This is a genomic window from Chromobacterium sp. S0633, assembly GCF_024158805.1.
Classification (GTDB): domain Bacteria; phylum Pseudomonadota; class Gammaproteobacteria; order Burkholderiales; family Chromobacteriaceae; genus Chromobacterium.
The window spans coordinates 54,906-110,827 of record NZ_JAMZGH010000001.1 but is presented as its reverse complement, the minus strand read 5'-3'; the positions used below and the strand labels follow the sequence as shown (position 1 = coordinate 110,827).

54 protein-coding genes (1 of these 54 only partly in view) are annotated in these 55,922 nt (G+C 65.3%); 34 read left to right on the top strand and 20 right to left on the bottom strand.

Features of this window, described 5'->3' with window-relative positions:
• The 18 genes from mraZ to moaC form a co-directional block, all read left to right on the top strand.
• Positions 1–208, top strand: the end of a protein-coding gene (mraZ, locus tag NK214_RS00565; RefSeq protein ID WP_107797812.1) for a division/cell wall cluster transcriptional repressor MraZ. The gene continues 239 nt to the left of window position 1, outside the view; only the last 208 of its 447 coding nucleotides appear in the window; its start codon lies off the left edge, out of view; its stop codon occupies positions 206–208.
• On the top strand, positions 205–1,167 hold the full coding sequence (gene rsmH, locus NK214_RS00560; RefSeq protein ID WP_107797813.1) for a 16S rRNA (cytosine(1402)-N(4))-methyltransferase RsmH: 963 nt from the start codon (positions 205–207) through the stop codon (positions 1,165–1,167). The genes mraZ and rsmH overlap by 4 nt, the downstream gene beginning before the upstream one ends.
• Positions 1,164–1,436: a cell division protein FtsL gene (ftsL, locus tag NK214_RS00555; RefSeq protein WP_107797814.1), complete on the top strand. Its 273-nt coding sequence runs from the start codon at positions 1,164–1,166 to the stop codon at positions 1,434–1,436. Before rsmH ends, ftsL begins: the two co-directional genes overlap by 4 nt.
• Positions 1,436–3,184, top strand: a complete 1,749-nt coding sequence (locus NK214_RS00550) for a penicillin-binding protein 2 (RefSeq protein ID WP_107797815.1) — start codon at positions 1,436–1,438, stop codon at positions 3,182–3,184. The genes ftsL and NK214_RS00550 overlap by 1 nt, the downstream gene beginning before the upstream one ends.
• Positions 3,185–3,191: 7 nt before the next feature.
• On the top strand, positions 3,192–4,673 hold the full coding sequence (locus tag NK214_RS00545; protein ID WP_253313524.1) for a UDP-N-acetylmuramoyl-L-alanyl-D-glutamate--2,6-diaminopimelate ligase: 1,482 nt from the start codon (positions 3,192–3,194) through the stop codon (positions 4,671–4,673).
• Positions 4,670–6,031, top strand: a complete 1,362-nt coding sequence (gene murF / locus NK214_RS00540) for a UDP-N-acetylmuramoyl-tripeptide--D-alanyl-D-alanine ligase (RefSeq protein WP_253313523.1) — start codon at positions 4,670–4,672, stop codon at positions 6,029–6,031. Before NK214_RS00545 ends, murF begins: the two co-directional genes overlap by 4 nt.
• 1 nt (position 6,032) lies before the next feature.
• Positions 6,033–7,118: a phospho-N-acetylmuramoyl-pentapeptide-transferase gene (gene mraY / locus NK214_RS00535; RefSeq protein WP_107797818.1), complete on the top strand. Its 1,086-nt coding sequence runs from the start codon at positions 6,033–6,035 to the stop codon at positions 7,116–7,118.
• Positions 7,119–7,126: 8 nt separating this feature from the next.
• A complete protein-coding gene (gene murD / locus NK214_RS00530; protein ID WP_227106469.1) occupies positions 7,127–8,506 on the top strand; it encodes a UDP-N-acetylmuramoyl-L-alanine--D-glutamate ligase in 1,380 nt (459 codons plus the stop codon).
• The gene (ftsW, locus tag NK214_RS00525; RefSeq protein ID WP_019102074.1) at positions 8,503–9,660 is read left to right on the top strand and encodes a putative lipid II flippase FtsW; all 1,158 of its coding nucleotides are present in this window, start codon (positions 8,503–8,505) and stop codon (positions 9,658–9,660) included. Before murD ends, ftsW begins: the two co-directional genes overlap by 4 nt.
• 129 nt (positions 9,661–9,789) lie before the next feature.
• Positions 9,790–10,872, top strand: coding sequence for an undecaprenyldiphospho-muramoylpentapeptide beta-N-acetylglucosaminyltransferase (murG, locus tag NK214_RS00520; protein ID WP_227106471.1), 1,083 nt, complete (start codon positions 9,790–9,792; stop codon positions 10,870–10,872).
• Between the two features lie 37 nt (positions 10,873–10,909).
• Positions 10,910–12,301 (top strand): UDP-N-acetylmuramate--L-alanine ligase, encoded by a 1,392-nt coding sequence (gene murC / locus NK214_RS00515; protein ID WP_253313522.1) that lies wholly within the window; start codon positions 10,910–10,912, stop codon positions 12,299–12,301.
• Positions 12,302–12,324: 23 nt separating this feature from the next.
• Positions 12,325–13,236, top strand: a complete 912-nt coding sequence (locus NK214_RS00510; protein ID WP_253313578.1) for a D-alanine--D-alanine ligase — start codon at positions 12,325–12,327, stop codon at positions 13,234–13,236.
• Positions 13,226–13,951 (top strand): cell division protein FtsQ/DivIB, encoded by a 726-nt coding sequence (locus tag NK214_RS00505; RefSeq protein ID WP_048413564.1) that lies wholly within the window; start codon positions 13,226–13,228, stop codon positions 13,949–13,951. The genes NK214_RS00510 and NK214_RS00505 overlap by 11 nt, the downstream gene beginning before the upstream one ends.
• Before the next feature lie 46 nt (positions 13,952–13,997).
• On the top strand, positions 13,998–15,209 hold the full coding sequence (ftsA, locus tag NK214_RS00500) for a cell division protein FtsA (RefSeq protein ID WP_197081372.1): 1,212 nt from the start codon (positions 13,998–14,000) through the stop codon (positions 15,207–15,209).
• Between the two features lie 130 nt (positions 15,210–15,339).
• Positions 15,340–16,530, top strand: coding sequence for a cell division protein FtsZ (gene ftsZ / locus NK214_RS00495; RefSeq protein ID WP_039755403.1), 1,191 nt, complete (start codon positions 15,340–15,342; stop codon positions 16,528–16,530).
• Between the two features lie 111 nt (positions 16,531–16,641).
• Complete coding sequence (gene lpxC, locus NK214_RS00490) at positions 16,642–17,553, top strand: UDP-3-O-acyl-N-acetylglucosamine deacetylase (protein WP_199225982.1); 912 nt, start codon at positions 16,642–16,644, stop codon at positions 17,551–17,553.
• Between the two features lie 2 nt (positions 17,554–17,555).
• On the top strand, positions 17,556–17,738 hold the full coding sequence (locus NK214_RS00485; RefSeq protein ID WP_019102328.1) for a hypothetical protein: 183 nt from the start codon (positions 17,556–17,558) through the stop codon (positions 17,736–17,738).
• Between the two features lie 167 nt (positions 17,739–17,905).
• Complete coding sequence (gene moaC / locus NK214_RS00480) at positions 17,906–18,385, top strand: cyclic pyranopterin monophosphate synthase MoaC (RefSeq protein ID WP_253313521.1); 480 nt, start codon at positions 17,906–17,908, stop codon at positions 18,383–18,385.
• Positions 18,386–18,419: 34 nt separating this feature from the next.
• Here moaC and NK214_RS00475 read toward each other — a convergent pair whose 3' ends face one another.
• Positions 18,420–19,373 carry a bile acid:sodium symporter gene (locus tag NK214_RS00475; protein WP_253313520.1) on the bottom strand — a complete coding sequence of 318 codons (954 nt, stop codon included), beginning with the start codon at positions 19,371–19,373 and terminating at the stop codon, positions 18,420–18,422.
• A gap of 169 nt (positions 19,374–19,542) precedes the next feature.
• Here NK214_RS00475 and dsdA point away from each other — a divergent pair, with 169 nt between their 5' ends.
• The 5 genes from dsdA to NK214_RS00450 all read left to right on the top strand — a co-directional run bounded on the left by dsdA (position 19,543) and on the right by NK214_RS00450 (position 24,853).
• Positions 19,543–20,901 carry a D-serine ammonia-lyase gene (gene dsdA, locus NK214_RS00470; RefSeq protein WP_253313519.1) on the top strand — a complete coding sequence of 453 codons (1,359 nt, stop codon included), beginning with the start codon at positions 19,543–19,545 and terminating at the stop codon, positions 20,899–20,901.
• A gap of 14 nt (positions 20,902–20,915) precedes the next feature.
• On the top strand, positions 20,916–21,842 hold the full coding sequence (dsdC, locus tag NK214_RS00465; protein WP_253313518.1) for a DNA-binding transcriptional regulator DsdC: 927 nt from the start codon (positions 20,916–20,918) through the stop codon (positions 21,840–21,842).
• A 98-nt stretch (positions 21,843–21,940) separates the two neighbouring features.
• The gene (locus NK214_RS00460; protein ID WP_253313517.1) at positions 21,941–22,471 is read left to right on the top strand and encodes a glutathione S-transferase N-terminal domain-containing protein; all 531 of its coding nucleotides are present in this window, start codon (positions 21,941–21,943) and stop codon (positions 22,469–22,471) included.
• Positions 22,440–22,643 (top strand): glutathione S-transferase C-terminal domain-containing protein, encoded by a 204-nt coding sequence (locus NK214_RS00455; protein ID WP_253313516.1) that lies wholly within the window; start codon positions 22,440–22,442, stop codon positions 22,641–22,643. Before NK214_RS00460 ends, NK214_RS00455 begins: the two co-directional genes overlap by 32 nt.
• Before the next feature lie 191 nt (positions 22,644–22,834).
• On the top strand, positions 22,835–24,853 hold the full coding sequence (locus NK214_RS00450; protein WP_253313515.1) for a M13 family metallopeptidase: 2,019 nt from the start codon (positions 22,835–22,837) through the stop codon (positions 24,851–24,853).
• 26 nt (positions 24,854–24,879) lie between these two features.
• Here NK214_RS00450 and NK214_RS00445 read toward each other — a convergent pair whose 3' ends face one another.
• Positions 24,880–25,656 (bottom strand): helix-turn-helix domain-containing protein, encoded by a 777-nt coding sequence (locus NK214_RS00445; RefSeq protein ID WP_253313514.1) that lies wholly within the window; start codon positions 25,654–25,656, stop codon positions 24,880–24,882.
• Between the two features lie 94 nt (positions 25,657–25,750).
• Between NK214_RS00445 and NK214_RS00440 the strand changes: the two genes are divergently transcribed.
• Together NK214_RS00440 and NK214_RS00435 are read left to right on the top strand one after the other, a co-directional pair.
• A complete protein-coding gene (locus NK214_RS00440) occupies positions 25,751–26,923 on the top strand; it encodes an MFS transporter (protein WP_253313513.1) in 1,173 nt (390 codons plus the stop codon).
• Positions 26,924–26,992: 69 nt separating this feature from the next.
• Positions 26,993–27,364 (top strand): cupin domain-containing protein, encoded by a 372-nt coding sequence (locus NK214_RS00435; RefSeq protein ID WP_253313512.1) that lies wholly within the window; start codon positions 26,993–26,995, stop codon positions 27,362–27,364.
• A 58-nt stretch (positions 27,365–27,422) separates the two neighbouring features.
• Here NK214_RS00435 and NK214_RS00430 read toward each other — a convergent pair whose 3' ends face one another.
• The gene (locus NK214_RS00430) at positions 27,423–27,959 is read right to left on the bottom strand and encodes a YfaZ family outer membrane protein (RefSeq protein WP_107797835.1); all 537 of its coding nucleotides are present in this window, start codon (positions 27,957–27,959) and stop codon (positions 27,423–27,425) included.
• A 91-nt stretch (positions 27,960–28,050) separates the two neighbouring features.
• Complete coding sequence (locus NK214_RS00425) at positions 28,051–28,692, bottom strand: YceH family protein (protein ID WP_107797836.1); 642 nt, start codon at positions 28,690–28,692, stop codon at positions 28,051–28,053.
• A gap of 173 nt (positions 28,693–28,865) precedes the next feature.
• Between NK214_RS00425 and NK214_RS00420 the strand changes: the two genes are divergently transcribed.
• The gene (locus tag NK214_RS00420; RefSeq protein ID WP_227106486.1) at positions 28,866–29,612 is read left to right on the top strand and encodes a TlyA family RNA methyltransferase; all 747 of its coding nucleotides are present in this window, start codon (positions 28,866–28,868) and stop codon (positions 29,610–29,612) included.
• Between the two features lie 60 nt (positions 29,613–29,672).
• Here the strand turns inward: NK214_RS00420 and NK214_RS00415 are convergent, their stop codons facing one another.
• Positions 29,673–30,149, bottom strand: coding sequence for a universal stress protein (locus NK214_RS00415; RefSeq protein WP_107797838.1), 477 nt, complete (start codon positions 30,147–30,149; stop codon positions 29,673–29,675).
• A 169-nt stretch (positions 30,150–30,318) separates the two neighbouring features.
• On the opposite strand from NK214_RS00415, the gene NK214_RS00410 reads away from it, so the two are divergent.
• Entirely contained in the window at positions 30,319–30,639 is a 321-nt protein-coding gene (locus NK214_RS00410; RefSeq protein WP_146176546.1) for a hypothetical protein, read from the top strand.
• A 68-nt stretch (positions 30,640–30,707) separates the two neighbouring features.
• Here NK214_RS00410 and NK214_RS00405 read toward each other — a convergent pair whose 3' ends face one another.
• The 7 genes from NK214_RS00405 to NK214_RS00375 all read right to left on the bottom strand — a co-directional run bounded on the left by NK214_RS00405 (position 30,708) and on the right by NK214_RS00375 (position 38,729).
• Entirely contained in the window at positions 30,708–32,057 is a 1,350-nt protein-coding gene (locus NK214_RS00405) for a glutamine synthetase family protein (protein ID WP_107797840.1), read from the bottom strand.
• 303 nt (positions 32,058–32,360) lie between these two features.
• A complete protein-coding gene (locus NK214_RS00400) occupies positions 32,361–33,968 on the bottom strand; it encodes a methyl-accepting chemotaxis protein (RefSeq protein WP_235084938.1) in 1,608 nt (535 codons plus the stop codon).
• 188 nt (positions 33,969–34,156) lie between these two features.
• A complete protein-coding gene (locus NK214_RS00395; protein ID WP_253313511.1) occupies positions 34,157–35,548 on the bottom strand; it encodes a DUF2252 domain-containing protein in 1,392 nt (463 codons plus the stop codon).
• A 303-nt stretch (positions 35,549–35,851) separates the two neighbouring features.
• Positions 35,852–36,235 carry a hypothetical protein gene (locus NK214_RS00390; RefSeq protein ID WP_253313510.1) on the bottom strand — a complete coding sequence of 128 codons (384 nt, stop codon included), beginning with the start codon at positions 36,233–36,235 and terminating at the stop codon, positions 35,852–35,854.
• Between the two features lie 127 nt (positions 36,236–36,362).
• Positions 36,363–36,785, bottom strand: coding sequence for a DUF2214 family protein (locus NK214_RS00385; RefSeq protein ID WP_235084933.1), 423 nt, complete (start codon positions 36,783–36,785; stop codon positions 36,363–36,365).
• Positions 36,786–36,880: 95 nt separating this feature from the next.
• Positions 36,881–37,357, bottom strand: coding sequence for a WbuC family cupin fold metalloprotein (locus tag NK214_RS00380; protein WP_107797845.1), 477 nt, complete (start codon positions 37,355–37,357; stop codon positions 36,881–36,883).
• Between the two features lie 112 nt (positions 37,358–37,469).
• Complete coding sequence (locus NK214_RS00375) at positions 37,470–38,729, bottom strand: glutamate-5-semialdehyde dehydrogenase (protein ID WP_253313509.1); 1,260 nt, start codon at positions 38,727–38,729, stop codon at positions 37,470–37,472.
• 244 nt (positions 38,730–38,973) lie between these two features.
• Between NK214_RS00375 and NK214_RS00370 the strand changes: the two genes are divergently transcribed.
• From NK214_RS00370 to NK214_RS00345, 6 genes are all read left to right on the top strand, one after another.
• A complete protein-coding gene (locus tag NK214_RS00370) occupies positions 38,974–39,966 on the top strand; it encodes a sulfate ABC transporter substrate-binding protein (RefSeq protein ID WP_253313508.1) in 993 nt (330 codons plus the stop codon).
• 7 nt (positions 39,967–39,973) lie between these two features.
• The gene (gene cysT, locus NK214_RS00365; protein ID WP_048408327.1) at positions 39,974–40,828 is read left to right on the top strand and encodes a sulfate ABC transporter permease subunit CysT; all 855 of its coding nucleotides are present in this window, start codon (positions 39,974–39,976) and stop codon (positions 40,826–40,828) included.
• 1 nt (position 40,829) lies between these two features.
• A complete protein-coding gene (gene cysW / locus NK214_RS00360; RefSeq protein WP_253313507.1) occupies positions 40,830–41,726 on the top strand; it encodes a sulfate ABC transporter permease subunit CysW in 897 nt (298 codons plus the stop codon).
• The gene (locus tag NK214_RS00355; RefSeq protein ID WP_253313506.1) at positions 41,723–42,799 is read left to right on the top strand and encodes a sulfate/molybdate ABC transporter ATP-binding protein; all 1,077 of its coding nucleotides are present in this window, start codon (positions 41,723–41,725) and stop codon (positions 42,797–42,799) included. The genes cysW and NK214_RS00355 overlap by 4 nt, the downstream gene beginning before the upstream one ends.
• A gap of 310 nt (positions 42,800–43,109) precedes the next feature.
• Positions 43,110–43,454, top strand: a complete 345-nt coding sequence (locus NK214_RS00350) for a type II toxin-antitoxin system RelE/ParE family toxin (protein ID WP_107797849.1) — start codon at positions 43,110–43,112, stop codon at positions 43,452–43,454.
• On the top strand, positions 43,454–43,741 hold the full coding sequence (locus NK214_RS00345) for an XRE family transcriptional regulator (protein ID WP_253313505.1): 288 nt from the start codon (positions 43,454–43,456) through the stop codon (positions 43,739–43,741). The genes NK214_RS00350 and NK214_RS00345 overlap by 1 nt, the downstream gene beginning before the upstream one ends.
• A 106-nt stretch (positions 43,742–43,847) precedes the next feature.
• Here the strand turns inward: NK214_RS00345 and NK214_RS00340 are convergent, their stop codons facing one another.
• The 3 genes from NK214_RS00340 to NK214_RS00330 all read right to left on the bottom strand — a co-directional run bounded on the left by NK214_RS00340 (position 43,848) and on the right by NK214_RS00330 (position 47,465).
• A complete protein-coding gene (locus tag NK214_RS00340) occupies positions 43,848–44,282 on the bottom strand; it encodes a hypothetical protein (RefSeq protein ID WP_253313504.1) in 435 nt (144 codons plus the stop codon).
• 561 nt (positions 44,283–44,843) lie between these two features.
• Entirely contained in the window at positions 44,844–46,505 is a 1,662-nt protein-coding gene (locus NK214_RS00335) for an acid phosphatase (RefSeq protein WP_253313503.1), read from the bottom strand.
• Between the two features lie 72 nt (positions 46,506–46,577).
• Complete coding sequence (locus NK214_RS00330) at positions 46,578–47,465, bottom strand: phytanoyl-CoA dioxygenase family protein (RefSeq protein WP_253313502.1); 888 nt, start codon at positions 47,463–47,465, stop codon at positions 46,578–46,580.
• A 239-nt stretch (positions 47,466–47,704) separates the two neighbouring features.
• On the opposite strand from NK214_RS00330, the gene NK214_RS00325 reads away from it, so the two are divergent.
• A complete protein-coding gene (locus NK214_RS00325) occupies positions 47,705–49,315 on the top strand; it encodes an FMN-binding glutamate synthase family protein (RefSeq protein WP_227106497.1) in 1,611 nt (536 codons plus the stop codon).
• Positions 49,316–49,317: 2 nt separating this feature from the next.
• On the opposite strand, the gene NK214_RS00320 is transcribed toward NK214_RS00325, so the two are convergent.
• The 5 genes from NK214_RS00320 to NK214_RS00300 form a co-directional block, all read right to left on the bottom strand.
• Entirely contained in the window at positions 49,318–49,722 is a 405-nt protein-coding gene (locus NK214_RS00320; protein ID WP_107797854.1) for a hypothetical protein, read from the bottom strand.
• Between the two features lie 57 nt (positions 49,723–49,779).
• Positions 49,780–50,205 (bottom strand): DUF721 domain-containing protein, encoded by a 426-nt coding sequence (locus NK214_RS00315; RefSeq protein ID WP_048413534.1) that lies wholly within the window; start codon positions 50,203–50,205, stop codon positions 49,780–49,782.
• An 83-nt stretch (positions 50,206–50,288) separates the two neighbouring features.
• On the bottom strand, positions 50,289–51,602 hold the full coding sequence (locus tag NK214_RS00310; RefSeq protein ID WP_253313501.1) for an AAA-associated domain-containing protein: 1,314 nt from the start codon (positions 51,600–51,602) through the stop codon (positions 50,289–50,291).
• Between the two features lie 10 nt (positions 51,603–51,612).
• Complete coding sequence (locus tag NK214_RS00305) at positions 51,613–53,352, bottom strand: ABC transporter permease subunit (RefSeq protein WP_253313500.1); 1,740 nt, start codon at positions 53,350–53,352, stop codon at positions 51,613–51,615.
• A gap of 357 nt (positions 53,353–53,709) precedes the next feature.
• Positions 53,710–55,749, bottom strand: a complete 2,040-nt coding sequence (locus tag NK214_RS00300) for an alkaline phosphatase (protein WP_253313499.1) — start codon at positions 55,747–55,749, stop codon at positions 53,710–53,712.
• Positions 55,750–55,922 lie beyond the last annotated feature (173 nt).

The following is a 55,922-nucleotide window of genomic DNA, read 5'->3' as shown; positions in this document are numbered from 1 at the left end:
GGAAACGCTGGAAATGGACAGCGCCGGACGCATTCTGCTGCCCGCGCGCCTGCGCGATCTCACCGGACTCGACAAAGACGTCGCGCTGGTGGGCATGGGCAACCGCTTCGAGCTGTGGAATGCCGAGGAATGGGACAACCAGACCGCTGACGCCCTGGCCATCGATCAAACCGATCTGGCCCAACACCTTGGAGACTTTACGCTGTGAGCACCACCCCTTTCGTGCACCTGACGGTGCTCTTGACCGAAGCGGTCGACGCGCTCGCCATCCGGCCGGATGGCGTCTACGTCGATTGCACTTTCGGTCGAGGTGGCCACAGCCGCTTGATCCTGTCGCGACTGGGGCCGCAAGGCCGCCTGATCGCCTTCGACAAGGATCCCGAAGCCATCGCCGTGGCCACGCGGCTGGCGGAGGAAGACCCGCGCTTTCAGATCGTGCACAACGGTTTTGAAACGCTGGGGCAGGAATTGGACCGCCTGGGCGTGCCCCAGGTGGACGGCGTGTTGATGGATCTGGGCGTGTCCTCGCCGCAGATCGACGACGGACGGCGCGGTTTCAGCTTCCGTTTCGACGCGCCCTTGGACATGCGTATGGATACCACCCGCGGCATCACCGCGGCCGAATGGTTGGCGACGGCAGACGAGGCCGATATCAGAGAGGTCATCAAGACTTATGGTGAAGAGCGGTTTGCTCGCAAGATCGCAGCAGCCATTGTTGCGCAAAGGGCTGACGCCCCCCTCCAGACCACGCGTGAGCTCGCCGTGCTCGTTGGGCAAAACGTCCGTACTCGGGAACCGGGTCAGGACCCCGCAACGCGTACCTTCCAAGCGATCCGGATCTTTGTGAACCGCGAGCTGGACGAACTCAAGGCGGTGCTGCCGCAGGCGGCGCGCCGCCTGGCGGAAAACGGCCGCCTGGCGGTGATCAGCTTTCATTCGCTGGAAGACCGCATCGTCAAGCAATACCTGCGCGACGCCAGCAGCGAGGAAAAGCTGCCGGCGTGGGCGATGGTGCGCGCGTCCGATATGGCCCAGCCGCCGCTGTCCACCGTGGGCAAGCCGGTGCGCGCCGGCGATGAGGAGGTGCGCGCCAACGCGCGCTCCCGCAGCGCCATCATGCGCGTGGCCGAGCGCACCGCCGCGCCGTGGCGGGAGATCGACGCATGAACAAGCTCAACGCGATACTGCTGGTCATCGTGGTGCTGTCCGCCTGGTCGGTGGTCACCTCGACCCACGTGTCGCGCAAGCTCTACAGCGATTTGCAGAAGGAACGCAAATCCGCCCAGCAGCTGGAGATCGAGTTTGGCCAGCTGCAGCTGGAGCAGAGCACCTGGGGCGCGCACGCGGTGATTGAGAAAGCCGCGTCCAGCCGCCTCGACATGCATATCCCGGATCCGCGCCAGACCCAGGTGATCTCGCCTGGGAAGGGGATGTGATGCGCACTTACTCCCCTCGCCACCAGCAACGCATCCCGGACGCCAGCCCCGCGCTGCGCATGAAACCGGGCCGCGTGCGCTTTGTGCTGCTGATGCTGGCGCTGCTGTTCCTGGCCTTGATCGGCCGCGCGGTCTATCTGCAAGTGGTGCAGCAGGACTTCCTGCAAAACCAGGGCGAGGCGCGTTTCCGCCGCGCGCTGACGCTGGAGGCCAACCGCGGCGTGATCACGGACCGCAACGGCGAACCGCTGGCGATCAGCTCGCCGGTGCAGACCATCTGGGCCAGCCCGGCGGACATGGAGCCGGTGCCGCCGGCCAAGCTGCGCGAACTGGCGGCGATGCTGGATCTGTCGCCGGAGGAGCTGTCGGCCAAGCTGTCCGACCGCAAGAAGGAATTCGTCTATGTCAAGCGCCAGATCAGCCCGGAGCTGGCCGACAAGGTGATGGCGCTGGGCGTGCCCGGCATCGCCAAACAGCAGGAATTCCGCCGCTTCTACCCGGCCGGGGAAATCGTGTCCCACATCATCGGTTTCACCGGCGTGGACGGCAAGGGCCAGGAAGGCGTGGAGCTGGCGCGCGAGAAGATGCTGGCCGGCAAGGACGGCCGCCGCGTGGTGCTGAAGGACCGCCGCGGCCACATCATCGAAGACGTCGCCGCCATCGAGCCGCCGCGCGACGGCCAGAAGCTGGCGCTGGCGGTGGATCACCGCATCCAATACCTGGCTTACCGCGAGCTCAAGGCCGCGGTGGAGCTGAACAAGGCCAAGGCCGGCAGCGTGGTGGTGGTGGACGCCCACACCGGCGAGTTGCTGGCGCTGGCCAATTACCCCTCGTTCAACCCCAACAACCGCAGCGGCGTGACGCCGGAAATGATGCGCAACCGCGGGGTGATCGATCTGTTCGAGCCGGGCTCGACGATGAAGCCGCTGTCCATCTCGCTGGCGCTGGAGAACGGCAAGGCCGGACTCAACACGGTGCTGGACACCCATACCTACATGATAGGCCCGGCCACCATCCGCGACGTGGCGCCGCGCCCCAGCCTGGACATTCTCGGCATCATCCAGAAATCGTCCAACGTCGGCACCAGCAAGCTGGCGCTGATGAGCTCGCCGGAACAATCGTGGAAGCATTACGACGCGCTGGGCTTCGGCCGCGCGCCGGAAACCGGCTTCCCCGGCGAAGCCGGCGGCCGGCTGCGCGACTGGCACAACTGGCGGCCCATCGAGCAGGCGACGATGTCCTTCGGCTACGGCATCTCGGTCAGCCTGATCCAGATGGCGCGCGCCTACACCGTGTTCGCCAACGACGGCGTGATGCTGCCGATCTCGCTGTACAAGACCGCCACCCCGATGCCGGGCAAGCGGGTGCTGAGCGAAAAAACCGCGCACGAGATGCGCGATCTGCTGATCGCCAACAGCCAGCCGGGCGGCGGCGCCGTCGGCGGCCGCATCATCGGCTACAGCGTGGGCGGCAAGAGCGGCACCGCGCGCAAGCTGGAAGGCCGCGCCTATGTGGCCAACAAGCACCGCGCGCTGTTCATGGGCTTCGCGCCGGGCAAAGCGCCGCGCGTGATCGTGTCGGTGATGATAGACGAGCCCTCCGCGGGCAAATATTACGGCGGCGCGGTGGCTGCGCCGGTGTTCTCGCAGATCGCCGGCGGCGCGCTGCGGGTGCTGAACGTGCAGCCGGACGAGCCCTCCAACAACACTTTATTGCCGGAATCCACCCCGGTGCCGGTGGATTTTTGATCAGATCATGAAAAGCCGTTTGACCCCCATGCCGGACTGGAATCCGGCCGACATCAAACAATTGGGACTGCCCGTCAAACGGGTGGAGACCGACAGCCGCCGCGTGCTGCCCGGCGACGTGTTCCTGGCGTGCCCCGGTCTGCATTCCGACGGCCGCGACTACATCCAGGCCGCGCTGGCGAAAGGCGCGGCCGCGGTGTTGTGGGACGACGCCGGCGGTTTCGCCTGGAACCCGCTGTGGCAGGCGCCCAATCTGCCGGTGCCGCATCTGCGCGACCGCATCGGCATGCTGGCGGCCGAGGTTTACGGCTATCCCAGCCGCGCGCTGCGCGTGATCGGCATCACCGGGACCAACGGCAAGACCTCGATTTCCCACTGGCTGGCGCAGGCTTTCTCGCTGCTGGGCCAGAAGGCGGCGCTGATCGGCACCGTCGGCAACGGCTTTTACGGCGAGCTGACCGAAACCACCCACACCACGCCGGACCCGGTGACCATCCAGCAAAAGCTGGCCGAATACCGCCGCCAGGGCGCGCACGTGGTGACCATGGAAGTGTCCAGCCACAGCCTGGATCAAAGCCGCGTCAACGGCGTGGACTTCGCCACCGCGGTGCTGACCAACCTGACCCGCGATCACCTGGACTACCACGGCTCGATGGAAGCCTACGGCGAATCCAAGAAGAAGCTGTTCTTCTGGGAAGGCCTGAAGCACGCGGTGATCAACGCCGACGATGAATTCGGCCGCCAGCTGGCCGCCGAAATCGACCCGGCTGAGACTCTGGTGGTGACTTACGGCCTGGAGCAGGGCGATGTGCGTCCGCTGGCGCTGGCCGCCACGCTGGACGGCCTGCAACTGACGGTGACCACGCCCTGGGGCGTCGCCGATGTGCGCACCGGCCTGGTGGGCCGCTTCAACGCCGCCAATCTGCTGGCCTGTCTGGCCACGCTGTGCGTCAACGGCGTCAGCCTGCGCGACGCGGCCGCGGTGATGGCGCGCATCCAGCCGGCGCGCGGCCGCATGCAGAGCGTGGGCGGCGCGCACGAGCCGCTGGTAGTGATCGACTACGCCCACACGCCGGACGCGCTGGAAAAAGCCTTGTCCACGCTGGCCGAGATCCGCCCGGAAGGCGGCCGCCTGTTCTGCGTGTTCGGCTGCGGCGGCGACCGCGATCCGGGTAAGCGCCCGATGATGGGCGCCATCGCCGAGAACATCGCCGACGTGGCGGTGCTGACCAGCGACAATCCGCGCACCGAAGACCCGCAAGCCATTCTGCGCGACGTGCTCGACGGCATGGACGCCGCGCGCACCCACGTCGAGGCGGACCGCGAAGCCGCCATCCACTGGGCGGTGAGCCAGGCGCGCGCCGGCGACGTGGTGCTAGTGGCCGGCAAGGGGCATGAGGAATACCAGGACATCGCCGGCGTCAAGCGGCCGTTCTCCGACTTCCGCGTGGCGGAAGAAGCGCTGACCGCCTGGGGAGAGCGCGCATGATGACGCTGCTGCAGGCCGCCGAACTGGCCCGGGGCGCTTTGAGCGGCCCAGACGGCGACATCCTGCGCGTGGTGACCGACAGCCGCGAGGCCGGCCCCGGCGATCTATTCGTCGCGCTGAAGGGCGAACGCTTCGACGCCCACGATTTCGTCGCCGAGGTGACGGCCAAGGGCGCGGCCGCGCTGGTGCGCGCGGATTTCGAGCTGTCCGGCGCCAGCCTGATCCGTGTGGACGACACCCTCCTGGCCCTGGGCCGGCTGGCCTCCGGATGGGCGCAACGCCAGCCGGCGCTGCGTATCGGCGTCACCGGCTCCAACGGCAAGACCACGGTCAAGGAAATGCTGGCCGCCATTCTGCGCCAATATGCAGGCGCGGACGCGGTGCTGGCCACCGCCGGCAACTTCAACAACGATATCGGTCTGCCGCTGACCCTGCTGCGGCTGACGCCGGCGCATCGCTACGCGGTGCTGGAGATGGGCATGAACCATCACGGCGAGCTCCGCTATCTGACCGGCCTGGCCCGGCCGCGCATCGCGCTGGTCAACAACGCGATGCGCGCCCACTTCGGTTATTTCGGCTCCACCGAGGAAGTGGCGCGCGCCAAGGCGGAAATCTTCGAAGGCCTGGACGCCGACGGCGCGGCGGTGCTGAACGCCGACGACGCCAATCTGGCCTTGTTCCGCCGCGCGGCGGACGGTCGCCGCCAGATCGCCTTCGGCCTGGGCGCCGAAGCCGACGTCCGCGCCGTCGACATCGAACTGAGCGCCTTGAGCAGCCGCTTCACGCTGCGTTGCGCCGACGGCGAACGGCGGATCGAATTGCCGGCGCCGGGCGAACACAATGTGCGCAACGCGCTGGCCGCGGCCAGCCTGGCCTTGGTCGCCGGTGTGCCGCTGGACGACATTGCCGCCGGCCTGGCGGCCTTCGGCGGCGCCAAGGGCCGTTTGCAGCTCAAGCAAAGCCCGCGCGGTCTGAGCGTGATCGACGACAGCTACAACGCCAACCCGGATTCGATGAAGGCCGGGATCGACGTGCTGGTCCGCCTGCCGGCGCCGCGCTGCTTCGTGATGGGCGACATCGGCGAACTGGGCGAAGCCGCCGACGCGCTGCACGCGGAAGTGGGCGAGTACGCGCGGACGCGCGACGTGGACCTGCTGCTGACCTTGGGCGAGGTTTCGCGCCACGCCGCCGCCGCCTGCGGCGCGCGCGGCAAACATTTTGATTCGATTGACGAGTTGTACGAGTTTCTCGACCGGCAGTTGCCGTCGGGTGCCTCCGTTCTGGTCAAGGGGTCGCGCTTCATGCGCATGGAACGGGTGGTGGAACACCTGATGCAACAATTTAGAGAGGAACAATAACGTGCTGCTCTGGCTGGCTGAACTGCTGGGCTCCCACATCCGGGCCTTCAACGTCTTCAACTACATCACGCTGCGCGCGGTGATGGCGGCGCTGACCGCGCTGGCGATCTCCCTGCTGCTGGGGCCGTGGGTGATCCGCAAGCTGACCGAGCTCAAAGTGGGCCAGGCGGTGCGCAACGACGGCCCGCAAACCCATCTGGTCAAGGCCGGCACGCCGACCATGGGCGGCTCGCTGATCCTGCTGGCCATCGGCCTGACCACGCTGCTGTGGGCGGACTTGTCCAATAAATACGTGTGGCTGCTGCTGGCGGTGATGTTCGGCACCGGCGCGCTGGGCTTTTACGACGACTGGCGCAAGGTGGTGTACAAGGACCCGAAAGGCGTGTCCGCCAAGTTCAAGATGGCCTGGCAGTCCGCCATCGCCATCGGCGCCGGCGTGTTCCTGATCGCCACCGCCAAGCTGCCGGCGTCCACCGAGCTGATCGTGCCCTTCGTCAAGACCATCTCCTATCCGCTGGGCGCGATCGGTTTTTGCATCCTGACCTATTTCGTCATCGTCGGCACCTCCAACGCGGTGAACCTGACCGACGGCCTGGACGGCCTGGCGGCCCTGCCCACCGTGATGGTGGCGGCCGGCCTGTCCATCTTCGCCTATGTCGCCGGCCACGCGGTGTTTTCCAAATATCTGGGCCTGCCCTTCATTCCCGGCGCGCACGAGGTGGTGGTGTTCTGCGCGGCGATGTGCGGCGCTTGCCTGGGATTTTTATGGTTCAACGCCTATCCGGCCCAGGTTTTCATGGGCGACGTCGGCGCGCTGGCGCTGGGCGCGGCGCTGGGCACCGTGGCGGTGATCGTGCGTCAGGAAATCGTGCTCTTGATCATGGGCGGCCTGTTCGTGGTGGAAGCGCTGTCGGTGATGATTCAGGTGGCTTCGTTCAAGCTCACCGGCAAGCGGGTGTTCCGCATGGCGCCGCTGCATCACCACTATGAGTTGAAGGGCTGGAAGGAAACGCAAGTGGTGGTGCGTTTCTGGATCATCACCATGATGCTGGTGTTGGCCGGCCTGTCCACCATCAAGCTGCGTTGAGGAAGACTATGGACTACGCGAATCGTCACGTCGTGGTGGTGGGCTTGGGAGGCTCGGGCCTGGCGGCCGCGCGCTACCTGGCCGCGCACGGCGCGCGCGTGAGCGTGGCCGACGCCAAGCCGTCGGCCGAGCGCGTGGCCGAGCTGCGCGCCTTCTTGCCGCAGGCGGAAGTGCGTGCCGGCGATTTCAGCGCCCAGACCTTCGCCGACGCCGACTTGCTGGTGCTGAGCCCGGGCGTGCCGCTGAAACACCCGGCCGTCGCCGCCTACCGCCAAGCCGGCGGCGAGGTGATCGGCGATATCGAAGTGCTGGCGCGCGCGATCCGCGGCGACGGCAGCAAGGTGATCGCCATTACCGGTTCCAACGGCAAGAGCACGGTCACCAGCCTGGCGGGCCATCTGTGCGCCGCCGCCGGCCTGGACGCGGTGGTGGCCGGCAATATCGGCCTGGCGGTGCTGGAAGCGCAGCTGGAACGCGAGCAAAGCGGCAAGCGCCCGGACGTGTGGGTGCTGGAGCTGTCCAGTTTTCAACTGGAATCCACATTTACGCTGGAGGCCGACGCCGCCACGGTGCTGAATATTTCCGAGGACCACCTGGACCGTTACGACGATCTGCTGGACTACGCCCACACCAAGACCCGGGTGTTCCACGGCGCCGGCGTCCAGGTGCTGAACCGCGACGACGCGCTGGTGCGCGCGATGGTTCGCCCCGGCCGTGCGGTCAAATGGTTCTCGCTGACAGAGGATGCCGGATACGCGTTGCGGCAGGATGACGGCCGCTACTGGCTGAGCCTGGACGGCGAGCGGGCCTTCGATTGCGCCGAGATGCGTTTGCAAGGCCTGCACAACGCCGCCAACGCGCTGGCCGCGCTGGCCTTGTGCGAAGCTGTGGGCGCGCCGCGCGCCGCGCTGCTGCAAGGACTGAAAACCTTCCATGGTTTGGAACATCGCGTCGAGCTGGTAGACGAAATCGCCTCGGTTGCGTTTATCGATGATTCCAAGGGCACCAATGTCGGCGCCACCGAGGCGGCGCTGAACGGCATGACCCGTCCGGTGGTGTTGATCGCCGGCGGCGACGGCAAGGGCCAGGACTTCGCGCCGCTGGCGCCGGCCTGCCGCCGCATCGCCCGCGCCGTGCTGTTGATCGGCCGCGACGCCGGCAAGATCCGCGCCGCGCTGTCCGCCACCGGCTTGCCCTTGCACGACTGCGAGACGCTGGAAGAAGCCACCCGCCGCGCGGCGGAACTGGCGCAGCCGGGCGACGTGGTGTTGCTGTCGCCGGCCTGCGCCAGTCTGGACATGTTCCGCAACTACGCGCATCGCGCCCAGGTGTTCATCGACGCCGTGCGCGAGTGGAAGGCGCGGCAAGCGGAGGCGACGCGGCCATGATCGTGCACGGAGCCCGGCGTTACGCCGCCATCAAGCCGTTCGACGAGGCGCTGTCCTGGGCGCTGGCCCTGCTGTTGTCGATCAGCCTGGTGATGGTGTACTCGGCGTCCATCGCCTACGCCGAGGCCGACGCGGCCACGCACAACCGCTACTTCTACCTGATCCGTCACATGATCTTCATGACGATAGGGCTGAGCGCGGCCTATATCGCCTTCCAGATTCCAACGGCGTTCTGGCAGAAGTACTCCGGCAAGATTTTCCTGATCGGACTGGTCTTGCTGGTGCTGGTGCTGATTCCCGGCATCGGCAAGATGGTCAACGGCTCGCGGCGCTGGATCAATCTGATCGTGCTGAACCTGCAGCCGTCGGAGGTGATGAAGTTCGCCACCGTGCTGTACGCGGCGGATTACACCGTGCGCAAGAGCCATTTGCTGCACAGCTTGAAGGAAGGCTTCGCGCCGATGTTCGCCGCCATGGTGGTGGTGGCCTTCCTGCTGCTGCGCGAGCCGGACTTCGGCGCGCTGATGGTGGTGATGAGCATCGCGATGGGCGTGCTCTTCCTCGGCGGCATCAATATGCGCATCTTCAGCGGGCTGGCGGTGATGGCGGTGGGCGCGATCGTGGTGTTGATCATTTCCTCGCCGTACCGGCTGAAGCGGGTGCTGGGCTTCATGGACCCGTGGGACGACCCGTACGGCAAGGGCTACCAGCTGTCGCACTCCTTGATCGCCATCGGTCGCGGCGAGTGGTTCGGCGTCGGTCTGGGCGGCAGCATAGAGAAATTGTTTTACCTGCCGGAGGCGCACACCGACTTCATCATGGCGGTGATTTCGGAAGAGTTCGGCTTTGCCGGCATCTGCGTGGTGGTCGGTCTGTACGCCTGGATCGTGCGCCGCGCCTTTCACATCGGCGTGGAATCGAAAAAGCTGGAGCGTTACTACCAGTCGCTGGTGGCGCAGGGCCTGGGCATCTGGCTCGGCATCCAGGTGTTTTTCAACATCGGGGTGAATATGGGTCTGCTGCCGACCAAGGGTTTGACCTTGCCGCTGATGTCTTTCGGCGGCTCGGCGATGTTGATGAATTTGATCGCGGTGGCGGTGCTGCTGCGAGTTGATTATGAAAACCGCCGCATCATGCGCGGCTACAAAGTGTAGCCGCGCATGAGCAGCGCTGTCAGGCGCCTTAGGGCGTAAGCCCGTAGGCGGCGGTTTCTGCGAGCCCGAAGGGCGAAGCAAAAACCGGCGCATGATGCGCGGCAACGAGAGTTAACGGAACGGATAGAGATGGCGAATCGCACGGTCATGGTGATGGCGGCTGGCACGGGTGGACACATCGTCCCCGGCCTCGCCGTGGCCAAGGAATTGCAAAGCCGGGGCTGGAAGGTGGTGTGGCTGGGCACTCGGCGCGGCATGGAGAACAAGCTGGTGCCGCCGACCGGCATTCCGCTGGAGCGGCTGAATTTCCACGGCGTGCGTGGCAAGGGCCTGCTGGGCTCGCTCAAGGGCGCGTTGCAGCTGGCCGGCGCTTTCTTCAGCAGCGCGGCGCAGATTTTCCGTCACCGCCCGGACGTGGTGCTGGGCATGGGCGGTTACGTCTGCCTGCCCGGCGGCGTGATGGCGGGCCTGCTGTGGAAACCGCTGGTCCTGGTCAACGCCGACGCCGGCCTGTTGTTGAGCAATAAGGCCTTGCTGCCCTTCGCCAAGAAACTGGCCTGCGGTTTCGACGGCGACGCGGCGCGCAACGGCAAGGCGCTGGTCACCGGCAATCCGGTGCGCGGCGAGATCGAGGGCATCGCCGCGCCGGCGGAGCGCTTCGCCGGCCGCAGCGGTCCGCTGAAGGTGCTGGTGGTGGGCGGCAGCCTGGGCGCCAAGGTATTGAACGAAACGCTGCCGCAGGCGATGGCGAAGCTGCCGGCCGACAAGCGGCCGCGACTGACGCATCAGACCGGCGAGGCGAATTTCGCCGCGGTCGAGGCCGCGTATCAGGCCGCGGGCCTGCGGGAGCAAGTGGAACTGCTGCCCTTCGTCGACGATATGCCGCAGCGCCTGGCCGAATGCGATCTGGTGATCTGCCGCGCCGGCGCGATCACGGTCAGCGAATTGTGCGCGGCCGGCGTGCCCAGCGTGCTGGTTCCGCTGGTGGTGTCCACCACCGGCCATCAGCGCGACAACGCCGAGTGGATGGCGCAGGCCGGCGCGGCCTGGCATCTGCCGCAGAAAGAATTGAACGCCGACGGGCTTGCGGGCCTGCTGGCGGGTTTGGATAGAGAGCAGTTGCTGGACAAGGCCGAACGCGCGCGCGCGCTGGCGCGTTCCGGCGCGGCCGGCCGGGTGGCCGACCTGTGCCAGCAGCTGGCCCGGGAATGACAGAGCGTCATACGAGCGCTCAAGCAGAGACACAGACATGAAACACAGGGTCAAACACATACATTTCGTCGGCATCGGCGGCGTGGGCATGTGCGGCATCGCCGAGGTGCTGCACGGCCTGGGCTTTACCGTGTCCGGCTCCGACATGGCGGAAAGCGCCACCAGCAAGCGGCTGATCGATCAGGGCATCCGCGTGTTTTACGGCCACGACGCCACCTATATGCACGGCGCCGACGTGGTGGTGACCTCCACCGCGGTCAAGGCCGACAATCCGGAAGTGCTGGAAGCGCGCGCCAACAAGATCCCGGTGATCCCGCGCGCGCTGATGCTGGCGGAACTGATGCGCTTCAAGCAGGGCATCGCCATCGCCGGCACCCACGGCAAGACCACCACCACCAGCCTGACCGCTTCGGTGCTGGGCGCGGCCGGCCTGGACCCCACCTTCGTTATCGGCGGCAAGCTGACCGCGGCCGGCACCAACGCGCGCCTGGGCTCCGGCGAGTTCCTGGTGGCCGAGGCCGACGAATCGGACGCCTCCTTCCTGCATCTGACTCCGGTGATGGCGGTGGTGACCAATATCGACGCCGACCACATGGACACCTACGACCACAGCTTCGACAAGCTCAAGCAGGCTTTCGTCGACTTCCTGCAGCGGCTGCCGTTCTACGGCCGCGCGGTGCTGTGCGTGGACGATCCCCATGTGCGCGAGATCCGCGGCCGCATCACCAAGCCGGTGACCACCTACGGCCTGGACGACTCCGCCGACATCTACGCCGAGAATGTGCGCGCGGCCGCCGGCCAGATGCATTTCGACGTGGTGGTGAAGAACGGCAAGGAAGTGCGTTTCCCGGTGGTGTTGAACATGCCGGGCCGCCACAACGTGCTCAACGCGCTGTCCGCCATCGCCATCGGCCTGGAGTGCGGCGCCAGCGTGGAAGCGATCCAGCAAGGCCTGGCCGAGTTCGCCGGCGTCGGCCGCCGCTTCCAGGGTTACGGCGAAGTGCCGGCCAAGGACGGCGGCAGCTTCACCCTGGTGGACGATTACGGCCATCACCCGGTGGAAATGGCCGCCACGCTGGCCGCGGTGCGCGGCGCCTTCCCGGACAAGCGTCTGGTGCTGGCCTTCCAACCGCACCGCTACACCCGCACTCGGGATCTGTTTGAAGACTTCGTCAAAGTGCTGTCCAGCGTGGACGCCTTGCTGCTGTCCGAAGTCTACGCCGCCGGCGAAGCGCCCATCGTGGCCGCCGACGGCCGCGCCTTGGCGCGCGCGGTGCGCGTGCAGGGCAAGGTGGAGCCGGTGTTCGTCGAGGACATCGCCGAGATGCAGCAGACCATTTTCGATCAAGCTCGCGACGGCGACGTGGTGGTGACCATGGGCGCGGGCTCCATCGGCGCGGTGCCGGCCAAAGTGGCGGCGGGCGCGTGATGATGAATGACAAGGACAAGGCAATGAAGCAGTACGGCAAGGTGGCGGTGATGATGGGCGGCAGTTCCTCCGAGCGCGAAGTGTCGCTGATGAGCGGCGCCGGTGTGCTCAAAGCCCTGCAATCCCGCGGCGTAAACGCTCACAAGTTCGATCCGTCGGAACAGCCGCTGAGCGCGCTGAAGAACGAGGGTTTCGCACGGGTGTTCAATGTGCTGCACGGCCCCTTCGGCGAAGACGGCACCTTGCAGGGCGTGTTGGAAAGCATGGGGCTGCCGTATACCGGTTGCGGCGTGATGGCGTCGGCGATCTGCATGGACAAATGGCGCACCAAGCTGCTGTGGCAGGGCGCCGGCCTGCCGATCCCGGCCTTTGAGCTGCTGGACGAGAACAGCGACTTCGCCGCGGTGGAAGCCAAGCTGGGCCTGCCCATCTTCGTCAAGCCGGCCACCGAGGGCTCCAGCATCGGCGTGACCAAGGTCAAGCAGCCGGGCGAACTGAAGGCGGCGTTTGAAGAGGCGCGCAAATACGACAGCATCGTGATCGCCGAGCGTTTCATCGGCGGCGGCGAGTACACCTGCGCGGTGATCGGCGACACCGCCTATCCGACCATCAAGATCGAACCGGCGACCGAGTTTTACGACTACGACGCCAAGTATTTCCGCGACGACACCGTCTACCGCTGCCCGTCCGGCCTGAGCGAAGACGTGGAGACGCGCGCGCGCGAACTGTCGCTGGCGGCTTTCCGCGTATTGGGCGGCCGCGGCTGGGGCCGGGTGGATTTCCTGATGGACGAAGCCGGCGGCATTTACCTGCTGGAAGCCAACACCAATCCGGGCATGACCAGCCACAGCCTGGTGCCGATGGCGGCGCGGGCGATGGGCATCAGTTACGAGGATTTGTGCCTCAAGGTGCTGGATATGGTGCATGTGGGATAACCATCGGCTGCTTAGAGGCCTGGCCAATCTGATGCTGGCCGCCACCGCGCTGATGTTGCTGTATGCAGGAGGGTTCTGGTTGACGCACGCTCCGGTGTTTCCGGTGAAGAAGATCCAGATTCGCGGCGACATGAAACGCGTGACGCCGGAACAGCTGAAGTTCATTGCCGAGCATGAGCTGTCCGGCACCTTCTTCACGCTGGACATCGACAAGACGCGGGCGGCCTTCGGCAAATTGCCGTGGGTGCGGGATGCCCAGGTGCGGCGGCGCTGGCCGGACGCGCTGGACATTTCGGTGGAAGAGCATGTGGCGCTTGCGCGCTGGGGAGAGAACGGCCTGGTCAATACCCGAGGAGAGCGGTTCGACGCCGCCAGCGACCAGGACCTGCCGGTGTTTTACGGGCCGGCGGGGGCAGAGAAGGACATGAGCGAAATGCTGGGAGGGCTGCGGCAGGATCTGGCCCCGGCGGGCGTCAAGCCGGCGGCGCTGTGGCTGTCCAGCCGCCGCGCCTGGAAAGTGGGGCTGGACAACCAGGTGCAGCTGGAGCTGGGACGCAACGACGTGAGTCCGCGCGCCCGCCGCTTCGCCCAGTACTGGAAGAGCAAATTGGCGGCGTTGCCGTATCACGTGGAATACGTGGATATGCGCTACCCGAATGGATTCGCCGTGCGGATGCCCGATTACAAGGCGCCGCCGGCCAAGGGAAACAAGTAATTAGCAGTTGGAGCGACAGGTGAGCAAACCAAAGGAAAGCAAGAACATGCTGGTTGGCCTCGACATCGGCACATCCAAGATCGTGGCGATCGTCGCAGAAGTCCTGGAGGACGGCCAACTTAATATCGTCGGCATGGGCCACACCCCGTCGCGCGGTTTGAAGCGCGGCATGGTGGTGAACATCGAATCCACGGTGCAGGCCATCCAGCGCGCGCTGGAAGAGGCGGAACTGATGGCCGACTGCAAGATTCACGAAGTGTTCGCCGGCATCGCCGGCAGCCACATCAAGAGCGTGAACTCGCACGGCATGGTGGCGATCAAGGATCGCGAAGTCACCAAGATGGACATCGACCGCGTGATTGAAACCGCGCGCGCGGTGACCATTCCGCCGGACCATCAGGTGCTGCACATCCTGACCCAGGAATACAGCATCGACGGTCAGGAAGGCGTGCGCGAACCGCTGGGCATGAGCGGCGTGCGGCTGGAAGCCAAGGTGCACATCGTCACCGGCGCGGTGTCCGCCGCCCAGAACGTGACCAAGTGCGTGCGCCGCTGCGGCCTGGAAGTGTCCGACCTGGTGCTGCAACCGATGGCCTCCGCCATCGCGGTGCTGTCGGAAGACGAAAAAGATCTGGGCGTGTGCCTGATCGACATCGGCGGCGGCACCACCGATATCGCGGTCTACGCCAACGGCGCGATCCGCCACACCGCGGTGATTCCGATCGCCGGCGATCAGATCACCAACGACATCGCCATGGCCTTGCGCACCCCGACCAAGGAAGCCGAGGACATCAAGATCCAGCACGCGGTGGCGCTGGTGGCGATGGCGGACCCGAGCCAGATGATAGAAGTGCCGGGCGTGGGCGAGCGCGGGCCGCGGCAGATGTCGCGCGCCACGCTGGCCGAAGTGGTGGAGCCGCGGGTGGAAGAGTTGTTCCAGCTGGTGCAGCAGGAACTGCGCCGCAGCGGCTTCGAGGATTTGCTGTCCTCCGGCATCGTGCTGACCGGCGGCGCCAGCCTGATGCCGGGCATGGTGGAGCTGGCGGAAGAAGTGTTCCACATGCCGGTGCGCGTCGGCGTGCCCAAGTATGTGGGCGGCCTGGCGGAAGTGGTGAAGACCCCGCGCTTCTCCACCGGCGTCGGCCTGCTGTTGTACGGCAAGGATCAGATTCAAACGCATGCCGGCCCCAAGGTGGAGACGGCGGGTGTGGGCCAGATGTTCACGCGCATGAAGGCGTGGTTTGCTGGCAATTTTTAAGAGTTTGTTGACGATCCGCGGATCGTGAACATTGTACTAAGCGCTACGCGGCCGGCGCACTCGCTGGCCACGATAGCGATCGGGCAGATGTATATGAAGTCGGTAGCTCATCTTTATTGAGGAGAGGAAAATGAGCGGAATGGTCTTTGAAGTTATGCAAGAAACCGCCAATGTGGCGATCATCAAAGTCATCGGCGTCGGCGGCGGCGGTTGCAACGCCATCGACAATATGATCGACGGCAATGTGCACGGCGTGGAGTTCATCTGCGCCAACACCGACGCTCAGTCGCTGCTGCGCAACAAATCGCCGCAGAAGCTGCAGCTGGGCAACAATCTGACCCGCGGCCTGGGCGCGGGCGCCAATCCGGAAGTGGGCCGCAGCGCGGCGCTGGAAGACCGCGAACGCATCGCCGAGATGCTGCGCGGCTCCAATATGGTGTTCGTCACCGCCGGCATGGGCGGCGGCACCGGCACCGGCGCGGCGCCCGTGGTGGCCGAAGTGGCCAAGGAAATGGGCATCCTGACCGTGGGCGTGGTCACCCGGCCGTTCGAGCACGAAGGCAAGCGCATGAAAGTGGCGCAGAACGGCATCGAGGATCTGAAAAAGCACGTCGATTCGCTGATCGTGATCCCCAATGAAAAACTGATGGAAGTGCTGGGCGACGATGTGACCATGCGCGAAGCCTTCCGCGCCGCCGACGATGTGCTCAAGGGCGCGGTGGCCGGCATCGCCGAGGTGATCACTTGCCCGGGCCTGATCAACGTCGACTTTGCCGACGTGCGCACCGTGATGAGCGAAATGGGCCTGGCGATGATGGGTTCCGCCTACGCCTCCGGCATCGACCGCGCTCGCGTGGCCGCCGAACAGGCCGTGGCCAGCCCGTTGCTGGACAACATCACGCTGGAAGGCGCGCGCGGCGTGCTGGTCAACATCTCCACCGCGCCTGGCTGCCTGAAGATGAGCGAGTATCGCGAAATCATGGGCATCGTGCGTCAGTACGCGGACGAAGACGCGCAGATCAAGTTCGGCACCGCCGAAGTGGAAGACATGCCGGAAGACACCATCCGCGTGACCTTGATCGCCACCGGCCTGGGTCAGAAAAAGACCGCGCGCAATACCGAGGAGCGTCCGGAATACATCAAGATCGTCAAGACCGGCACCGACGACCGCGCGGTGGAAGTGGTCAGCTACGACGACTTCGACACCCCGGCCATCATGCGCCAGGGCCGTCGCCGCGCCGCGCCGTCCATGGACTTCTCCAACCCGGAAGTGAGCGAAAGCTACGACATCCCGGCCTTCCTGCGCAAGCAGGCGGACTGAGGCGGAGCCGCTATAGAAGAAAGCTATTTAATACTGCAAATCAATCAATAAAGTGCGGTTTTTGACTGTGCTAGAATCGGGCATTCCCATTCGTTCGAGAAGCCCGACATGATATTGCAGCGCACGCTGAAACAAGCGATAAGCGCCACGGGTGTGGGTTTGCACTCCGGCGAGCGGGTGAAGCTCACCCTGCTGCCGGCCGCGCCCGACACCGGGATCGTCTTTCGCCGCACCGACTTGCCCGAGCCGGTGACGGTGAAAGTGGATCCATCGCTCGTCAACGACACGCGACTCTCCTCCACGCTGGTGACAGACACCGGCGTGCGTGTCGGCACGATCGAGCATTTGATGTCGGCCCTGGCGGGCTTTGGCATCGACAACCTCGTGATTGAGGTCACGGCGGCGGAGATCCCCATCATGGACGGATCCGCCGCCCCTTTCATTTACCTGTTGCAGACCGCGGGCGTGGTCGAGCAGCACGCCAAAAAGCGCTTCATCCGCGTCACCCAGACGGTGGCCGTGGAAGAGCGCGGCGTGTGGGTGAAGCTGGAGCCGCACGAGGGCTTCAAGGTCACCCTGTCCATAGACTTCAACCATCCGGCCTTCAATCTGGCGCCGCAGACGGTGGCGGTGGATTTCGCGCGTCATTCCTATACCGACGAGATCAGCCGCGCGCGCACCTTCGGCTTCATGCACGAGGTGGAGTACATGCGCAACCACGGCCTGGGCCGCGGCGGCAGCCTGGACAACGCCATCGTCATCGACGACGAATACGTGCTGAATCCGGAAGGCCTGCGTTTCCCGGACGAATTCGTTCGCCACAAAATCCTGGACGCCATCGGCGACCTCTACATCATCGGCCACCCGTTGATCGCCGCCTTTTCCGGCCACAAATCCGGCCACGCGATGAACAACAAGCTGTTGCGCAAGCTGCTGGAGACGCCGGAAGCCTGGGAATACGTCAGCTACGACGACCCGCTGGACGCGCCGTCCAGTTTCCACCGGCTGCCGGAGGTGGCCTAGCGGTGTTTGGTTTCTGGCGCCTGTGGCTGCTCGTCACCATCCTGCTGCTGGGCTGGGCAGGCGTCTGTTACCTATTGACCCGCAATCCGCTCTACCTGCGCTATCTCGGCCGCATCGCCCGCTGGAGCGGCGGCCTGGTAGTGCTGGTCAGCGCCTTCTGGCTGATTTACCGGCTGCTGTCCTAAGAGCCTGTTCAAGGTCTTGCGAGCAAGGGCGAGACAAGGCGAAAACGAGCGAAAAAGCGGAATGTACGAGTGGTACATGAGCATTTTGAGCTGGTTTTTAACGCCGTATCGCTGAAGCGCAGCAGACTTCGAACAGGTTCTAAGCGGGCCGGAGGAGTAATGAACCCATGTCAAAATTGACTCATTTCGACGCCGGCGGCCAGGCCCATATGGTCGACGTCGGCGCCAAGGCGCACAGCCGCCGTCGCGCGGTGGCCGAAGGCTGCATCCGCATGCTGCCCGCCACCTTCGCGCTGGTGAAGGACGGCGGCCATAAAAAAGGCGATGTGCTCGGCATCGCCCGCATCGCCGCCATCATGGCGTCCAAGAAGGCCGCGGACCTGATTCCGCTCTGCCACCCGATCGCGCTGACCCGGGTGGCGGTGGACTTCGAACTGCTGGAGGCCGACAACGCCGTGCGCATCGAGGTCACCGCTGAGTGCAGCGGCCAGACCGGGGTGGAGATGGAGGCGCTGACCGCGGCCAACGTCGGCCTGCTGACCATTTACGATATGTGCAAGGCGGTGGACCGCGGCATGGTCATCGACGGTGTGCGGCTGCTGGAGAAAGAGGGCGGCAAGAGCGGGCATTGGCGGGTGGAAGGCTGATCCTGCTCGGTTTTGCAAGCCGCGTCATGCGTCGTTACAAGCTTTGCTGCGCGCCGGCCCGCGACGCTTGACGCCCCCGCTCGGCGGGCTTGTCCCGCCAATAGCCGGCCAAGAGCGAGCCGGAAATATTGTGCCAGACTGAGAACAGCGCGCCGGGCAAGGCCGCGAGCGGGCTGAAGTAGGCCTTGCCCAGCTGGGCGGCCAGGCCGGAGTTCTGCATGCCCACCTCGATCGCCAGCGTGCGGCACACCGATTCGTCGAAGCCCAGCAAGCGTCCTCCCCAATACCCGCCCAACAGGCCGATGGCGTTGTGCAGCATCACCGCCAGAATGGTCAGCCCGCCCACCGCGGCGATATGGTTCTTGCTGCCGGCGACGATGGCGGCGATCAGCGCGACGATGGCCAGCATCGACAACAGCGGCAGCAGCGGCTCCAGCCGGCGGACCTGGGGCGCGAAGAAGCGATGCGCCAGCAGACCCAGGCCTATCGGCAGGATGACGATCTGCAGAATGCTCAGCAACATCGCCGCCACTTCCACTTTGATCGCCGCGTCCACGTACAGCCGGGTCAGCAGCGGCGTGGCTATCACCCCAACCAGCGTCGACAGCGAGGAAATGGTGACCGACAGCGCCACGTCGCCGCGCGATAGATAGATGATCACATTGGACGCGGTGCCGCTGGCGACGCTGCCCACCAGAATCATGCCGATGGCCAGCTGCGGCGGCATCTGGAACAGCCGCGCCAGCGCCCAGGCCGCCAGCGGCATCACCAGATAGTGCAGGCCCAGTCCGGCCAGCACCGGCGCCGGCCGGCTCAGCACCCGTTTGAAATCGTCCAGCGTCAGCGTCAGTCCCATCGCGAACATGATCACCGCCAGCAGCAGACCTGTATGCGGCAGCAGCGGGGTGAACGCCGCCGGCCGCTGGTAAGCGACGGCGGACAGCAGCAAGGCCCATAGCGGGAACAGACGGGTGATTGTGGCGAGCACGGCGACTCCTGGCGGCGGACGATGCGCCCATCATAGGCGATGCGCCCCGGTGTCTGGCAAGTCCGCGCGCGCATGGCTGATCCAGTGTCAGCCGTCGGCTGCGCAATCGTCTTTTGCCAGCGGCGGCGCGGCGCGGTTTAATCGGGTCTTCGATTCCATGGAGCGCGCGATGCAAGCGACGATTGCCGGCAAGACCGTGGCCGACTGGCAGGCCAGCCACCCCTTATTGACGCCCTTGATGGCCTTGCAGCCTTTGAGCTGGTTCAACCCCGCGCTGGCGCCGGCGGCGGAAGCGCTGGCCGACGTGGGCCTGAGCCGGGCCGACGTCGCGGACGCCGATGCGCGCTTGCGCCGCTTCGCGCCCTATCTGGCGCGGGTGTTTCCGGACGCGGCCGCCAGCGGCGGCATCATCGAATCGCCGCTGCTGCCGCTGCCGGCGATGCGCGCGGCCTTATGGGCCGAGGCCGGGTTGGCGGACGGCGGCGGCCTGTGGCTGAAGGCGGACAATCTGCTGCCGATTTCCGGCTCCATCAAGGCGCGCGGCGGCATTTACGAGGTATTGAAGCACGCGGAAAGCTTGGCGCTGAGTCATGGCTTGCTGCGGGAGGGGGACGACTACGCCGGACTGGACAGCGCCGAGGCGCGGGCCTTCTTCGGCGGCTACCGGGTGGCGGTGGGCTCCACCGGCAACCTGGGCCTGTCCATCGGCATCATCAGCGCCAAGCTGGGCTTCCAGGCCAGCGTGCATATGTCGGCGGACGCGCGGCAGTGGAAGAAGGACTTGCTGCGCAGCCATGGGGTCGAGGTGGTCGAGTATCCGTCCGATTACAGCGTGGCGGTGGCCGAAGGCCGCAAACAGGCGGCGTCCGATCCGCGCTGTCATTTCGTCGACGACGAGAATTCAGTCAATCTATTCCTTGGTTACGCGGTGGCGGCGGAGCGTCTGCGCGGCCAATTGGCGGAGCAGGGCGTCCGGGTGGACGCCGAACATCCGCTGCTGGTGTATCTGCCCTGCGGTGTCGGCGGCGGGCCGGGCGGGGTCGCTTTCGGCCTCAAGCTGGCTTTCGGCGACGCCGTGCATTGCCTGTTCGCCGAACCCACCCACGCGCCCTGCATGCTGCTGGGCGTTTACACCGGGCTGCATGATGAGGTGGCGGTGCAGGATTTCGGCATCGACAATCTGACCGCCGCCGACGGCCTGGCGGTGGGCCGACCGTCCGGCTTCGTCGGGCGCGCGATGCAGCGGCTGATAGACGGCTATTACACGGTGGACGATGGCGAGCTTTACCGCTTGCTGGCCATGCTGGAGCGCGAGCAGGGCTTGCGGCTGGAGCCGTCGGCGCTGGCCGGCATGCCGGGGCCGCTGCGGGTGTTGAGCGAGACCCAGGGTTACCGCCAGCGGACGGGCTTGAGCGCGGAGCGGCTGTCGCGCGCCAGCCATCTGGTGTGGGGCACCGGCGGCGGCATGGTGCCGCCGGCGGAAATGGACGCCTATCTGGCGGAAGGCCGGCGGCGGCTGTCGGCGTGAACGATGCTGGCGATATGCTGAATCTTCCCCCGCGCGCCGGCGTCCGGCTGGACGGCGCGCAATGGTCCAATCTGCACACCTTCGCGGCGGCGGCGCGGCATCTGAGCTTCGCCCGCGCCGCCGAGGAACTGTGCCTGAGCGCTAGCGCGGTCAGCCATCGCATCGCCCGGCTGGAACGGGCGCTGGGCACCCGCCTGTTCCTGCGGCTGACCCGCAGCCTGAGGCTGAGCGAGGACGGAGAACGCATCTATCAGGCCTGGCTGGCCGGTCAGGCTCAGCTGGAGGCGGCGCTGAATCCGCAGGACGACGCCGAGCCGGCCGGCGCGGTGGCCCTGTATGCGCGGCCCTCGCTGGCGCAATGCTGGCTGGCGCCGCGGCTGGCGGATTTCGCCGCGCGCTATCCGCGCATTGCGCTGGACATCCGCAGCGGCAACGAGATGGTGGACTTCCGCGCCTGGAACATAGACCTGGCGCTGTATTACTCGGCCGGCGAGTTTCCCGGCCTGGACGCGCAGCGTCTGATGGACGAGCAGGTGGCGCCGGTGTGCAGCCCGGAGTACGCGGAGCGGCACGGTCTGCGCGACAATCCGGCGGCCCTGGCCGCATGCCTGCTGCTGCACGACGCCCAGGCCTGGGAACGGGCGGCTCACGACGCCGAATGGCGGGAGTGGGCGCGGCGGCAGAACGTGGCCTTGCCGCCGCGGGGCATCAGCTTCGACCGTTCCGACCTATGCGCGCAGGCGGCCGCGCATCACGCCGGCGTGGCGCTGGGTCGGCGTCGCTTGGTGCAGCGGCAGCTGGAACGCGGCGAACTGATGCTGCCGCTGGGGCCGTTTCAACCGCTGGGGCCGCAGGCTTATTACCTGGTGCGCGCGCCGCAAGCGCCGTCGCCGCGGGTGTGGGCGGTGATGGACTGGCTGCGGGCTTGCGCGGCGGATTAGGCGTCCTTCCCCTTTTCGCGCCCGCCCTCTCGCGCGCCTTCCCGGCGGCGTGCTAGTCTGCTTCAGTTCAATGTCATGTCTGCCGCGGGAGGCGCTTGATGATCACCCTGTATCAGTTCGGCCCAGCCATGGGCTTGGTGGACCCCAGCCCCTTCGTGATGAAGGCGGACCTGCTGCTGAAGCTGTCGGGCCTGTCCTACCGCCGCGTGCGCGGCGATATGCGTAAGGCGCCCAAGGGCAAGCTGCCTTATATCGACGACGACGGCCAGATCGTGGCGGACTCCACGCTGATCCGCCTGCATCTGGCGGACAAGCACGGCCTCACGCTGGACGCTGGTCTCAGCGAGGCGCAGAAGGCGCTGGCCTGGAGCGTGGACTGCATGCTGGGCGATCATTTCTACTGGGGCATCGTGCATGAACGCTGGATGGTGGACGAACACTTCGCGCGCGGGCCCAGCGTGTTTTTCAAAGGCGTGCCGGCCTTGCTGCGCGGCTTGGTGACGACGCTGGTGCGGCGCAAGGTGCGCGCCAATCTTATGGGGGCAGGGCATGGGCCGTTTCAGCGCGGCGGAGCGCTTGCGGCTGCTGGAGGCGGACGTGGCGGCGCTGTCGGCTCTGCTGGGCGATAAGCCCTATTTCATGGGCGAGACCGCCACCTGGATAGACGCCAGCGTTTACGCCTTCGTCAGCGGCGCCTTGACCGACGCGATGGGGGAAACCCCGTCGCGGGCGCTGGTGGCGGCGCGGCCGAATCTGGCGGCCTACGCGGAAAGACTGAGGGCCGAGTTTTACAGTGGATAGGCCGGCTGGGTCGCGCCGCAGTAAGAACCTGTTTACGATCTGTTGCGCGTCGTGAAGCGTTGCTCGGTGAGGACAAGCTCAAGATGCTCATGTACCACGTGTACATTCTGTTTTCTCAGCCGTTTTCGCCTTGTCTCGCCTTAGCTCGCGAGAGCGTAAACACGTTCTAAGACAAAAACAAAGGGGAAAACATGAAGATGAGCAGACTGCTGCCCTTGGCGGCCTTGCTGTGCGCGGCCGGCGCCTGGGCGGACGGCGGCCTGGATTACGGCCGTTACGGCATTGATTTGAACGGCATCGATCCGGCGGTGAGAGTACAGGACAATCTGTCGCTGCACGCCAATGGCCGCTGGATCCAGCGCACGGTGATTCCGGCCGAGCGTTCCTCGGCGGGCGTGGCGGAGGCCTTGGCGGACCGCAATCTGGAACGGCTGCGCCAGTTGATCGAACAGGCCGGGCAGGGGACGGATGCCGAGGCGGGGCAGATCGCCGCGCTGTATCGCAGCTTCATGGATGAGGATGCCATTGCTCGGCGCGGGCTGGAGCCGCTGCGCGAATCGCTGCGGGCCGTGGCCGGCCTGGGCTCGGCGGCGGAGGCGGTCCGCTATATGGGCCGCCTGCAGGATCAGCCGGTGGATACGCCGTTCCGCTTCTATGTGAGCCAGGACCCCAAGGATTCCGCCGCCTACCTGGCCGGCGTCGGCCAATCCGGTCTGGCGATGGACCAGGACTACTATCTGGGCAAGTCCGCCGACTTCGCCGCCGCGCGTAAGGCCTATTTGAGTTATCTGGAGCGGCTGTTCGCGCTGGCGGAACTGGACCAGCCGCAAAGCCGCGCCCGCGACGTGCTGGCTTTCGAGACCCGGCTGGCGAAAATCCAGTGGACCAATGTCGAGAACCGCGACATCCAGAAAACCTACAACAAGCTGAGCCTGGCCGAGTTGGCGCGCCGGCAGCCCGGCTACGATTGGCCGGCCTTGCTGGCCGACGCCGGCCTGGACGCCGCCAAGCAGTTGAATCTGGACCAGCCCGGCTATCTGAGCAAGCTGGCGCCGCTCTTGCGGGCCGCGCCCGCGTCCACGCTGCGCAACTACCTGCTGGCGCGCACGCTGGACGCTTACGCGCCCAGCCTGACGCCGGCCTTCGTCGACGCCCACTTCGACTTCTACGGCAAGACCCTGGAAGGTCGCAAACAGAACCGCCCGCGCTGGAAACGCGGCGTGGGCATGGTGGAAAGCGGCCTGGGCGAAGCGCTGGGCAAACTCTATGTGGCGCGTTATTTCACGCCGGAGGCCAAGCGCCAGGCCGACGAACTGGTGCGCAATCTGCTGCAGGCCTACGACCAGTCCATCGACACCCTGGATTGGATGAGCGCCGCCACCAAGCGCCAGGCCCATATCAAGCTGTCCAAGTACACGCTGAAGATAGGCTATCCGGACAAGTGGCGCGATTACGGCGGCCTGCAGCTGGCGCCGGACGATCTGGCCGGCAATGTGCGGCGCATCGCAGTGTTCAACTACCGCTATATGAGCGGCAAGCTGGGTCAGCCGGTGGATCGCAAGGAATGGAGCATGACGCCGCAGACGGTGAACGCCTATTACAATCCGGCTAATAACGAGATCGTGTTCCCGGCGGCCATCCTGCAGGCGCCGTATTTCGATCCCGGCTTCGATCCGGCGGTCAACTACGGCAGCATAGGCGCCACCATAGGCCACGAAATCAGTCATGGTTTCGACGACCAGGGCAGCCAGTTCGACGGCGACGGCAATATGCGCAACTGGTGGACCGCCAGCGACAAGGCGCGCTTCAAGGCGGCCACGCGCAAGCTGGTCAAGCAATACGGCCGCTACCAGCCGGTGCCCGGCCACCATGTCAACGGCGAACTGACCCTGGGCGAGAACATCGCCGACAACGCCGGCCTGGAAGTGGCCTACAAGGCCTATCATCTGGCGCTCGCCGGCAAGGACGCGCCGGTGCTGGACGGCATGAGCGGCGACCAGCGTTTCTTCATCGCCTTCGCCCAATCCTGGCGCAGCAAGAGCCGCGACGAAGCCACGCTCAAACAGCTGGTGTCGGACCCGCACACGCCGGACCTGTGGCGGCCCATCGGCACCGCCAGCAATATGGAGCGGTTCTACCAGGCCTTCGGCGTCAAGCCGGGCGACAAGATGTATTTGTCGCCCAAGCAGCGCTTCCATTTGTGGTGGTGAGCCATTCCCAGATCGTAAACCGGTTCTCAGACTGAGCGTTTGAGCTGGCCGGGCGTAAGTCCGGCATGGCGGCGGAACATGGCGATGAAGGCGCTGTCCTGCGCATAGCCCAGTTCCGCCGCCACCCGGCTGACGCTTTCCCCCTCGGCCAACAGTCGGCTGGCCTCCATCATTTTCAATTGCCGCCGCCAGGCGCTGAAGCTGAGCCCGGTCTGTTGCTGGAACAACCGGTTGACGGTGCGGGCGCTTGCGCCGGCCTGGGCGGCCAGATGCTCCAACGTGGCCTCGTCGCCGGGCTGCTGCAATAGCTGCTCGGCAATGCGCAGCAGCCGCCGGTCTTGCGGCAGCGGCAGGCTTAGCGCCTGCTCCGGCGCGCGGCCGGCCTCGTCCAGCAACACCTCCACCAGCCGCTGCTGTGCCGGCTCCAACGGCGACAGCGGCCATTCCGCCACCCGCACGATCAACTCGCGCAACAGCGGGCTGACGGCGATGATCTGCGGCCGCCGCGGCAGCGCGGGATAGACGACCGGATCGAAGTACAGGCTGCGATAGGCGAAAGGCTTGCCGGTTTCGGCCTGATGCCACAGGCCCGAGGGAATCCAGGCGGCCATTGTCGGCGGCAGCACGCAGCGGGTGTGGCCGATGCGGATTTGCAGCACGCCGCTGACCGCGTACATCAGTTGCGCGCGGCGATGGCGGTGCAGGCCGGAGTCATGCGGCGCCGGCGCGTCTATGGCCATGCCGACGATGGGATCGGCGAGCTGGTCCGGGTCCGGCGCCGCGGCGGGCAGGTAGCGCGGCATCTTGTCCGATTCTCAATGTTTTGTGGCTATCCATCGATAATAGGCGTGCCTTCATCCTCCTACAATCCCTGTTCGTTGTTTTTAGGAGGACAAAATGAAAACCGCGATCCGGGCGGCGCCGCTGGCGCTGCTGATTGTATTGCTGGGTTTCCCGCAATTGAGTGAAACCATTTACGCGCCGGCCTTGACCGAGATCGCCCAGGCTTACCATGTCAGCGCCGGTCAGGCGCAGTTGACGATGAGCGTCTACTTTCTGGCTTTCGCCTTCGGCGTGGTGTGCTGGGGCCGGCTGGCCGATCTATACGGACGGCGGCCGGCCTTGCTGGCCGCCTTGGCCTGTTACGGCGCGGGCGCGGTATTGGCGGTGATGAGCCGCGATTTCGCCGCGCTGCTGCTGGCCAGGCTATTACTGGCCTTCGGCGCCAGCGCGGGTTCGGTGGTGGTGCAGACCATGTTGCGCGACCGCTATCAAGGCCCGGCCTTGCTGACGGTGTTCGCCACCGTCAGCGCGGTGTTGTCGCTGTCGCCGGCCTTGGGCCCGCCGCTGGGCGCCGTGCTGGTGGCCGGTTTCGGTCATCAGGGCGTGTTCGCCGCCTTGTGCGGCTTGGCGGCGCTGTTGCTGCTGTTGTCCTGGAAGCTGGCCGGCGAAACCCGGCCGGCGGACCTGCCGCCGCCGGCGGCCTTGGGCGCGGTGGCGGCCAGGATGGCGCGAGATCCGCGGGTGCTGGCCACGGTATGGCTGGTGGCCGGCTTCAATCTGCTGTTGTTCGGCTTTTACACGCTGGCCCCGTTCACGCTGCAATTGCTGGGCATGCCGGCCTGGTTGTTCGGCCTCAGCGGTTTGCTGGTGGCCGCCGGCGGCCTGTTCGGTGGCGCGGTCAATCGCCGGTTGGCGGCGCGAGGCGGCGCGGAACGCTTGCCGCGCCTGGCCTTGATGGCCGCCGGCGCGGCGGCCCTGGTGCAGTTGCTCAGCGGCTGGCCGGGTCTGCCGCCGGCCGCGGCCGTCGGCGTGCTGTTGCTCAGCCAACTGGCGATTTCCGCGGCCTTCGGCTGCGCGATTCCGCCGCTGCTGGCGGGGGCCCTGCGGGATTACCGCCAAGTGCAGGGCACGGCCGGCGCCTTATTGGGCCTGATGTACTACCTGCTGATCGCCGGCGGTCTGGGTTTGCTTGGCGCGGCTTATCAGCCGTATGTCTTGTACCAGCCCATGGTCATGGCGCTGCTGTGCGCGGCGATGTGGCCGGCGGCGCGGCGATTGAATCGGTAGGGAGTTGAATATTCTGTCTGCTTCATGGCATTGTGTTGAAAATTTCAAACAGCCATGGAGAGCAGAGCGATGAAACAGGTCAGCGATATCATTGTGTTCCAGCGTCACGACGTGGCGTTGGAATCGTTTGTGGCGGCCGAGGATCGCCGCGTCGCCGGCGAATGCCGGCAAAGCGTGGCCAACCATTATTCCGATCCCAGCGGGCAGTTCCACGTCGGCATCTGGAGCGGCGGGCTGGGCTGCTGGAAAGTGCGCTACAGCGAACACGAGTTCTGCACGCTGTTGCAAGGACGAGTGAAGGTCAGCGACGAGGCCGGGAACAGCGTGGAGTTGAAGCAGGGCGATCACTTCGTGATCCCCGCGGGCTTCGTCGGCACTTGGCAGGTGCTGGAGCCGGCGTGCAAGACTTACGCGGTGTTCGAAGCGCGACACGCCGAGTGAGCCGCGACAAGCAGCAGCCCCGCATTGCGGGGCTGTTTTTCGTGGCGGCGGGCCGGGCTTAAAAGGTGAAGCCGGCGCCGATATACATGCCGTCGGCAAGACGGCGATTGCGGTTGTTGTCCTTGCGCTCGATGTCGAAGTAGCGATAGCCGGCTTCCACGGTGAACGGTCCAATGGGGTTCCAGCGCACGCCGGCGGCCAGGTCGCTGACGTTCTTGACGCTGCCGCTGGCCATGCTGTCGCCGGCGTAATAGGCCTGGCCGTAGAGGCTGAGCTTGGGCGCCAGCTGGATGTTGGCGCGGCCGCCGAGCAAGGCGGCGGTGCCGGAACCGCTGTCCGGGTTCAGGCCCATCAGCTTGCCGCCGCCGGCCAGGGTGACCGGGCCCAGCGGAATCGCGAACTCCAGGCCGGCGCCGCCGGCGTTGCCCTTGTGGTCGCTGTTCAGGTAGTCGATGGAAAGCCCCAGGCCCAGGCCCTGCGGGGTGCGGCTGAATTGCTGGAAGTCCTTGCCGGCGATAAAGCTGTAATCGGCGGCGTGGGCGGCCGCGGTCAGGGCGAGCAGCGCGGCGGCGGCGCTCAGATGCAGAGTTTTCATGGGTCACTTCTCTTGGGTGAGTTAGACAACAAGGGAAGTGACCGCTTTTTAAGTAACAAGTTCGGCGAGCCGCCAAATATTCGAGTGTGAATTATTCACTGGCCAGCAAATTCTCCAGCTCCAGCAGCCGGGTTTTGAGGGCGGCCACTTCCGCTTCCAAGGCGGCGACGCGGCCGGCGATGCCCACCTCGATCACGCCGCAGCCGTTGTCGCCGGCGGCCGGCAGCGATTGCGGCTCGCCGCTGAGCAGATGGGCCCAGCGCGCCTCGCGCTCGCCGGGCTGGCGCTCCAGCTTCAGCACCAGCGGCGGGTATTTGTCGGCCAGCGCGTTGAGAGCGGTTTCCACTTCCTCCACGCCGCTGAAGCCGTAGATGCGGCCGGAACGGGTGCGGATTTCCGCCGAGGTTTGCGGTCCGCGCAACATCAGCAGGGCCAGCGCCGCCAGCCGCGCGCCTTCGATATTCCATTCGTAATTGAGCCTGTGCTCGTATTTGGCCACCCGGCTGCCGGCCGGCAGCCGCTCGCTCGCCAGCTTCTTGGCGATCAGGCTGTCCAGCGCCGCGCTGATGTCCGCTTCGGACAGCTGCATCACCGGTTCGCGGCTGGTCAGCTGGTTGCAGGCCGAGGCCAGGCCGTTCAAGGTCATCGGGTAGGCGTCCGGGGTCAGCGCCTGTTTTTCCACCAGGGCGCCCAGCACGCGCACTTCATGCGCTTCCAGTTGATGTGTATCCATCCATGTCTCCGCTTGAGGCTGCCGACGCCGGGGGCGACGGCTGGCCGGATTGGCATTTAGCGATTCTAGCGCGGTTGGCGGGCCCTACGCACGGTGAGATCATGGTCTTGGCTTGACAGCGGCCGGCGCGCTTGCCACGCTGTGCGGTTTTTGTCGATGGTGGGGAGGGTGCGATGACGCGAGTGGACGTGTTGCTGGTGGAACTGGGCCTGGCGGCTTCGCGCACGGCGGCGCAGAATCTGATCGCCGCGGGGCGCGTCCGTTGCGACGGCGCGCCGGTGAGCAAGCCCAGCCAGAAATGCGCGCCGGGCAGCCGCTTCGATATCGCCGCCGATCCATCCGATCGTTTCGTGTCGCGCGGCGGCTTGAAAATGCTGGGCGCGCTGGAGTCGTCCGGCCTGGACCCGCGCGACGCGCTGGCGCTGGACGTGGGCCAGTCCACCGGCGGTTTCAGCGACTGCCTGCTGCAGCAGGGCGCGCGGCGAGTGGTGGGCGTGGACGTGGGGCACGATCAATTGCATCCGCGGCTGCGGACGGACGCGCGCCTGCGTTATTTCGAAGGGGTGAACGCCAGGGCGCTGGACCATGCGGCCCTGTTGGCGGCCAACGAGGGTTTGCCTTTCGACCTGATGGTGTGCGACGTGTCCTTCATTTCGCTGACCTTGGTGCTGCCCTCGGCGCTGCCCTTGATCCGTCCCGGCGGTCACCTGCTCAGCCTGGTGAAGCCGCAGTTCGAGGTGGGGCGCGAAGGTTTGGCCAGGGGCGGCATCGTACGCGACGAGAGCCTGTACCCGCGCGTGCGGGACAAGATCAGCGAAGCGGTGCGGGAGCAGGGCTTTGAGCTGCTGAAGTGGTTCGACAGTCCGATCACCGGCGGCGACGGCAACCGCGAGTTCTTCATCTACGCGCGCAAGCGCTGAGCGGCGCGAGGCGATGCCTTGTTATGATGAAGGCATCGCCAGGGCCGCGCGTCGCGGTTATTATTCCGCTTGGCCGAACTCGCTTTGCTCGCTGCGCAGAACCATGACGGGACAGTTGGCGCGGCGCAGCAGGTTCTGGGCGAAGCTGCCCAACAGCAGATGGGCGATGCCGCTGCGGCCATGGGTGCCGAGCACGACCAGGCCGGCTTTGTGGCTGTCCGCGTAGCGCACCAGCAGTTCCGCCATGTCGGCGCCGCCGTCCCAGCTTTCCGCCATGTGGATCTGCACCTGTTCCACGCCGGCTTCCACCGCCTGTTTGCGCGCCTGTTCCAGCACGCGGTTGCCGTCGCGGAAGGCTTGATCGTGCAGTTCGTGGGTGCCGAGCAGGCCGACGCCTTCCACCGCCAGATCGCGCAGGCTGGCGATGTGGAACAGGGTCAGGCTGGCTTTGCAGAACTTGGCGACGCGGATGGCTTCCAGCAGCGCCTTGTCCGAATTGCTGCTGCCATCCAGCGCGGCGATGATGTGTTGGTACATGTCCGATGTCCTTTATGGCTGGTGAGACAGGGGGATTATCGTGACAGCATATCGCGGCGGGCGGCCCAGGCCAAGCCGGCATGAACCGGGTTTGACCTGGCGCAAGGCGTTGACGGCGGGGCGAGGCGGTGTTTTACAATGACATCCTCAGTTAAAGGTTTGATTTGAAATGTTTGTTTTTCTATTGATCGTGGGCGCGTGTTTGCTGGCTTTGCTGGGGTGGATTGTGTACTCGCGCCGCGCGCCGCGCCAGGTCACGAGGACGCGCGCCGAGGACAAGGTGTACGCCTTGAATACCCAGATCCGCAGCGTGGAGCCGCCTGAGCATTCCACCGGAGCGGCCTTCGGCGTGTTGCTCAAGGCCGCGCGCGGCGACCGCGCCGCGGTGGAAAAGTGGATCGTGGCCGAGCAATACCGCGGCAGCGTGCCGGTCAGCCGCGAGGAGGCGATCGAACTGCTGGCGCGGCGGCTGCTGTTGAGCCGCAACTGAGGCGCTTGGCGCGAGACAATGCAAACAGGCCCGCATGAGCGGGCCTGTTTGCATTGGTCAATGGGTTCTCAGGCCAGCAGACCCAGGTATTGACGCTCCCACGGCGTGATCTGGCTGTGGTAGTGAGTCAGTTCCACCTCCTTCACCGCCAGATAGGCGGCGCTGAACTCCGCGCCGAACAGCTGCGCGGCGGCGTCGCCGCCGGCCATCGCCTCGCAGGCGGCGTCCAGGGTATTGGGCAGGCTGGCGCGTTCGCTCTTGAACACATTGCCGGTGGCGGGCTCGCTGGGCTGCAAGCGGCCTTCTATGCCCAGCAGGCCGGCGCCCAGGCTGGCCGCCAGCGACAGATAGGGGTTGGCGTCGCAGCCGGGCAGCCGGTTTTCCACGCGGCGGCCTTCCGGGCCGGACACCGGCACCCGCAGCCCCACCGAACGGTTGTCCAGGCCCCAGCTCAGATTGACCGGCGCGGCCATGCCTTTGACGAAGCGGCGGTAGGAATTGGGGCTGGGGCAGAACAAGGGCATCAGTTCCGGCAGATAACGCTGCAGGCCGGCGATGAAGCCGTAGAAGGTTTCCGAGGCTTCGCCGTCGGCGCGGCTGAAGACATTGTCGCCATGCTGGTCCACCACGCTTTGGTGCAAGTGCATCGAACTGCCCGGCTGGCCCGGCAGCGGCTTGGCCATGCACACCACGCTGAGGCCGTGGCGGTTGCCTATCTCCTTAAGCGCGGTCTTGAACAGGAAGGTTTGGTCGGCCAGCGCCAGCGCGTCGCCGTGTTTGAGGTTGATTTCAAACTGGCTGGGGCCCATTTCGTGGACGAAGGTGTCGGTGGCGATGCCCAGCATTTCGCAGGCGCGGTAGAGATCGTCGAAATAGGCTTCCAGATCGTTGAGGGAGGAGAAGCTGAAGGAGTCGAAGCCGGCTTCGCGGCGGCCGCTGCGCAGCGTGGGCGGCTGAAACGGCTGCTGCGGGTCCCCGTGGGCGGCGAAGATGTAGAACTCCAGCTCCGGCGCCACCACCGGTGTCCAGCCGAGCGCCGCGTAGCGCGCCAGCACTGCTTTCAGCGCCGAGCGCGGCGCCAGCGGCGCCAGGCTGCCGTCGTGGTCCACGCAGTCGCAGATCACGCTGGCGCGCGGGGTCTTGGCCCACGGCACCTGGCGCAGGGTGGCGAAATCCGGAACCAGGGTGACGTCCGGATCGTGCTCGCCGTAGTAGCGGTAGTCCGGGAATTCGCCGATGCAACTTTGGATGGGCACCGCACGCGCGATGCGCAGCGGCTGCCCCTTGATGAAGGCCTTGGCCGGCAAGGTTTTGCCGCGGGCAAAACCGTGCACGTCGGCGAAAGCCAGTTCTACGTCACGAACATTTTGTTGAATCAGCCATTCGGCCAAGTCCGCCGGGATGGTGGCCTGGGACATGAATCTCTCCCGATGCGCTTGCGCATTATTGTTTGCATGTTTGGGTCTGTCTGTCCGTGGCTTTGTTTTATTTTTGGAGCGTTTGCTCTGCGCACATTATGCCATCAGGCAGGGGCGGGAGGGCAAGCCCGGAATGAAGGCGGCAAAAAGCCCCGGCGGAGCGGGGCTTGGGGAAGGCTGGGAAGGGGTTTACGATCGCGAGCTAGGGCGAGACAAGGCGTTGCGGCCGAGAAAGCGGAACGTACTCGTGGCGCATGCGTATTTCGACCTTGTTTTCAACGCCGTATCGCCGCCAACAGGCTCTTAGAGGCGGAAACGGCCCACGGTCTGTTGCAGGGTGTCCGCCTGCTGATCGATGGCGCGAACCGCCCCCACCGCGTTGCTGACCGAATTCTGGGTTTCCTCCACCACGCCGGCCACCTGCTCGACGTTGCCGGCGATATTGGTGCCGGCCTGGCTCTGCTCGCCCATCGCCACCACCACATTGTGCACATGCTCCAGCGCCTGGCTGGCCTGCTTGCTGATGGCGTCCAGCGTCTGGGCCGCCTGCTGCACCTGCTCCACGCCGCCTTCCACCGCCGGGCGGATGTCGTCCATCTGGCTGGACACGCTGCCGGTTTCGCTGACCACCGCCTGCACAATGGTGGAGATCTCGTCGGTGGCGGAGGCGGTGCGCTCGGCCAGCTTGCGCACTTCGTCCGCCACCACCGCGAAGCCGCGGCCCATCTCGCCGGCGCGCGCCGCTTCGATCGCCGCGTTCAGCGCCAGCAGATTGGTCTGGTTGGCGATGTCGCGGATGGTTTCGGCGATGCCGCTGATGTTGCGGGTGCGTTCGGCCAGCTTGCCCACCATATCGCTGGCGCTATGCACTTGGCCGGCGATATTGCGGATGCCCTCGGCGGCCCGCGCCGCCAGCGCTTCGCCCTGGCGCGCCAGCTCCACGGTGTCGCGCGAGCCGGATTCGGTGTCGCGGGCGCTGGCGGTGACGTGGTCTATGCTCACCGACAGCTGCTCGATGGCGGCGGCGGCGGAACTGGTGGAGGAGCTGGCCACGCCGGAAACGTCGTGCACCTTGTCCATATCGCTGGATAGCTGACGGCTGGCCTGGTTGATATTGGTGGCGGCGAGGCTAATCTCCTCGATCATCTGGCGCAGTTTCAGCTGCATTTCGCGCATTGCCGCCAGCAGGCTGTGCGGCGGGCCCTGCACCACGATGTCGGTGCCCAGATCGCCGTCGGCGATGGCCTTGACCACCTGAGCCGCGTAGTTGGGATCGCCGCCCAGAGACTGCATGATGCTGCGCGAGACCAGCAGGATCAGGCCGGCCAGCGTGATCACGCCGATGGCGGCGATGATCAGCAGCGTGCGCGCCTGGCTCCAGAACAGCTGGTCGATGTCGTCGATGAAGATGCCGGTGCCCACCATCCAGCCCCAGGGCTCGAAGCGCACCACGCCGTTGAGTTTGGGAAACTCCTCCTTGCTGCCCTTGCGCGAGGTCTGGATGGTCACCAGGCCGTAATGCTCTTTCTGCAAGGCCTCTTCATAGACCGCCACCGTGGTGCGGCCGTCCGGCAGCGTGCTGCCCATGTCCACCTTGCCCACCCGGTCTTTGTTGGGGTGGAACATCACCACGTTTTGCGGATTGCGGCCGAAGAAGTAGATGTCGTCCACCTTGAGCGCGTTGAGGGCGGCGATGGCTTGTTTTTGAGCGTCGGCGCGCGGCAGGCCTTTTTCCTCCAGTTTTTGGAAGTGGCTCATGGTGCCTTCCGCCATGCGCAGCAGGTGGGTGATTTGCTCGCGCTTTTCCTGGCCCAGTGTGGCGCGGGTGGAGAGCAGCGCCACGGCCGCGATGCTGAGCAGCGCCAGCAGGCTGGCCGCCATGATGATGAACAGTCTGGTATTGACCCGCATGATGTTCGCTTTTCGAAGGTGGATGTCTGATTGTGGGCTGTCGGCCCTGTCTTTGCCGGCGGCAAGGACAGGGCCGGGATTATCGCCTGTTCTAGTATGGTTTTATGACATTACAAGCAACAAGATCAAGGGTTTGGTATTAATACGGAAGGATGAACGCCGCCGGCGGCGGCGTTGCGACGGGGTTTTCAGTCGTGGACTTGCAGCCGGCCGCTGGCGATGGCGGCCTTGAACACCTGGTAATCGGCTTCCACCTGGTCGGCGTAGGCCAGCGCGTAGCCGGCGATGGCCTGGTCCAGCTTGTCGCTGTCGCCCACATAGCCGGCCAGTTGGGCGGCTTGGCCGCCGGATTTGGAGTGCGCGCGCGCCAGCGCCCAGGCGCAGGCCTGGCCGTAGGCGGTCAGCGCTTCCGGCGTGGCGAAGGCTTCCAGCGACGGCGCCGCCTTCATGTCGCGCAACTGGCGCACGTAGAAGTGACGGCCGGCCGGGCCGGTGGTCCAGCCCAGGAACAGATCGCTGGCCGCCTGCATCAGGCGCTGGCCGAACACCACCCGCTTGCCCTGGTGGCCGTGCACGCAGGCCTGGGTGTAAGGCTCCAGCACCGAGGGGCGCGCCTCCTTCAATTGCAGGAACAGCGGCTGGTCGAAGTTGTCCTGCAACAGCATCACCAGACAGCGGGTGCCCACGCTGCCCACGCCCACCACCTTGAACGCGCAATCCACCAGCCGGAAGCGCTCCAGCAACTGACGGCGGTCTTCCTTCAAGGTGTCGATGTAGTTGTCCAGCATCGGCTTGACCAGAGCCTCGGCGTCGTCGGTGGACAGCCAGCTGTCGTCGTTGTCCAGCAGGGTGTTCTTGTCGTGTAGATGGAAGATCACCGGCGGGTTGTCGCGCAGCCGCAGGGTGCCGTCCTCCAGCTCCGTCATCTTGGGCAGCAGTTTTTCCTGGGTCTGGTGTCTGGCCTTGTCGGACAGCTTGAGCATTTGCTGGCGGATGGCGTCGGTGGGCGCGCGCTCCAGCAATTGTTCGAAGCCCACCTTGGTGTACCACAGCTCCAGTTGTCCCATGCGGGCGTATTCGTTGACGCGGCGGCGGTAGACCTCGCTGGCGCGGCACACCATGTCCCGCGCCTGGCTTTCGCTGAAGCCTTGGCCGCGAGCGGCCAGCACCAGGCTGACCGCCAACCGTTTCAGATCCCATTCCCACGGACCGTGGTGGGTTTCATCGAAGTCGTTGATGTCGAAGATCAGCTGCCGTTCAGGGGAGGCGAAGAAGCCGTAGTTCATCAGGTGGGCGTCGCCGCAGATCTGCAGCTTCAGGCCGCTGGAGGGATTGGCGGCCAGATCGGCGGCCTGGATCATGGCGAAGCCGCGGAAAAAGGTGAAGGGCGAAACCTGCATCCGGCTGTAGCGCAGCGGAATCAGGCCCTGCACCCGGCCCTGCGAGGTGTGCTCCACCATGGCGAGGATGTCGCGCGGCGCGCTGAGCCGGTTTTCGGCTTGCAGCGTGCGGGAGCAGGCTTGGCGCAGCGCCTTGCCGGCGGCGTAGTGCAGTTCGTACTTGGCGTGGTAATTGGACATGCGGGCTCCTGGACGAAGATCTCCTGTCCAGTGTAACCGCTGGAGAATTTTTGTCAGCGGGACTGGCTGTCAAACGCCGGCTCCGCTTATCCACAAACTTGTCCCCGTTTCATCCACATTACACACAGCGAGCCGCGGGTTTCAAAAGTTGTGCACAAGCGGAAAAGGCAAGCGGACGCAATCAAACCGGGGGTCTGCCGGAGGCTTTTTAATGTTATCCACAGTTTTGTGCACAGTTTGCGCACACTTTCCACAGCCGCGGAGCCGCGGCCGGCGCTGTCCACAGCCCGGCCGGGGAGGGGCTCAGGCGCGCTGAGCGCAGTCCGTGACCAGTTTGCGCCATGCCTTGCTGTAACTGAGGCCATGGGTGTTCACCGTCAGCTTGCTGGCGTCGCCGTCCGGGCGGATGAGGATTTCCAGCCCGTCTTTCTGGGTGGCCGGATTGGTCAGACGCACGGTCTCGCCGCCGTCTCGGCCGCGTTCGCGTTCGATGTATTCGCTGGGAATGCGCAGCTTGCGCATGCGTTCGTCCAGGCAGCTGGCCACGGCGGGCGGCGAGGCCTTGGCCTTCAGCGTGGCGACGGGGTCGCTCAGGTTGGCGAGAGCAGGCATGACCGCGCAGCTCAGGGCGACGCCCAGCGCGGTTTGAAGCAATAGGGATTTGCAGTGTTCGATCAGAATGGGCATGGCGTTCTTGCGTCGGGACGGGATATGGGGTTGGAAGCCCGGCGCCGCGCGCAAGTTCGAGTTAGGCCGGTTGCAGGTGTTAAGGAGTTTGAGACGGCGGAGCCGCGGCGGGCTGGGCGCCGCTTATTCAGCCATGCAGCGCGGCGGATTCGCCGACGATGGCGAGCAGCAGCCAGATTTGCCAATAACTGCTGCGCGCCAGCGAGTCGGCGCCGCGCAGTTCCAGACTGCGCTGGATGCGCAGCTGGCTTTGCCAGCGCATCAGGCCGCGCGAAGCGCGGACTTCCAGCAGCAGCAGCGGGGCCAGGGTCAGCAGTTTGAGCATGAACAACGGTTGTTGCAGCCGGGCGGGGTCCAGCGAGAGCAGGCCCAGGCCGCTGACGGTCCACAGCGTCAGCGCCAGCAGCCACCAGCGGTGGCAGCGAAACAGCTGCGGGGTTTGATTGGGGAATTGCTGCTGGCGCAGCAGGCCGGCTCGGCTCCAGAGGGCGGCCAGGCCGGCGCCCAGAGCCAGTAGATGCAAGCTTGCCAGCAACCAATGCCACAACATGGTCCGACTCCCGCCCCCAAGAGATGCCCTACACGGTAAACAGGGGCGAGGCGGCTGGCAAGCTTATTCGGCTAGCCGTTTGACCGGCGCCGGGCTCAGCCGTCGAAGCGCTGGCCGGCTTGAGCGCGGCGCAGGAAATCCAGCATCGCCGGCACGCGCTCGGAACCCTCGACCGGGGACCAGGCGGCCAGGTTCTGGTCCTGCAGCGGCAGATACGGGCCGTGCTTGACTTCGAACACCACGCTGCCCGGTTGCAGCGACACCACCGAGTGCCAGGTGTTGGCCGGCATTTCGAAGACGCGCGCGCCGTCCGCGCCCAAGCGATGGCGGCCTTGCACCACGCCGGCCTCGTCGAAAACGATCACTTCAAAGGCGCCGCTGAGCGCGATCAGCATCTCCCAGCTGTGGTCGTGGCGGTGTGGGCGGACATAGGTGTCCGGCTCCATGGCGATGGCCAGGCGCTGGATCGGGTCTTCCAGCTGGACGTGGAAATTCTGATTGGCGCGCAGGCGCGGCGCACAGGCGGCTTTGGCCGACAGCGCGGCCAAGTCTTGTTGGTTCAGGGTCAGCATGGAATCGCCCGGTATGGAAGCAAAGCAGCGATTATCAATGAAAACGCCGCCGGCAGCGAGGCCGGCGGCATAGCGAAAGCCGCTCAAGCAAGCGGCCTTCGATGCGGCGGGATCAGGAACGGATATGGCCGTCGCCCAGCACGATCCACTTCTGGCTGGTCAGACCGGTCAGGCCCACCGGGCCGCGCGCGTGGATCTTGTCGGTGGAAATGCCGATTTCCGCGCCCAGCCCGTATTCAAAGCCGTCGGCGAAGCGGGTGGAGGCGTTGACCATCACGCTGGCGGAGTCCACCTCGCGCAGGAAGCGGCGGGTGCGGCCGTAGTCTTCGGACACGATGGCGTCGGTATGGTGGCTGCCCCAGTGGTTGATATGTTCGATGGCTTCGTCCAGATCCTTGACCACCTTGACGGCCAGGATGGGCGCCAGGTATTCGCTGGCCCAGTCGTCTTCCCCGGCTGGACGAACCTTGTCGCCCAGGATGGCGCGGGTGCGTTCGCAGCCGCGCAGCTCCACGCCTTTTTCCCAATAGGCCGCAGCCAGGCGCGGCAGGATGAATTCCGCGAAGGCGGTGTGCACCAACAGAGTTTCCATGGTGTTGCACGTGCCGTAGCGATGGGTCTTGGCGTTCAGCGCGATGTCGAAAGCCTTGTCCGGGCTGGCGGTGTCGTCGATATAGACATGGCAGTTGCCGTCCAGATGCTTGATTACCGGCACCCGCGCCTCGGCGCTGATGCGGGTGATCAGGCCCTTGCCGCCGCGCGGCACGATCACGTCCACGTATTGCGGCATGGTGATCATCTCGCCCACTGCGGCGCGGTCGGTGGTGGCCAGCACCTGCACCGCCTCGGCCGGCAGGCCGGCTTCGCGCAGGCCCTCGTGCACGCAGGCGGCGATGGCCTGATTGCTGTGGAAAGCCTCGGAGCCGCCGCGCAGCAGCGCGGCGTTGCCGGATTTCAGGCACAGGCCGGCGGCGTCGGCGGTGACGTTGGGGCGGGCCTCGTAAATGATGCCCACCACGCCCAAGGGCACTCGCATCTTGCCCAGCTGGATGCCGGAAGGACGGTAGGCCATCTCGCTGACCTCGCCCACCGGGTCCGGCAGCGCGGCGATTTGGCGCAGGCCTTCGGCCATGCCGGCGACGGTATTCTCGTTCAAGGCCAGGCGGTCCAGCAGCGCCGGCTCCAGGCCGGCCTTGCGCGCAGCCTCCATGTCCAGGGCGTTGGCGGCCAGCAGCTGCGCCTGCTCGCGCAGGATGGCGTCCGCCATCGCCAGCAGCGCGCGGTTCTTCTGCGCGGTGTCGGCGCGGGCCAGTTCGCGGCTGGCTTTGCGGGCGGCCTTGCCCGCCTGTTGCATATAGTCTTTGACGTTCATCGTGGAAACTTCCGAGAGCCAGAATAGAGGATTGACTCTGAGAGTAAACCAAAGCGGAGAGGGCGGCCAGAGCGGTGCGCGCGCCGCTGGAGCGCGCGGGAATGCGAAGAGGGTGGGGCGGGCTTGTTAGATGATTGAGGGATAAGAGTATTTCACAATATTATTTATGGATATAACAGTCCTTGGGTATAGTCGGGAACATCTCGGGAACATCGCCGATCATCCATTCAGAAAAGGTCTGTCCATGAAGCTCCGTCTCGCCCTGGCCGCCCTGTTGCTGGCCTCGTCAGGCTCCGCGCTGGCCGACGCCACATTGCTCAACGTGTCCTACGACGTGATGCGCGACTTCTACAAGGACTACAACCCGGCCTTCCAGAAAGCCTATAAGGCCAAGACCGGCGAAACCGTCACCCTGCAGCAGTCGCACGGCGGCTCCAGCAAGCAGGCGCTGGCGGTGGCCAACGGCCTGGCCGCCGACGTGATCACCATGAACCAGGCCACCGATATCGACCTGCTGGCGGGCAAGGGCCTGGTGCCGTCCAACTGGGCCAGCCGCCTGCCCAACCACGCGGTGCCGTTCACCTCCACCATCGTGTTCCTGGTGCGCAAGGGCAATCCGCAGCAAGTGCGCGACTGGAGCGATCTGGCCAAGCCGGGCCTGAAAGTGGTGATCCCCAATCCCAAGACTTCCGGCAACGGCCGCTACAGCTATCTGGCGGCCTGGGGCTATGCGCTGAAACAGCCGGGCGGCAACGAGGCCAAGGCCCAGGATCTGGTGGGCCGCATCTTCAAGAACGTGCCGGTGCTGGACGGCGGCGGCCGCGCCGCCACCACCACCTTCATGCAGCGCCAGATTGGCGACGTGCTGGTGACCTTTGAGAACGAGGCGGAAATGATCGCCCGCGAATTCGGCCGAGGCGGCTTTGAACTGGTTTACCCCAGCGTGTCCGTGCTGGCCGAGAACCCGGTGTCCGTGGTGGACAAGGTGGTGGACCGCAAGGGCAGCCGCAAGCAGGCGGAAGCCTATCTGCAATACCTGTGGAGCCCGGAAGGCCAGAAACTGGCCGCCGACAACTACCTGCGGCCGCAAGACCCGGCGGTGGCCAAGCAGTTCGCTTCCCGCTTCCCGGCGGTGAAAACCTTCACCGTGGCCAGCGTGTTCGGCTCCTGGACCGCGGTCAATCAGAAGCACTTCGCCGACGGCGGCAGCTTCGACCAGATCTTCAGCAAGAAATGAGCGCGTGATGGCGGCCAGCGGCTTCAATCTGATCAATAAGCGCCACTCGGTGCTGCCCGGCTTCGGCCTGTCTTTCGGCATCACCCTGTTCTGGCTGGGCCTGATCGTGCTGCTGCCCTTCGCCGCGCTGCTGTGGTCGGCGCACGGCATGGGCTGGGCGGCCTTCGTCGACGCGGTGGCCCATGAGCGCGTGGCCGCCGCCATCCGCCTGTCCTTTGTTTCCGCCGGCATCGCCGCGCTGATCAATCTGCTGTTCGGTTTTCTGGTGGCCTGGGTGCTGGTGCGCTACCGCTTTCCCGGCAAGCGGCTGATAGACGCATTGGTGGACCTGCCGTTCGCGCTGCCCACCGCGGTGGCCGGCATCGCGCTGACCACGCTGTACGCGCCCAACGGCTGGATAGGCCAATACCTGGAGCCGCTGGGCCTGAAAGTGTCGTTCACCCCGCTGGGCATCATTGTGGCGCTGACCTTCATCGGCCTGCCCTTCGTGGTGCGCACGGTGCAGCCGGTGCTGGAAGACCTGGAGCGCGAGCTGGAAGAAGCCGCCACCTGTCTGGGCGCCGGGCGCTGGGATATTTTCCGGCGCGTGATCTTCCCGGCGGCGTTGCCGGCCTTGATCACCGGCGGCGCGATGGCCTTCGCCCGCGCCACCGGCGAATACGGCTCGGTGATCTTCATCGCCGGCAATATCCCGATGGTGTCGGAAATCGCCCCGCTGATCATCGCCGCCAAGCTGGACCAGTTCGATCAAAACGGCGCGGTGGCGGTGGCGCTGGTGATGCTGGCCATCTCCTTCCTGTTCCTGTTCGCCATCAATCTCATCCAATGGTGGGCCGCGCGCCGCCACGGCGCGGGTAAATGATATGCAAAGCCTGACCACTGAATCGCGCACGGTGCGCTATCTGCTGACCGGCCTGGCACTGGCCTTCTTGTTCCTGTTCCTGCTGGTGCCGCTGCTGGCGGTGTTCTGGGAAGCCTTCCGCAAGGGCTGGGACTTGTACCTGGCCGCGCTGGTGGAGCCGGACGCATGGGCGGCCATCAAGCTGACGCTGACCGCCGCCGTCATCGCCGTGCCGCTGAACCTGGTGTTCGGCGTGGCGGCGGCCTGGGCCATCGCCCGTTTCGAATTCCGCGGCAAGAGCTTCCTGACCACGCTGATCGACCTGCCGTTCGCGGTGTCGCCGGTGGTGGCCGGCCTGATGTACGTGCTCTTGTTCGGCGTCAACACCGCGCTGGGCGGCTGGTTGCAGCAGCACGGCCTGCAAGTGATCTTCGCCGTGCCCGGCATCGTGCTGGCCACCGTCTTCGTCACCTTCCCCTTCGTGGCCCGCGAGCTGATCCCGCTGATGCAGGCCCAGGGCGCGGACGAGGAGCAGGCGGCGCTGGTCTTGGGCGCTTCCGGCTGGCAGACCTTCTGGCGCGTGACCCTGCCCAATGTCAAATGGGGCCTGCTCTACGGCGTGATCCTGACCAATGCCCGCGCGATGGGGGAATTCGGCGCGGTCAGCGTCGTGTCCGGCCATATCCGCGGCCAAACCAATACCATTCCGCTGCATGTGGAAATCCTGTACAACGAGTACAACTTCGTCGGCGCCTTCGCCTGCGCTTCGCTATTGGCCTTCCTCGCCCTGGTCACCCTGGGCGTCAAGAGCCTGGTGGAGTGGCGGATGGCGCGACAGAGCGACGCCGCCGCGGAACGCAGCTCGGCCGCTCGCCTGGCCGCCGCCGGCCGCGCCATAGCCAAGGACCAGCCCGCATGAGCATAGAAATCCGCAATATCCGCAAACAGTTCGGCGACTTCGTCGCGCTGGACAATGTCAGCCTCAACGTGGAAGCCGGCGAACTGCTGGCGCTGCTGGGGCCGTCCGGCTGCGGCAAGACCACCTTGCTGCGCATCATCGCCGGCCTGGAACAGCCGGACGCCGGGCAAGTGCTGTTTTCCGGCGCCGACGCCACCCACACCCATGTGGCCGAGCGCGAAGTGGGCTTCGTGTTCCAGCATTACGCGCTGTTCCGCCACATGACAGTATTCGACAACGTGGCCTTCGGCCTCAGCGTCAAGCCGCGCAAGAGCCGGCCCGGCAAAGACGAAATCCGCGACAAAGTGATGCAGCTGCTGAAAATGGTGCAGCTGGACTGGCTGGTGGACGCCTATCCCGGCCAGCTGTCCGGCGGCCAGCGTCAGCGCATCGCGCTGGCGCGCTCGCTGGCGGTGGAACCCAAGGTGCTGCTGCTGGACGAGCCCTTCGGCGCGCTGGACGCCAAGGTGCGCAAGGACCTGCGCCGCTGGCTGCGCGATCTGCACAACGATATGCACATCACCAGCGTATTCGTCACTCACGATCAGGAAGAGGCGCTGGAAGTGTCGGACCGGGTGGTGGTAATGGACCACGGCCACATCGAGCAAGTGGGCCGTCCGGACGATATCTACGAAAACCCGGCCACCCCCTTCGTCACCCAGTTCCTGGGCGATGTGAATTTGTTTCACGGCCGCATCGAGCGCGGTCAGCTGCAGATCGGCGGCTACGCTCATGCATTGGAAGGGCTGACGCTGGCCAGCGGCGACGAAGCGGTGGCCTATGTGCGCCCGCATGATCTGGACCTGTCGCGCCAGGCCGACGGCGCGCTGGCGCAGGGCACGGTGGAGCATATCCACGCGGTGGGGCCCATTGTGCGGGTGGAGCTGGTGCAGGCCGACGGCCGGAGCATTGAGGCGGCGGTGAGCAAGGAGCGTTACCGCGAGTTGGGCGTCTTGCCTGGCGACAGCCTGTATGTGACGCCGAAGAAGCTGTCGGTGTTCGCCAAGCAGGAAGGTCAGGATTACGTGATTTGAGTGTTGCGGGCAGCGTTGGCGCTGAGTCTGTTTCGTTGGAAAGAGAAAAGCACCGTTCGTCCCGATAAGGGGGAACGGTGTTTTTTTATGGTCTTTGCTAAGAACCTGTTTACGATCTGCTGCGCGTCGGCGATACGGTGTTGAAACCAAGCTCAAAATGCTCATGTACCATGAGTACATTCCGCTTTTTCGCTCGTTTTCGCCTTGTCTCGCCCTAACTCGCGAGATCGTAAACAGGTTCTAAGTGGCGCCGGTATTTCAGTCTAGGCTTTCGATTTGACTAATGTACCAAAATTGGTACCATTCAAGTATGAATGCCCCCATCCTGGATGTTCGTTTCTACCAGACGGCAAGCGGTACGGAACCCGTGCGTGATTGGTTGAAAGCGCTGGAGGCTCCGGACCGAAAAGTCATAGGCGCAGCCATCAAGACGGTCCAGTTTGGCTGGCCGCTTGGCATGCCCTTGGTGCGGAAAATGGCTAAGGATTTATGGGAGGTCCGCATCCATCTGCCTGGGCGTATCGCCAGAGTGATGTTCACCGTGGTCGCGGAGGCGATGGTTCTGCTGCATGGTTTCATCAAGAAGTCGCAGGCCACCGCGAAGGAAGATTTGGGGCTGGCGCTTGCGCGGCTTAAACAGCTAGGGAATACATGATGAACAAAGAGCATATCGGCAGCTGCTTCGATGACTTTCTGGCCGAAGAGGGCATGCTGGAAGAAGCCACGGCAATTGCCGTGAAGCGGGTGATCGCCTGGCAGATTCAGCAGGAAATGAAGGCGCAGAAGCTGAATAAGACGGCTATGGCAAAGAAAATGCATACCAGCCGCGCGGCCTTGAACCGCTTGCTGGATGACACGGATACCAGCTTGACGCTGGCTACGCTGGCAGGCGCCGCGACGGCGCTTGGCAAGAAAATCAAGGTGGAGCTCGTTCCCGCCTGAAGCGTGTTCTTGATCCAATACGAGCAAAAAGCACCGTTCCCCATCAGGAAAACGGTGCTTTTTTTATGATGGTAGCTGTGTTGATGGCTAAATCCGTCGGCCGGGTTTAATGCCGGCGTCGCGTGTGCCGCGCCTCCAGCCAAGCGCGCAGGATTTGCGCGTCGTGCAGCTGGTGTTGGCTGTCGAGATGGCGGTAGACCCTAACCCGGCGCGCGCCCAGCCACAGCATGTGTTCCAGATAGTTGAAGAAGCCCATCCAGTGGCCGCGCTGGCTGCGGTCGCCGAAGTCGATGTCGCGGGCGACGCGGCTGAGCAGGCCGGAGCCGACGTAGTCCGGATTGTCCTTCAGCCATTGAAGCAGATGGGCGGCGCATTCGCGGCCGTAAGCGCAGGCGATGTCGTAGTTCTCGGAGGCAGCGGGCATTTGCCAGTAGTGGGGATAGTCGCGGGAAGGCAGGTAGCGAACGAAGGGGAGCAGGGTTGCCTGCTGTTCGCGGGCGGCTAGTTTGTAGCGGCGGCGGGAAGGTAGGGTGTAAGACATGGTGTTTCTCCTGCTGTGACACAAGATAAACCACCTGCCGGGTGAGGCTGAGGTATTAGGCAGGCGCGTGAGCGGATTGGCGTACCGGGTGAGCTTTCAAGCCGGTGAGTGCATAGCACTCTCCTCCCACGCACCTGCCAAATGGCGCTGCAATGGAAAAACAACCTACGCAGCATGCTGCGTAGGTTTGCTAAAGCTCACAACGGGACGCCAATCCCGGTGCCGCATGTGGGCGGCAACGGGGGGATTGTTCCTGAGGGAGTGCTTGGGGTCAAGGCGGGGTGGTTGCTTTGATTGAGCGTGGCTTAGTTGTTGAGTGATCTGGATTTTGAATCCGCTGCGCGGATGATGATTTTGATTGCCGGGGCTGCCCGGCGAGCAGGGAGAGGATATTTGCTTGGCCAAATATCCTCTCCACTCCTAAAGGCCACCCTGCAAGCCTGGCCTACGGCTTCCCGCCCCTCCCCGTCTTATGCCCTCACAACGCTGCGCTTGCCTCGCTTGGTCAGCGCGGAAAGCGGCACCCAAATCATCATCCGCAAAGCGGATGCAATAACCCCCTCACGCAAACGCCAAAGCCCCGGTCAAATCCCCCGGCGGCTGCGCGCCGCGCGCGCGGAAGGCCGCATTGCGCGCGCTCACCCCCTCCAGCTCCGGCAAATCGTGCAGCCGGCTGATGAAACGGATGATGGACGTGGTGTCATAAAAGGTGTGATCCACATGCCCGCGCTTGGCGAACGGCGAGACGATGATCGCCGGAATCCGCGAGCCCGGCCCCCAGCGGTCCCCCTGCGGCGGCGCCACATGGTCCCACCAGCCGCCGTTCTCATCGTGGGTGATCACCACCAGCATATGCTTCCACTGCGGCCCGCTCATCAAATGCTGCAACACATTGGCCACATGACGGTCGCCGGACTCCACGTCGGAATAACCGGCGTGCATGTTCAGATTGCCCTGCGGCTTGTAGAAGGCCACCGCGGGCAGTTTGCCGGCCACAGCATCGGCGATGAAGCGGTTGGAAATCGGGCTGTCGCCCAGGCCTCCGTCCAGCAGATGGCGCTCGCGGGCGGCGCTGCCGGGCGCGAACTGGCGGAAGTAGTTGAAGGGCTGGTGGTGGTACTGGAAGTTGGGCGCGTCGCCGCCGCCCTTGCCGTCCAGCGCCGCCTGCCAGCTGCCGCCGTACCAGGCCCAGTCTATGTGCTTCTCGGACAAGAGGTCGCCTATGGTGCGGTAGCTTTGCGGCGGCAGGGTGCTGGGGTCTTGCGGGTCGGCGTAGCGCTTGTCGCCGCCTTCCGCTGGCCGTACAAAGCTGGGCTGGTAGGGCGGGGCCATGGTGTTGACCGCGTAGCCGTCCGGGGTGATGGCGCCGTTGTTGACGAATTTGGGCGGGCCGTCCAGCGCGGAGGCCGGGGATTTGGGGTCCAGCGCCAACTGGTGGCCGGTGGGCCCGTCGGCCAGTACGGCGATTTTCTTCTTGGCCGGGGTCTGGGCGGCGTTGAAGTATTCCGGGGTGCGCGCGGAGATCAGGAATTGGTGGTTGAGGTAGGAGCCACCGAAGGCCGCCATGAAGAAGTTGTCGCACAGGGTGAAGCGGCGGGCGATCTGCCATTGGTTGAGCGTGCGAGCAGTGTCCGGGTAGTGGCCCATCACCAGCGCGCCGGAATCGGCCCAGGCGACGAACTGGTCGTTGCGGCCGTCGTTGATCTGCATCTGGTTGTGATAGAACAGATGACAGAGATCGCGGGTGATCACCGCTTCCGGCAGCGGCTGGCCTTCGGCGTCCCTCAGCGGAAACGGCGCGTTGGGCAGGCCGTGGATGTCTTTTTCTTCGATGAAGTAGCGCTTGCCGGCCACGGTCTGGCCGGTGGGCACCAGGCCGCCCCAGATCTTGGGCAGGCCGGACAGCGGCTGGCCGTCGCGGTCGCGTTGCTGCGCCTGTTCCGGCTTGACCGCGCTCAGCGGCTGGGCCACGCCGGGGAAGTTGCCGTAGAGGTTGTTGAAGCTACGGTTTTCCAGGTAGATCACCACCACGTTCTTGATATTGGCCTTGAGCAGCGCGTCCAGCCTGCCGCGGCGCGGGTGGCTGCTGGGCGCGGCGGCGGCGGGCAAGGCGCAACTGGCGCCGATGGCGGCCAGGCCTTCGAACAGGCGGCGGCGGGAGGGGTCTTGCGGGGCGTCCGTTTCGGCTGGCAACGAGCTGTCCTGTTCATCGGCGGCGGTCATGATGTGTCCTTGTCTGAGAGCATGCGGTGTGGTCCATCATCCCGCCGCCGCGTTGCGGCAGGATGTCGGCGTTTAGTCGGCGCGCAGCGCGGCGGCGCGCGCTTCCGCCAACGGCTGGCGAATTTCCTCCGGCAGGAATTCGCGGAACAGCGTGTCCGCCGGCGGCTGATCGCGTAGCAGTTCTATCGGGTCGCGGCCGTCTATGCTGCCGAGATTGGGCGCATGAACGAAGTAGCCCAGCAGCCTTTGCAGCCGCGGCGGCAGCGTGCGGGCCAGTTCGTGGGAAACGGCGAGATATTGGTTTTCCGCCTGGCGCAGCCAGCCCAGGTTGTAGCTGATGACCACGCCGGTGCGCGCTTGGTCGCTGTGGTTGGCACCGCCGCAGTGGGTCAGCGAGCCCAGGTAGATCAGCACCGAGCCGGCGGGCATGGCGGCGCTGATGACTTCTTCCGGGCGGGCTTCGCGCGGCTCGGGCCAGCGGTGGCTGCCGGGCACGACGCAGGTGGCGCCGTTCTGTTCGGTGAAGTCGTCCAGCGCGTACATGCAGTTGATCATTTTTTCCGATCCGGGCGCGGTGCCGGGGAACATCAGATCGTCGCTGTGCAGGAATTGGCGCGGTTCGCCGGGGCCGATGCTGATGGCCTGGGTCAGATTGAGCTGGTATTCGCGGCAGCCGCGCAGCAGGAAGGCGTCCATCACTTGCAGGATCAGCGGATGGGCGGCGAGTTCTCGGGTGACGGGCACGCGTTCGATCAGACCGCTGATCCTGCGCGTGGCGTAGCCGTAGAAATCGCCCTGACAGGGGGCGGAGCGGTCCAGCAACGGTTGCAGTTGGGCGCGGAACTGGGCCAGGCTTTCCGGGGTCAACAGCTGTTCTATCACGATGCCGCCGTCTTGTTCTAACGCGGCGATCAGGGTTTCCGGCGCGGTGTCCGGGCGGAAGCGTTGCAGGCTGGGCATGTGGTGGATTCCATCGTTTTATCTAATGAACCGGCGGCCGGGCCGCGGCGGTGTGGATGTCGAGCGATGTTATCTTCCGGATAGTCGTCGTGTTTGTGGAGCCGGCCTTTAGATCAGGTGGCGGACTATCTACGTAGTGAATGTATTTATTAATGTGAATGGGCGCTTGCCGCGGCTTGTGCGCGGCGGAGCGTCACCTTACCCTGGGCCTTCTCCGCCACCTAAGTTTTGGAGTCCACATGAGTGTGTCTTTGTTGAGCCGTTACGCTTTCTTCTCCTGTTGCCTGTTGTTCACCTTGTTCAGCCTGCCTTTCGTCCATTACGAGTGGTTGTGGCCGTTCACGCTGGCGGCGGCCGCGCTGACGCTGCTGGGGGTGTTCGATCTGCTGCAAACCCGTCACGCGGTGCGGCGCAATTACCCGATCCTGGGCAATATCCGTTACCTGGTGGAAAGCATCCGTCCGGAAATCCGCCAGTATTTGCTGGAGTCCGACCGCGAGCAGCTGCCGTTTTCGCGCGCGCAGCGCTCCCTGGTGTACGCGCGGGCCAAGAACGAGGGCGCGGACAAGCCGTTCGGCACCTTGATCGATGTGTACCAGCCGGGCTTCGAGTTCATCAGCCATTCGATGCGGCCGGCGCCGCTGAGCGATCCGGCCGGTTTCCGCGTGGAGATCGGCGGCCCGCAGTGCGCGCAGCCGTATTCGGCGTCTCTGTTCAATGTGTCGGCAATGAGTTTCGGCGCGCTCAGCGCCAACGCCATCCGCGCCTTGAACCAGGGTGCGCAACGCGGCGACTTCTATCACGACACCGGCGAGGGCAGCATCAGCCCTTACCACTTGGAACATGGCGGCGCGCTGGTGTGGGAGCTGGGCAGCGGCTATTTCGGCTGCCGCGACGCGGCCGGCGGTTTCGACGCGGAGCGCTTCGCCGAGCAGGCGCGCAATCCGCAGGTGAAAATGATTGAGATCAAGCTGAGCCAGGGCGCCAAGCCCGGCCACGGCGGCATTCTGCCCAAGCACAAGGTGACGCCGGAAATCGCCGCCACCCGCGGCGTGCCGCTGGGGCAGGATTGCGTGTCGCCGTCGCGCCACAGCGCGTTTTCCACGCCGATCGAACTGATGCGCTTCATCGCCCGGCTGCGAGAGCTGTCCGGCGGCAAGCCGGTGGGCTTCAAGTTCTGCCTGGGTCACCCGTGGGAGTTCATGGGCATCGCCAAGGCGATGCTGGAAACGGGGGTTCTGCCGGATTTCATCGTGGTGGACGGCAAGGAGGGCGGCACCGGCGCGGCGCCGCTGGAGTTCACCGACCACATCGGCGTGCCGCTGCGCGAGGGCCTGCTGTTTGTCCACAATGTGCTGGTGGGGTTGAATCTGCGCGACAAGATCAAGATAGGCGCCAGCGGCAAGCTGGTCAGCGCCTTCGACATCGCCAGCGTGCTGGCGATAGGCGCGGACTGGGCCAATTCCGCGCGCGGCTTCATGTTCGCCATCGGCTGCATCCAGAGCCAGAGCTGCCACACCAACCGCTGTCCCACCGGGGTGGCGACGCAGGACGCGCTGCGCCAGCGCGCGCTGGTGGTGCCGGACAAGGCGGACCGGGTGTTTCATTTCCACCGCAACACCATGAAGGCGCTGGCGGAGATGCTGGCCTCAGCCGGGCTGGAACATCCGTCGCAGCTGCGGCCGCACCACTTGGTGCGCCGCGTCAGCGATACCGAGATCCGCCTGTTTTCTCAGCTGCACGTCTTTTTGCAGCCGGGCGAGTTGTTGGAGCCGGAGATCAAGGCGGCCTTTTACGGCCGCATGTGGCAGATGGCGCGGGCGGACAGCTTCGAGGCCCAGCCGGCCTGAGCCTATTGCGGGGCGGAGGCGGCGCCGCTTTCTTCGTCGTCCGCGTCCTTGGGCGGCGGCACGATGCGCCATTGGCCGTCCTGGCGGCTGAAGCGCATCCGTTGTTCGCGCTCCACCGGCTTGCCGGTGAGCTTGCGGGCCTGATAGCTGACTTCGCAGTCCAGCGTGGCGTTTTCCTCGTCGTTCTGGCAGTCGTTCACCGCGGTGACGCGCAGGTCTTTGAGCGTGGACTCCACCATGGAGCGCATCAGCAGGGTGTGGGTGGATTCCGGCTTGGAATCGAATGAGGCGAGCGCCTGGGCCTTGAAAGCGGCTTCCGCCTCGGCGGGCGTCGGCTGTTCCGTCGGCGCGGCTTGGGCGAAGCCGGCGGCGAGACCGGCGATCAATATGATGATGTGTTGTTTCATGCCGCGACTTTAAGCCGGTTTGGCCGGCGGCGGCAAGCTGGGCGGCGGTCCCGGTCTTTACTTGCGGTGGTGGGCGATCAGCTTGGCCAGCGCGGCGCTGACCAGTGGATTGCTGACGCTGGCGGCGGCTTCTTCCATGCCGTCCAACGCGTTCTGGCTGATTTTCAGCTTTTTTTCACGCGGCTTGCGCGCCAGGCGGACATCCACCTTGACCCGGGTCTTGCCGGCGATAAAACCTTGCTTGGCCAATTGCGGCAACAGGCCGGGGGCCAGCATGCGCAAGCGGGCGGCGATGATGCCGGTGTCGGTGTAAATCACCAGCTCGTCGTCGCGGATGCGCACGGCGCGGCAGCTGCCGACCAAGAGCGGCGGCAGCAGTTTCTGAAAGGCGCGGTCCAGCTTCATCAGCTCTTTGGCCTCGGCGGTGAGCCGGGTCAGGGTGCTGTCTTTGCTGGCGATGTCGTTGAATTGGCGTCCGAACATGGCGGGCAGTCTAGTGAAAACAGTCCATTGTAGCCGCTGAGGGGGGCGCTTGGGGAGCCTTGGGCCGGCGGCGCCCCCAAGTCTTACTGTCCGCCTTCCACATCCTCCAGACTGAAGGTTTCGCTGTGGTCGTTGTAGGAGAAGATTTCCGCGTAGCGCCCCCAGCTGATCACGGTGTCCAGCGTCTCTTCGGCGGTTTCGTCGGACAGCGAGTCTTCCAGCTCCTGGGCGAAGCGCAGCCGCGGCGCGCGCTGGCCCGGACGTTCCTGCAGCACTTTGCGGATGTGGGCGGCCATGGGAACGTGGCGCAGCAGGTGTTCGGCGAACTGCACTTTGCGTTCCTGGGTGCCGTAGTCGGCGAACAGCTTGCCGGCGGCGGTGAGCAGGATGTCGCCGTCCTTCAGTTCGGCGAAGCCCAGGTGTTCCAGGATTTCCGCCACCGGGAACAACTCATCCACTTCCAGCCGCAGCTTTTCCGCGATTTCCGGCATGTCCGCCTTGCCGTGATACGGCGCTTGCGCCACTTCCTCGATCAGGCCGGCCATCAGGTTGGTGGAGACCTCGCTCAACTGGCTGCCGATTTCCAGCGGCAGCTTGTGCAGGGTGTGGGCGCTGCGGCGCGCGGTCATCAGCGCGTAGATGTCGTCCACCATTTTGCGGAAGGCCGGGTCCAGCCGATTGCGGCGGTGCGGGAAGGGCACTTTGATTTCCGCCACCACGCGGCCGGGATTGGACGACAGCACCAGGATGCGGTCGCACATGAACACGGCTTCTTCGATATTGTGGGTGACGATGAGCACGGACTGGATGGGCAACTGGCCTTCGCTCCACAGATCCAGCATATCGGTGCGCAGCGTTTCGGCGGTGAGCACGTCCAGCGCGGAGAAGGGCTCGTCCATCAAGAGCAGGGTGGGGTTGACCACCAGGCCGCGGGCGAAGCCGACGCGCTGGCGCATGCCGCCGGACAGCTCGCGCGGGTAGGCGTTTTCAAAGCCGTCCAGGCCGATCAGGTCGATGGCGGCCAGCGCGCGGCGGCGGCGTTCCTTGGCTTCCACGCCCAGCGCTTCCAGGCCGGCCTCCACGTTTTGCAGCACGGTCAGCCAGGGGAAGAGCGCGAAGGTCTGGAACACCATGGCCACGCCTTCGGCTGGGCCGGTCAAGGGCTTGTCGTGGTAGCGGACGTCGCCGCTGCTGGGCTTGATCAGGCCGGCGATGATGCGCAGCAAGGTGGATTTGCCGGAGCCGGAACGGCCCAGCAGGCCGACGATCTCGCCTTCGCGCAGCGTCAGGTTGACGTCGTCCAGCACCTGGATTTCGTCATTGCCCTTGTTGAAGCCGCGGCAGACATTTTTCAGCTGGAAGATTTCCCGTCCCGGGGTGGTGGTGTCTAGTGTCATGGTTGCCCCCTTAGCTGAGACGGAGTTTGTTTTCGGCGATGGCGTACAGCGGACGCCACAGCAGGCGGTTGAACAGAACGACGAAGATGGACATCACGGCGATGCCGAGCAGGATCTTGGGGTAGTCGCCGGCGGCGGTGGTCTGGGCGATATAGGCGCCCAGGCCGTGGGCGGCCAGTTTGTCGTCGCCCCAGGACACGTATTCGGACACGATGCTGGCGTTCCAGGCTCCGCCCGACGCCGTTATCGCACCGGTGACGTAGTAGGGGAAGATGCCGGGCAGCATCACTTGCCGCCACCATTGCCAGCCGCGGATGCGGAAATTGGCCGCGGCTTCGCGAAAATCGTTGGGGAAGGCGCTGGCGCCGGCCACCACGTTGAACAGGATATACCACTGGGTGCCCAGCACGATCAGCGGCGACAGCCAGATGTCCGGATTGAGCTTGAAGTGGACGATGAAGACCACGAACACCGGGAACAGCAGATTGGCCGGGAAGGCGGCGAGGAACTGGGCCAGCGGCTGGATTTTTTCCGCCAGCGCCGGGCGCAGGCCGATGTGCACGCCCAGCGGCACCCAGATCAGCGAGGCCAGCAGGATCAGCAAGGTGACCCGCAGCAGGGTGATCAGGCCCAGGCCCAGCACGCGCAGCACTTCGGCCGGGCCCACTTCGGTATGGATGAAGGTCAGCAGCTTCCAGCTGGCCAGCAGGCCCAGCGCCGCCACCAGCAGCCACCAGACCACGTCGATGCCGCGCGACACCGGCGTTTGCGCCTCCGAATGCAGGCCTTGCGGCAGGCTGTAGTTGAGGCGCAGCCGGGCGGTTTTGCGCAGCAGTTTGCCAAAGGGTTTGAGCAGCAGCTGGATGGCGCGGGTGCGCTGGATCAGCTTGAGCACCCAGGACTCCGGTGCGGATTGGCTGGAGGTGTCTTCCAGGCGGAATTTGTCGGCCCAAGCCACCATGGGGCGGAACAGGAACTGGTCGTAGACGACGATGACCACGGTCATGGTCAGGATCACCCAGCCCACCGCGGCCAGATCCTTGTGCTGGATGGCCATGGCCAGATAGGAGCCGACGCCGGGCAGGGTGACGGTCTTGTCGCCGACGGTGATGGCTTCCGAGGCCACCACGAAGAACCAGCCGCCGGACATGCTCATCATCATGTTCCAGATCATGCCGGGCATGGAGAACGGCACTTCCAGCTTCCAGAACTTCTGCCACGGCGTCAGCCGCAGATTGACGGAGACTTCCTCCAGATCGCGCGGCACGGTGCGCAGCGATTGGTAGAAGCTGAAGGTCATGTTCCAGGCCTGGCTGGTGAAGATGGCGAAGATGGCGGCGAACTCCGCGCCCAGCACCCGGCCGGGGAAGAGAGCCAGGAAGAAGGTGACGGTGAAGGAGATGTAGCCCAGCACCGGCACCGATTGCAGGATGTCCAGCATGGGCACCAGCAGCAGGCCGGCGCGGCGGCTCTTGGCCGCCAGCGTGCCGTAAATCAGGGTGAAGACCAGTGCGGCGGCCATCGCGGCCAGCATGCGCAGCGTGGTGCGCAATGCGTATTCCGGCAGATTGGCCGGGTCCAGCGTGATGGGAACGGTTTGCAGCGCGGTCAGCGGCGCCCAGGTTTCGCGGATGCCGGTGGTGGCCATCAGCAGGAAGCCGAGCAGGAGCGGAAACGCGATCAGGTCCCAGCGGTTGGGAATCAGCCGCTTGGCCGTGGCGGGCATGAAATGGCGGACAACGGCTGTCATCGGGCCTCTCCGGTTTATCGCCGCCGACGCCGGCGGTGTGTAGTCTGTTTTGTCCGGGCGGAGTTGCGGCGGAAAGCCGGCCCGACGATCTGGGGTTGCGGCGCGACGCGCGGCCGGGATCGGCCCGCCTGCCTTCACAGCATAGGCCAGCATCAGGGACGGCGGGCTGTCGCGGAGGCTGGTTTGTGGCGGGAAAATGCGCGTGGCGTAGGCGCTGGATACTAGCAGAGTTGCGTGGACGGGAATGTTACCGGCGCCGCAGATTTGTTGGGCTTTTGTGACGGATTGTACTGTTTGAAACTGAGTGGCGTTTCGCCACCCGCTCCCGGCGTTCCGAGCGGGCGGCGGCGCCAATGCTTACAAGACGTTGACGGCGGGGCTGCCGGCCGCCACTTCCACGGTTTTGACGCTGGCGGTGGCCGGGCTGGGCGCCGCGCCGCCGTTCAGCGCGCCCACCTTGTGGAAGGCGCAGCTGAGTTTGGCCGGCGTCAGCGTGACCAAGGCGTAACCCTGGGCGTCGCTGTCCACGTATTTGAGCCAGCTGTTGAAGCTTTGCAGGGTGTTGGTGAAGGTGTTGACCACCTGGCCGCTGACCGTGGTGTAGATCAGCGGTTTGGCCTTGGAGAAGGCCGGCACGGTGTCCACCACGTTTTTGAAATAGCTGAACAGCGAGTTGCTGGACACGCCGGCGGTGACCAGGTCCACCATCACCGGTGCGGGGCTGGCGGCGTCGTAGTCGTCCATCACCGGGCCGGCGAAGAAGGCGTGGATGTCGCCGGTGAGCGCCACCACATTGGCGATGCCCTGGGCTTTCAGATAGGCCATCAGCGCTTTGCGTTCGGCGTTGTAGCCGTCCCATTGATCGGCGTTGAGGATGAATTTATCGAAGAACATCGACGGTGGCAGGCTGGCGTCCAGGCCGGGCTTGATGGCGGCGTTGAACACGCCGGCGGAGATCGCGCCGCCGCTGAGGGTGTTCAACAGCGGCTGGGTATTGGTGTAGCTGACCACGGGCGTGGAGCCGCTGGTGTTGGCGGCGGCCAGGTCCAGATAGAGCGCGCCTTGCAGCTGGGCGATCTGCGGCTGGGTCAGAGTCAGGCCCATGCCGGCCAGCTGCGGCGCCAGGCCCTGGGTCAGCAGCGAGGCCACCGCGACGGTGCCGTCAAAGCCCATGCGCAGCAGCGAGACTTCATTGCCCCACAGCTTCCAGGTGGTGGCGGCGGACTTCATCTGAGTCTGCCACCAGGCGCGCTGCGTCTCGCCCAGGATGGAGACATTGAGCAGATTGCCGCCGGTGGAGGCCATCTTGGCGGCCTCCACCTGGGCCAGGGTGTTTTTCTGCACGAAGTAGCGGCTGCCGATTTCGCCGCCGGCCTGGGTCTCCGGGATGATGTGGTCGCTGCGGTACAGGCGCTCGTCGGTCATCACCAGGGTGGCCAGGTCGCCGAAGGTGAAGCTGCGGTAGATCTGGATGTTCTGGAACGAGGGGTTGTTCAAGTCCAGCCGTACGTCGGCCGGCATGTTTTCGAACCAGGCCTGGCTGGCGCTGCGGCGGCGTGCGGTTTGCGGCGAGCTGTCGTCGGTGGCGGTGTATTCCTGGCGGTCCTGCCAGCAGTCGTCGGAAAACTCGTGGTCGTCCCAGATCGCAATCATCGGGAAGCTGGCGTGCAGTTTCTGCAGGCGGGCGTCGTTGCGGTAGGACTTGTACAGCGCGCGATAGTCCGCCAGCGTGGTGGCGTAGCGGGCGCCGTCGGCGCGCAGGGTGCCGTTGGGCAGGCTCAGCGCCGGGTGGCGGGTTTCGTTGCCGCCGCTCTGGAAGCCGGCGCCGACGGTTTCGTAGATGTAGTCGCCCAGGTGGACGATGAAGTCCAGATCCTGATTGGCCAATTCCTCGAAAGCGCCCCAGTGGTTGACGCTCCAGTCCTGACAGGAAATGAAGGCGAACTTGAGCTGGGACAGCGGCGCGCCGGCGGCCGGCGCGGTCTTGGTGCGGCCGGTCATGCTGACCGCCGGGCCGGTGAGGAAGCGGTAGTAGTAGGTGGCGGCGCTGCCAAGGCCGGTGACCTTGTGGCGTATGGTGTAGTCCCAGTCAGGCTGGGCGCTGAGCGCCACGTTCACCAGCAGGGTGGAGAAGTCCGCGCGGTCGGACAATTGCAGCGTGACTTTGACGTTCTGGCCGCCGTCGCCGCCGTCGACACGGGTCCACAACACGATGCTGTCCGGCTTGGGGTCGCCGGAGGCCACGCCCTGGCTAAAGCCGCTGCCGTTGACGCCGATCGCGGCGCCGGAACCCCCGGGCAGGCTGCCCGCGCCCCCGCCGCCGCATGCGCTCAAGCCGCCGGCGGCGACGGAGGCGGTCAAGAAGCCGCTCCACTTCAGAAACTGCCTGCGATCCATCGATGTCTCCCCTCTATTGTCCTGCGTGCTTGTGTCTGAATCGGGCCGTGGGCGGCCCTTGTCGGAAAGGCGCTATTGTTTGAGGGGATTATTAAAGTGGCATGACAGCGGGTGTCAATTTAATTGAGTGTTTGCTCGAATTTGCCCGGAAAACGTGGGTTAAAACCAACACT

Coding starts and splice junctions, on each gene's coding strand:
- NK214_RS00420 (WP_227106486.1), top strand. CDS start 28,866: ATGACGCGAGTGGACGTGTTGCTGGTGGAACTGGGCCTGGCGGCTTCG.
- NK214_RS00510 (WP_253313578.1), top strand. CDS start 12,325: ATGAAGCAGTACGGCAAGGTGGCGGTGATGATGGGCGGCAGTTCCTCC.
- NK214_RS00385 (WP_235084933.1), bottom strand. CDS start 36,785: ATGTTGTGGCATTGGTTGCTGGCAAGCTTGCATCTACTGGCTCTGGGC.
- ftsL (WP_107797814.1), top strand. CDS start 1,164: ATGAACAAGCTCAACGCGATACTGCTGGTCATCGTGGTGCTGTCCGCC.
- ftsA (WP_197081372.1), top strand. CDS start 13,998: ATGCTGGTTGGCCTCGACATCGGCACATCCAAGATCGTGGCGATCGTC.
- ftsZ (WP_039755403.1), top strand. CDS start 15,340: ATGAGCGGAATGGTCTTTGAAGTTATGCAAGAAACCGCCAATGTGGCG.
- murD (WP_227106469.1), top strand. CDS start 7,127: ATGGACTACGCGAATCGTCACGTCGTGGTGGTGGGCTTGGGAGGCTCG.
- murG (WP_227106471.1), top strand. CDS start 9,790: ATGGCGAATCGCACGGTCATGGTGATGGCGGCTGGCACGGGTGGACAC.
- NK214_RS00405 (WP_107797840.1), bottom strand. CDS start 32,057: ATGTCCCAGGCCACCATCCCGGCGGACTTGGCCGAATGGCTGATTCAA.
- murF (WP_253313523.1), top strand. CDS start 4,670: ATGATGACGCTGCTGCAGGCCGCCGAACTGGCCCGGGGCGCTTTGAGC.
- murC (WP_253313522.1), top strand. CDS start 10,910: ATGAAACACAGGGTCAAACACATACATTTCGTCGGCATCGGCGGCGTG.
- NK214_RS00340 (WP_253313504.1), bottom strand. CDS start 44,282: ATGTCTTACACCCTACCTTCCCGCCGCCGCTACAAACTAGCCGCCCGC.
- dsdC (WP_253313518.1), top strand. CDS start 20,916: ATGCTGAATCTTCCCCCGCGCGCCGGCGTCCGGCTGGACGGCGCGCAA.
- NK214_RS00355 (WP_253313506.1), top strand. CDS start 41,723: ATGAGCATAGAAATCCGCAATATCCGCAAACAGTTCGGCGACTTCGTC.
- NK214_RS00315 (WP_048413534.1), bottom strand. CDS start 50,205: ATGTTCGGACGCCAATTCAACGACATCGCCAGCAAAGACAGCACCCTG.
- NK214_RS00345 (WP_253313505.1), top strand. CDS start 43,454: ATGAACAAAGAGCATATCGGCAGCTGCTTCGATGACTTTCTGGCCGAA.
- moaC (WP_253313521.1), top strand. CDS start 17,906: ATGTCAAAATTGACTCATTTCGACGCCGGCGGCCAGGCCCATATGGTC.
- dsdA (WP_253313519.1), top strand. CDS start 19,543: ATGCAAGCGACGATTGCCGGCAAGACCGTGGCCGACTGGCAGGCCAGC.
- NK214_RS00325 (WP_227106497.1), top strand. CDS start 47,705: ATGAGTGTGTCTTTGTTGAGCCGTTACGCTTTCTTCTCCTGTTGCCTG.
- cysW (WP_253313507.1), top strand. CDS start 40,830: ATGCAAAGCCTGACCACTGAATCGCGCACGGTGCGCTATCTGCTGACC.
- NK214_RS00425 (WP_107797836.1), bottom strand. CDS start 28,692: ATGGATACACATCAACTGGAAGCGCATGAAGTGCGCGTGCTGGGCGCC.
- NK214_RS00390 (WP_253313510.1), bottom strand. CDS start 36,235: ATGCCCATTCTGATCGAACACTGCAAATCCCTATTGCTTCAAACCGCG.
- ftsW (WP_019102074.1), top strand. CDS start 8,503: ATGATCGTGCACGGAGCCCGGCGTTACGCCGCCATCAAGCCGTTCGAC.
- NK214_RS00415 (WP_107797838.1), bottom strand. CDS start 30,149: ATGTACCAACACATCATCGCCGCGCTGGATGGCAGCAGCAATTCGGAC.
- NK214_RS00310 (WP_253313501.1), bottom strand. CDS start 51,602: ATGACACTAGACACCACCACCCCGGGACGGGAAATCTTCCAGCTGAAA.
- NK214_RS00330 (WP_253313502.1), bottom strand. CDS start 47,465: ATGCCCAGCCTGCAACGCTTCCGCCCGGACACCGCGCCGGAAACCCTG.
- NK214_RS00545 (WP_253313524.1), top strand. CDS start 3,192: ATGAAAAGCCGTTTGACCCCCATGCCGGACTGGAATCCGGCCGACATC.
- NK214_RS00370 (WP_253313508.1), top strand. CDS start 38,974: ATGAAGCTCCGTCTCGCCCTGGCCGCCCTGTTGCTGGCCTCGTCAGGC.
- NK214_RS00460 (WP_253313517.1), top strand. CDS start 21,941: ATGATCACCCTGTATCAGTTCGGCCCAGCCATGGGCTTGGTGGACCCC.
- NK214_RS00395 (WP_253313511.1), bottom strand. CDS start 35,548: ATGTCCAATTACCACGCCAAGTACGAACTGCACTACGCCGCCGGCAAG.
- NK214_RS00300 (WP_253313499.1), bottom strand. CDS start 55,749: ATGGATCGCAGGCAGTTTCTGAAGTGGAGCGGCTTCTTGACCGCCTCC.
- NK214_RS00550 (WP_107797815.1), top strand. CDS start 1,436: ATGCGCACTTACTCCCCTCGCCACCAGCAACGCATCCCGGACGCCAGC.
- NK214_RS00440 (WP_253313513.1), top strand. CDS start 25,751: ATGAAAACCGCGATCCGGGCGGCGCCGCTGGCGCTGCTGATTGTATTG.
- NK214_RS00375 (WP_253313509.1), bottom strand. CDS start 38,729: ATGAACGTCAAAGACTATATGCAACAGGCGGGCAAGGCCGCCCGCAAA.
- NK214_RS00380 (WP_107797845.1), bottom strand. CDS start 37,357: ATGCTGACCCTGAACCAACAAGACTTGGCCGCGCTGTCGGCCAAAGCC.
- cysT (WP_048408327.1), top strand. CDS start 39,974: ATGGCGGCCAGCGGCTTCAATCTGATCAATAAGCGCCACTCGGTGCTG.
- NK214_RS00335 (WP_253313503.1), bottom strand. CDS start 46,505: ATGACCGCCGCCGATGAACAGGACAGCTCGTTGCCAGCCGAAACGGAC.
- NK214_RS00435 (WP_253313512.1), top strand. CDS start 26,993: ATGAAACAGGTCAGCGATATCATTGTGTTCCAGCGTCACGACGTGGCG.
- NK214_RS00505 (WP_048413564.1), top strand. CDS start 13,226: ATGTGGGATAACCATCGGCTGCTTAGAGGCCTGGCCAATCTGATGCTG.
- NK214_RS00410 (WP_146176546.1), top strand. CDS start 30,319: ATGTTTGTTTTTCTATTGATCGTGGGCGCGTGTTTGCTGGCTTTGCTG.
- NK214_RS00450 (WP_253313515.1), top strand. CDS start 22,835: ATGAAGATGAGCAGACTGCTGCCCTTGGCGGCCTTGCTGTGCGCGGCC.
- NK214_RS00430 (WP_107797835.1), bottom strand. CDS start 27,959: ATGAAAACTCTGCATCTGAGCGCCGCCGCCGCGCTGCTCGCCCTGACC.
- NK214_RS00445 (WP_253313514.1), bottom strand. CDS start 25,656: ATGCCGCGCTACCTGCCCGCCGCGGCGCCGGACCCGGACCAGCTCGCC.
- NK214_RS00400 (WP_235084938.1), bottom strand. CDS start 33,968: ATGCGGGTCAATACCAGACTGTTCATCATCATGGCGGCCAGCCTGCTG.
- NK214_RS00350 (WP_107797849.1), top strand. CDS start 43,110: ATGAATGCCCCCATCCTGGATGTTCGTTTCTACCAGACGGCAAGCGGT.
- NK214_RS00320 (WP_107797854.1), bottom strand. CDS start 49,722: ATGAAACAACACATCATCATATTGATCGCCGGTCTCGCCGCCGGCTTC.
- NK214_RS00305 (WP_253313500.1), bottom strand. CDS start 53,352: ATGACAGCCGTTGTCCGCCATTTCATGCCCGCCACGGCCAAGCGGCTG.